We start from the raw sequence: 57,040 nt of genomic DNA, 5'->3' as shown, positions 1-57,040 counted from the left end.
CTCGGGCACGTAGACCTCGGTCAGGACCAGGGTGTCGCTGCCGGTGCCGCGCATGCCCACGGAGAACCAGCTCTCGGTGATGGTGAAGTCGGCCCTCGGTACGGCGAAGTACCGCACTTCGGGCCGTCCGTCGGCGGGCTGCTCATCCGGTACGGCCGCGCAGGCGAGCGCCCAGTCAGCGAAGTGCACCCCGCTGATGTACTTCCACTCGCCGCTGAGCCGCCAGCCGCCGGCCACGCGCTGTGCCGTGCCGGACGGCATGAGTGCGGCGGCCACCAGGGCGTCCGGGCCGTCCGCCCAGATCTCCGCCTGCCCCTCGGCGGGCAGGAACGCCGCGTACCGTCCCGCGTAGGCGGCCAGCGACGCCGCCCAGGCCGCCGACGTACATCCCTGTCCGACCACGAAGACCGCCGAGGTCAGCTCGGTGAAACCGCCGGCCGTGCCGCCGTGCGCCACCGGCACGAAGTGCCGCGCGAAACCGGCGTCCCGCACCGCGTGGACCACCTGCGGCGAGAGGCGCCGGGCGGCCTCCGCCTCCTCCGTGTGCCGGGCCGCGATGTCGGCGACCTGGGACGCCCGAGCCACGATCGTCGACATGTTGTCGTACGACATATTGTCCAACCACCTCCGCCGATATGGCGGCAGTGTTCCGAACGCGGTTCGACGTGGACGGGACCCCGGGCCGTGGCCGGTCCGGCCGTCACCCGACCGGCGTCATATGTGAAGACCGCGGTGACTCAGATCCGTACCTCGACCGTGCGCGCCAGCCGGTCGTGCAGCCCCCGGCCGTCGCGGTCCCAGATCAGGGCGGGGATCGCGACGCACAGCAGGGCCGAGCGCAGCAGAACGCGCACCGGGTTGACCGTGCCGGTGTCCAGGTGGACGACGCGCAGGCCGAAGAGGCGCTTGCCGGGGGTGAAGCCGATCGTGCCGACGGTCAGGACGCTCATGACGAAGAAGATGAGCAGGGCCCAGTTCCCGGTCGCCTGCTGGTAGCCGTCCGTGATGAGGCCGTATGCGATCAAGAGGCACAGCCCCCAGTCCACGGCGAGGGCGCCGAGGCGGCGGCCGGGGCGGGCGATCGAGCCGGGCCCCTCCTCCGGGAGACCGAGCTGCTCCCCCCGGTATCCGAAGTCGGCACCGGCGTCCTCCATGGCCGCGCGGGGGCCGGAAAGCCACGATCCGATTGCTTGCCTCTTGTCCACGCGTACACGGTACTGCGGCCTTGTCTGACCAGGGCACGGCGGGGTGTTTCCGAGCTACGGTGGAACCCGGGCTGGTTAACTTGTGCGAAACAAATGGGTCACGCCCGAGAAATCACGCGTCCCTAGGGTCGAGGTCAGCGTGTGCCACCGCACTGGCCGCACGAACGAACTACCACCCCGGCGGGACGGTCGGGAGTAGGAGGAGCTGGATGTTCCAGAACGCCGACGAGGCCAAGAAGTTCATCGCGGACGAGGACGTCAAGTTCATCGACGTCCGCTTCTGCGACCTCCCGGGCGTCATGCAGCACTTCACGGTGCCTGTCGATGCGTTCGACCCGGATGACGAGCTGGCCTTCGACGGCTCCTCGATCCGCGGCTTCCAGGCCATCCACGAGTCCGACATGGCGCTGCGCGCGGACCTGTCGACCGCCCGGGTCGACGCCTTCCGCCGTGACAAGACGCTGAACATCAACTTCTTCATCCACGACCCGATCACCGGCGAGCAGTACAGCCGTGACCCGCGCAACGTGGCGAAGAAGGCCGAGGCGTACCTCGCGTCCACGGGTATCGCCGACACCGCGTACTTCGGCCCCGAGGCCGAGTTCTACGTCTTCGACAGCGTCCGCTTCGCGACCAACGCGAACGAGTCCTTCTACCACATCGACTCCGAGGCCGGCGCCTGGAACACCGGTGCCCTCGAGGACAACCGCGGCTACAAGGTCCGCTACAAGGGCGGCTACTTCCCGGTCCCGCCGGTCGACCACTTCGCCGACCTGCGCGCCGAGATCTCCCTGGAGCTGGAGAAGGCCGGCCTGAAGGTCGAGCGCCAGCACCACGAGGTGGGCACCGCCGGCCAGGCCGAGATCAACTACAAGTTCAACACGCTGCTCGCCGCGGCCGACGACCTCCAGCTCTTCAAGTACATCGTGAAGAACGTCGCCTGGCGCAACGGCAAGACCGCGACCTTCATGCCGAAGCCGATCTTCGGTGACAACGGCTCGGGCATGCACATCCACTCGTCGCTGTGGACGGGCGGCTCGCCGCTCTTCTACGACGAGTCCGGCTACGCGGGCCTGTCGGACACCGCCCGCTACTACATCGGCGGCATCCTCAAGCACGCTCCGTCGCTGCTGGCCTTCACCAACCCGACGGTGAACTCGTACCACCGCCTGGTCCCGGGCTTCGAGGCGCCGGTCAACCTGGTGTACTCGCAGCGCAACCGCTCCGCCGCGATGCGTATCCCGATCACGGGCTCCAACCCGAAGGCCAAGCGCGTCGAGTTCCGCGCGCCCGACTCCTCCGGCAACCCGTACCTCGCCTTCTCGGCCCTGCTCCTTGCGGGCCTCGACGGCATCAAGAACAAGATCGAGCCGGCCGAGCCGATCGACAAGGACCTGTACGAGCTGGCTCCCGAGGAGCACGCGGGCGTCCCGCAGGTCCCGACCTCCCTCCCGGCCGTCCTCGACTCCCTCGAGCGCGACCACGAGTTCCTCCTCCAGGGCGACGTCTTCACCGCCGACCTGATCGAGACGTGGATCGACTTCAAGCGCACGAACGAGATCGCCCCGCTGCAGCTGCGTCCGCACCCGCACGAGTTCGAGCTGTACTTCGACGTGTGATCGACGCCTGTGCCTCCGGCGGCGCCCCCGTTCCTGGTTCCCCAGGGCGGGGGCGCCGTCGTATGTTGGGGGTACGACTGTTCGAGGAAGGCAACGGGGATGTCCGAACGGCACGACGGGGAGCGGGAGTTCGACCTGAGATGGGCGGACTCGGCCGAGCACAAGGAGCCCTCGGCGCGGGCCCGGATGCTGGCCGCGCGGTGGAAGGAGAATCCGCCCGGGCCTGTGCCGTTCCGTGCCGACCCGGGTCCGGTGCGCAGGCGTCGCCGCTCGTCCCGGGTGCGGAGCGCTCGCCGCTCGTCCTGGATATCGACGGCGATCGTGCTCGGCTCCGTGGCCGCGATCATCCTGCTTCTCGGGTACCTGAACTTCCGGCCGACCTACTGAGGAAGCTCACAGCTTCCCTTTGCAGGTCCTAGAACTGATCACAACCGCGTCATGGCATGGCCGGGTGCACACTGGCAGTGGGGCGAGTGCCTGACTGCCGAGGTGATGCAGATGCAGAGCCGATTCCGGAGTGACCGGGGCCTGACCGTGCGGATGACGGTCACGCTTTTTCTGCTCGGATTGCTGTACGTGGCCTTTGTCGCGGCGCTGATCGTGCTGCTGAAGTCCTGGGTGCTGGTCGTGGTGGTCGCGGCGGGGTTCCTCGGGGCGCAGTACTGGTTCTCCGACCGGATCGCGCTCTTCGCGATGCGCGGACGGGTCGTGGAACGCGAGGAGTATCCGGAGCTGCACGCGGTGATCGACCGGCTGTGCACGCTGGCGGATCTGCCCAAGCCGACGGTCGCCGTGTCCGATATGGACATGCCGAACGCGTTCGCCACCGGGCGCAACGCGGACAAGTCGGTGATCTGTGTGACCACCGGTCTGCTACGGCGTCTGGAGCCGGCCGAGCTGGAGGGCGTGCTGGCGCACGAGCTGTCGCATGTGGCGCACAAGGATGTCGCCGTGATCACGATCGCGTCGTTCCTCGGCGTGATCGCCGGGCTGATCGTACGGTTCGCGTTCTACTCGCAGCTCTTCGGCGGCGGGCGCCGGGACCAGAACACCGCGGTGGTCTTCATGGCGGTCATGGGTGTCTCCGCGGCCGTCTACGCGATCAGCTTCCTGCTGATCCGGGCTCTGTCCCGGTACCGGGAGCTGGCGGCCGACCGGGCGGCGGCGCTGCTGACCGGCCGTCCCTCGACCCTGGCGTCCGCGCTGACCAAGGTGTCGGGCGACATCGCCCGGATCCCGACCAAGGATCTGCGCACCGCCCAGGCCTTCAACGCCTTCTACTTCACCCCGGCCCTGGGCAAGGAGCCCGGCATCGCCCGGTACTTCTCCACCCACCCCAGCCTGGAGCAGCGGCTCGACCAACTGGCGCGGATCTCCGCCGAGTTGGGTGAGGCCGCGGCTCCCGGAAAGGCGTGAGCATGGGATTGCTGGACATCCTGCTCGGTCGTACGAAGCCGGTCGCACCCGACCTCGACCAGCTCTTCGCCCTGCCGTCGGCGGCGGTGACGCTCCAGGCGGCGGCCTCCTTCACACCGACCGGGCGGGGGGCGGTGTGCTTCGCCACGGTCGAGGGCGCGGCCTTCGAGCAGACGCACCGCGAAGTGCAGGCGCTGCTGGACGCGGACGCCGACCGCGACGGACCGCCGGTGGAGCTGCGGCGCGACAAGTACGGCTACTCCTGGCTGGTCTCGCACTGCGGCCCCGACGAGCTGCCGCTGCTGGTCAACGACCTGCATGCGGTGAACAGCTCGATGGAGGTCAACGGCTTCGGCCCCCAGCTGCTGTGCTCACTCGCCGGCTTCCAGGACGAGCAGGACAGACGGCTGGCGCTGGTCTACCTCTACAAGCGGGGCACCTTCTACCCGTTCGCGCCGCTGCCCGGTGACGGACAGCGGCGCGACAACGCGCTGGAACTGCGAGTGAAGGCGGCCCTCGGCGACGACCTGCGAATCGAGCAGGACCTCAGCCGCTGGTTCCCGGTGTGGGGCGCCCCCGGTCTGTGACCGGCGGCGCTCACCACTCCAGGTCTCACTTGCTCTTCTGGCCCTTCTCGCGCTCCTGGCGGCGCGACTCGAAGGGGCGCTCGCGGCGGTAGCGGCGCTCCCACTTGGCCTGCTTGTCCCGGCGATCGCGGTACGCACGGTAGTCGGACGGCACCGGGCCGGACCCGCCCGAGGGGGAGGTCGGCGAAGAGCCGCGCCCGTACTGCACGTACAGGAAGAGCACCGCGACGGCGGCGAGCCAGTAGAGGTGGTTTTCGAACCCCAGAACGACCAGGACCGCGGTCCCGGAAAAGATGATGGTGCCCATGACGGGCCTCCGTGGGCGTGGGTGATCAGTGAGCCGTGATGAGGTGTTCCGACGGGGCGCTGGGGGTGGGCGTCCGGCCGTCGGTGCGTAGAGAGTAGCCCCACGTCCGCAAGGTGATGCCTGTCCTGCGGCAAGCGATGGTGGGCAGCTCCGCTATGCGTGTCCAGCGTAGGGAAACGGTCACTCGGCGTGCATCTCCTTTTCCCGGCGTGAATGAATGGGCGCATGAGTGAACCGCTTCTGTCGCCCTTTGCGCACGAACACAACGGTGAACTACTGAGGGGGGTTTACGGCGGTGACGGCGACGGTCGTCCGCACGACCGCCCCACCGTCGTTCTGCTGCACGGCGCGGGCGTACTCGGCAGCAAGGAGCGACTGCTCCCGCTGCTGGGCGAGTTCGTCGCCCGCGGCTGCCGTGGCCTCGCCTTCGACTTCTCGGGACACGGCGAAAGCACCGGCGAGCTGCGGGAGTTGAGTCTGCGCCGGCGCTTCGAGCAGGCAGTGTCCGTGATCGGCACGCGCGCGTGCGGCCCGCTGGTGCTGGTCGGGTTCAGCATGAGCGGCCAGACGGTGGTCGACCTCGCCCGGCACTACGGCGAGCGGGTCGTGGCCCTCGGCCTGTGCGCACCCGCCGTCTACGCGGCCGAGGCCTGGGACGTGCCGTTCGGGGACGGCGACGGCCGATTCAGCGAGATCATCCGTACGCCGGACAGCTGGCGCGCCTCCCCTGCGCTGGACGCGCTGCGGGCGTACGAGGGCCGGGCGGTGCTCGCGGTGCCCGGCACGGACGCGGTCATCCCGCCCGCCGTGACGGAGGCGGTCCAGGAGGCGCTGGCCACGCGCGCGCAGTTCACGCGCTTCGAACTGCCGGAGGCGGAACACATGCTGGGCCAGTGGTTCCGCGAACACGCTGACGACCGGGGGAGGTTCGTGGACGCCGTGCTGACCGGCCTCGGCGACGGCGGCTGGACGGCGACCCGCGCCTGGGTCGCCAAGCAGCTCCCCCAGGACCGTACGGTCACCACCACCCGTTTCCTGACGGGCGGTTGGAGTTCCCAGATGCGCCGGCTCACCCTCGACGACGGCAGCGCCGGCGTTCTGCGGACCTTCGTCAAGCCCTTCTTCCGACACCACGCGCCCGGCCTGCTCACGCGCGAATCATCCGTACTCGCCCTGCTCGCCACGCATCGGGACATCCCCGCCCCCGAACCGATCGCCGTCGACGCGACGGCCGAACACTGCGACCACCCCTCATTGCTGATGTCGGAACTGCCGGGCGTCGTACGGGTCGACGAGGAGGATCTCGACCGGCGCCTCGACCTCCTCGCGGCCCAACTCGTCCACATCCACGAGGTCGTACCGGATGAGCGTCCGCGTCCCTACCAGGCGTGGACGTCTCCAGAACGGGTGAACGCGCCATCGGGTGCCCTCTGGGAACGGGCCGTGGACGTCATCCGCCGCGATCCTCCGCCGTACGAGGGCTGTTTCCTGCACCGGGACTTCCATCCCGGGAACGTGCTGTTCACCGGTGCCGGCACCGGCCTGCGGATCAGCGGAGTGGTCGACTGGGTGGAGACCTCGTGGGGGCCGGCGGACTTGGACGTCGCCCACTGCTCGACGGCGGTTGCACTGCTGCACGGGCCGGAGTGGGGGCTGGGCTTCCGGGAGCGGTACGAGGTGCGGGGCGGGCGTCGGCTCGCCGACGGACCGGACCATGTCTACTGGCGGCTGCTGGACGCTCTGGCCTACGTCCCCGACGCGGCGAAGCTGGCGGGCCCGTGGCGGGAGCTGGGCCGGACCGACCTGACGGCGGAGGTGCTGGGCGGGCGGCTCGAGGAGTACGTGAGCGGACTGCTGCGGCAGTACGGGTGACCTGGGGCGAAGGTGTCGGCGCCGCCCGATTGTCAGAGGCGTCCGCGAAGATGCAGTCACGGATGTGACGTGACGGGTGGAGGCCGGTATGGGTGACGGTCGGCGGTACGTCGACGTGGCGGAGCGGCGGGCGAGGGTGGGGCTGCGGCATCGTCTGGCGGGTACGGCGCGGGCGGCGACGCCTGAGGAGATCGCCCGCTCACTGGTCGCGCTGCACGGCACGGACCCGGCGACGGTGTATCTGGCGGTGGGCGCGCGGCTCGGGGATGCGGCACGGACGGTGACCGAGACCGAGCGGGCGCTGTACGAGGACGGCAGCCTGGTCCGGATGCACGGCATGCGGAACACCGTGTTCGTGTTCCCGACGGACCTGACGGCGGTCGTGCACGCCTCCACCGGCATCGCGGTCGCCGCTCGCGAGCGCGCCAACCTGCTCAAGCAGATGGCGGCGGGCGGAGCGCCGGACGCGGCCTGGCTCAAGGAGGTCGAGGAGTCCACGCTGGCCGTGCTGGAGCGCCGGGGGCAGGCGACGGCGGCCGAACTGGCCCAGGACGAGCCGCGGTTGAGAGAGCGGTTCCTGTACGGCGCCGGGAAGAGCTACGAGGGGCTGCACACGGTCTCGACAAGGCTGCTGCGCCTGCTGGGCCAGGAGGGCAAGGTCGTACGCGGCCGGCCGCTCGGCTCCTGGACCTCGTCCCAGTTCCGCTGGGCCCCGGCGCCACCGCATCCCGAACTGGACATCGCCGGCGCCCAGGCCGCCCTCCTCGACCGCTGGCTGACGGCGTGCGGCCCGGCCACCGAGGCCGACCTCAAGTGGTGGACCGGCTGGAAGGTGACCGAGGTGCGCCGGGCCCTGGGGGCGATCGGCGCCGAGGAGGTGCGGCTCGACGAGGGCACCGGCTATGTCACCGCCGGTGACACCGGCCCCGTGACCGGGCCCGCCGCCCCCTGGGCCGCCCTGCTGCCCGCCCTCGACCCGACGGCCATGGGCTGGCAGCACCGTGACTGGTACCTCTCCCCCGACCTGCGCCCCGCCCTCTTCGACCGCAGCGGCAATGTGGGGCCGACGGTGTGGTGGAACGGCCGGGTGATCGGGGGGTGGGCCCAGCGGGCCGACGGCGAGATCGTGTGGCGCGTGCTGGACGGGGAGGGCGTCGGCAGGGAGGCGGAGGCCGCGATCGGGGCCGAGGTGGAGCGGTTGCGGGGGTGGGTGGGGGCGACGCGGATCACGCCGCGGTTCCGGACGCCGTTGGAGCGGGAGTTGGCGGGGTAGGGACTCTGTCGGCGCCGGGCACCGCACCATGCGCAGCGCCCGGCCCCGGCCTCACCGGTTGTAACGCATGAACGCCCGGACCATATGGCACGTCGTGTCCGACGGCGGGTGGACGCCGATGAGTTCCGCGGTGCTCCGTATCGTCTCGTTGCGGGCCTGGTTCGGCATATACACGCCCGAGTCGAGCAGGGCGATGGCCAGGCGCATGGCCTTGAGGCGGCGGTTGTGGGTGACGTACCACTCGCGGGGACGGCCCGGCGGCAACGGGCGCTTCTCCACGGGTTCGTACGGCAGGTCGAGCAGGACGGGGCGCTTCGCAGTGGACTGGGTCGGCTTCGGCTTCAGTGCGGCAGCGGGCACAGGCATCCTCCTGTCGCGGTCAGGGCATCGACCGGGGACTTCGGTGGCCCCGGCGACACCCTCGAACACTGCTTCTATTCTAGCGTCCACCACTGACAAAAGCCCCTGGCCACAAGGGCTTTCGGGGGTGCTGTGACGCAGGTGGAAGACGGGTTTTCCGGGCACCCGGAGGGGCTACCGTGGGCCGTATGGAGATCTGGATCAACCCGGCCTGCTCGAAGTGCCGCAGCGCCGTGAAACTGCTCGACGCCGAGGGCGCCGCATACACCGTCCGCCGCTACCTGGAGGACGTACCGAGCGAGGACGAGATCAGGGCCGTACTCGCCCGTCTCGGTCTCGAACCCTGGGACATCACCCGCACCCAGGAGGCCGCCGCCAAGGAGCTGGGCCTCAAGGAGTGGGCGCGGGACGAGACTTCACGCGACCGCTGGATCACGGCACTGGCCGAGCATCCCAAGCTGATCCAGCGGCCGATCATCACCGCGGACGACGGCACCGCAGTAGTCGGCCGTACCGATGAGGCCGTACGGGACGCCATCTCCCGCTAACTGCCGTGTGACGTACGTTACTTCAGCTGACTCCTGTAACCACTGAGTAACATCGTTCGGTATCTCGTACATAGCGACGTACGCTCCCCAACCTCTTCAGGAGGCGCGCATGTCGCGTAGGAGAACTCTCAGCACTCAGAAGAAGCTCGCCCTGCTGGTGAGCGCCGCGGCCGTGGCGGGAGGCGGGGCCTTCGTCATGGCGAGCACCTCGAACGCCGCACAGACCGCGGCCGAGTCGAGTGTCTGCCAGGGTCTCGCCACCGCCCTCGGCAACAACGAACGGTTCATCGCGGGGCAACAGGCCAACCCGGACGCACAGTCCGAGGCCCGGATCGCCAACCGTGAGGCGGTCATCGCGCAGATCAAGGTGCAGCAGGAGGCGTCGGGCTGTGTCGTTGGGGAGTCGGCTCAGGGCTCCCAGGCGACGCAGCCGGCGCAGAACGGCCAGCAGAACGCGCAGCCCTCGCAGACCGCGACCGCCCCCGCGGGCAACGCCGGTGGCGGCGGCGCCGCATCCGGTGAGCAGGTGTGCAACGGCTCCACCGTCACCCTGTCCGGCGAGGGCGGCGCCCCGGCCGCGTCCAGCAACCAGTTCCCGGCGGGTACGAAGCTGAAGGTCACCAACCTGGACAACAACAAGTCCACGACGGTGGAGGTCACTTCGGTCTCCGGCAGCTGTGCGCTGCTGAACAACGCGGCATTCGAGCAGGTCCGAGAGCCCGGCAAGTTCCTCATCCGCCGGGCCCTGATCGAGAAGGTGGGGTGATGTTCAGGAGCGCGGAAATTCAGTAAGCCGTACGTGTCATGGGTCCTGCTGCTCCCGGCCAGGAGCGGCAGGACCGGCTCTTCGACCCCATCGCATACGAGCCCGGCCCGCGGCGTCCTGCCGTGCGCGGGCGCCCTCACAGCGCCTGTCGTACCACAGCACTACCAGGTAACACGGGGTTCACATTCGAGCAATGATCGGGAAATCGCCTGTTGACAGGCTCGCGGGCAACAGGAGCGGCGCCCCAGTGCCGCAGCGCCGCAGCACCCGCAAGTGCGCCTAGAGACCCACCCCGAAGGATGTGGCCCGTGAGCTTCAAGGCTGAGTACATCTGGATCGACGGCACCGAGCCGACGGCCAAGCTGCGTTCGAAGACCAAGATCATGGCCGACGACGCCAAGGGTGCCGAGCTGCCGATCTGGGGCTTCGACGGGTCCTCCACGAACCAGGCCGAGGGCCACGCCTCGGACTGTGTGCTCAAGCCGGTCTTCTCCTGCCCGGACCCGATCCGCGGCGGCGACGACATCCTGGTGATGTGCGAGGTCCTGAACATCGACTTCACCCCGCACGCCACGAACACCCGCGCCGCGCTGACCGAGGTCGCCGAGAAGTTCGCCGCCCAGGAGCCGATCTTCGGCATCGAGCAGGAGTACACGTTCTTCAAGGACGGCTACCCGCTCGGCTTCCCGAAGGGCGGCTTCCCGGCCCCGCAGGGCGGCTACTACTGCGGTGTCGGCGCCGACGAGATCTTCGGTCGTGACGTCGTCGAGGCCCACCTGGACAACTGCCTCAAGGCGGGTCTCGCGATCTCCGGCATCAACGCCGAGGTCATGCCCGGCCAGTGGGAGTTCCAGGTCGGCCCGGTCTCCCCGCTGGAGGTCTCCGACCACCTGTGGGTGGCCCGCTGGCTGCTCTACCGCACCGCCGAGGACTTCGGCGTCGCCGCCACCCTCGACCCGAAGCCGGTCAAGGGCGACTGGAACGGCGCCGGCGCACACACCAACTTCTCCACCAAGGCGATGCGCGAGGGCTACGACGCGATCATCACCGCCTGCGAGTCGCTCGGTGAGGGCTCCAAGCCGCTCGACCACGTCAAGAACTACGGCGCCGGCATCGACGACCGGCTGACCGGTCTGCACGAGACCGCCCCGTGGGACAAGTACTCCTACGGCGTCTCCAACCGCGGTGCCTCGGTGCGTATCCCGTGGCAGGTCGAGAAGGACGGCAAGGGCTACATCGAGGACCGCCGTCCGAACGCCAACGTCGACCCGTACGTGGTGACCCGCCTGATCGTCGACACCTGCTGCTCGGCGCTGGAGAAGGCCGGCCAGGTCTGATCCACCCGCTTCGACCGGAAGGGGCGCCCACCGTCGCGGTGGGCGCCCCTTCGGGTCGTACACCCGCCTCTGCTTCAATGGGGCCATGGCCAGCTTCCAGAAGCACAGCGCGACGGGTCGCCATGACCTCGAGCCCTTCTGGCCTTCCCGTCAGCACCACGACTTCGACCGGGTGTGTTGTCGCGCGATGAACGCGCCGGCCCTCTAAAGCCGAACACCCGTCCGGCCTTCGGCCAGCGCGCAGTCGACGTACGTCTCTCCGGCGACCTTCTCGCGCGAAAGAGCTGACCTCTCATGGCGAACACCCGTTCTCTGTCCTCCGCCGCCACGCTCAACTCCCCCACCGGTTCCCGGCATCATCTGCGTGCCGTGGACCGGGACGAGGTGATCGACGTCGCGGACCTCCTGCCGCCGGGCGCCACCTGGCTGCCCGCTCCCCAGCACTCCCTGCCCACCCTGCCGGGACAGCCGCCCATGATCGGCTACCTGGTGCTCGTCCCGGCCGAACGGCAGCCGCCGCTGCCGCAGGAGCCCGACGGCGACCCGCTCGTCCGCGTCGACACCGCCCAGCGCACCGCCGAGGTGGACGGACGCGAACTCGACCTCACGTACCTGGAGTTTGAGCTCCTCGCCCACCTCGTCGCCCGCCCGAACCGGGTGCACACCCGCGACCAGCTGGTCACCACCGTCTGGGGGTACGGACACGTCGGCGACGGCCGCACGGTCGACGTCCATGTCGCCCGGCTGCGCCGCAAGCTGGGCGCCGAGCACCGCGGGGCGATCCAGACGGTACGGCGGGTCGGGTACAAGTACGTGCCGCCGACCGGGCGTTGATCCTCTGCTGACGGCAGATACCCGTTCCGTCCCGCGGCCCGGCCCGGCAGAGTCGGGGTCATGAGACTTCTGGTGCTGGGTGGTACGGAGTTCGCGGGGCGGGCCGTCGTGGAGGCGGCGCTCGGGCGGGGCTGGGAGGTCACGGTCTTCCACCGGGGCCGGCACGCACCGCCTCCCGGTGTGCGGTCGCTGCACGGCGACCGCACCGCACCCGACGGGCTCGCCGCCCTCGCTCAGGGCGAGTGGGACGCCGTCGTCGACACCTGGTCGTCGGCGCCACGTGCCGTACGGGACTCGGCGCGGCTGCTGCGGGGCCGCGCCGGGCGGTACGTGTACGTGTCGAGCTGCTCGGTGTACGCCTGGCCGCCCGCCGCCGGGTACACCGAGGACGCGCCCCTGGTCGAGGGCGCCTCGGCCGACGCGGAGGCCACCGAGTACGCCCGCGACAAGCGGGGCGGCGAGCTGGCGGCCGTGGCGGGGTTCGGTGCGGACCGCTCGCTGCTCGTGCGCTCGGGGCTGATCCTGGGGCCGTACGAGAACATCGGGCGGCTGCCGTGGTGGCTGACCCGGATCGCGCGCGGCGGCCCCGTCCTGGCGCCCGGTCCTAAGGATCTGCCGCTGCAGTTCGTCGACGTCCGCGATCTCGCCGAGTGGATCCTCGGCGCGGTGGAACGGGAGCTGAGCGGGCCGTACAACCTGATCGGTCCGCCGGGTCACACGACGACGGCAGGACTGCTGGAGGCGTGCTTGAGAGCGACCGGAGCGGCGGTCGAGCTGCGCTGGACCGATCCGGACGTCGTCCTGGCTGCGGGCGTCGAGCCGTGGACCCAGCTGCCGGTGTGGGTGCCGCCGGACAGCGAGCTGCACGCGGGCCTGCACGGCGCCGACGTGTCCCGTGCGCTCGCGACGGGCCTGGTCTGCCGCCCCGTCGCCGAGACCGTCAACGACACCTGGACCTGGCTGAACAGCGTCGGAGGAACGGCCCCTCAGCGGCCGGACCGGCCTCCGGTCGGACTCGATCCGGAGGTGGAGGCGAAGATCCTCGGCGGCCCCCAGCCCCACGCAGGTGTACCCAACACCACCTCCCGGTCCGGGCCTTTGCCCCAGTGACCGGCCCTGTCCGCTCGGCCAGACTGACAGGCATGGACATCGACACGAGCACGAAGAATGGTGCCGTGCGCTCTGGGGCGCGGGGCATGGGACTGGCGGCGGTGCGGGGGCTGGGGCTCTCGCTGGTGGTGTTGCCGGGGGCGGTCCTCTGTTACGTGCTGGCCGTGGTGTCCATCGCGCTCATCCCGATCGGGGTCGGCATCGTCACCACGCCCTGGGTGCTCACCGGGGTGCGGGCCTTCGCGGACTGGCGGCGCGTTCTGGCGGCGGAGTGGTGCGGGGTGCGGATCCCGTCGGCGTACCGGCCGATCCCGAAGGACGCCAATCCGTGGACCCGTACCTTCGCGATGCTCCGGGACCCGGCGACCTGGCGGGACCTGCTGTGGCTGAACGTCGACATGTCGGCGGGCTATGTCACCGCGCTGCTGCCGGCGGCGCTGGTCCTCTACCCCCTGGAAGGGTTCGCGATCGCGGCGGGGCTGTGGCGGGTGCTCCCCGACGGTTACTGGTACGGCTTCGTGGAGCTCACCGGGCAGGCCTCCGCACTCGGCGCGGGCCTGCTGGGCCTCGTCCTCCTGTTCTTCGCCCACTTCTTCAACACGCGTCTGCTGACGGTCCACTTCCGGCTCACCCGGGCCGTCCTCGCCCCCAAGCAGGGCGAACTCGCCGAGCGGGTCCGGGTTCTCACCGAGACCCGGCGGGACGCCGTCGACACCTCCGCCGCCGAACTGCGCCGCATCGAGCGCGACCTGCACGACGGGGCACAGGCCCGGCTGGTCGCCATGGGCATGGACCTCGGGACGATCGAGATGCTGATCGACAAGGACCCGGAGCAGGCCAGGCAGCTCCTCGCGCAGGCCCGCAAGTCCTCCGTCGAGGCCCTCACCGAACTGCGCGACCTGGTCCGCGGCATCCATCCGCCGGTGCTGGCCGAGCGCGGCCTGGGCGACGCCGTACGGGCGCTGGCGCTTCGGATGCCGGTGCCGACCGAGGTGACGGTGGAGTTGCCCGGGCGGGCGGACGAACCCGTCGAGTCGGCGGCCTACTTCGCGATCAGCGAGGTGCTCACCAACGCGGTGAAGCACGCCGACGCCGACCGGATCTATGTCGACCTCCACCACACCGACGGCATGCTGCGGATCTCGGTCACCGACGACGGCAAGGGCGGCGCGGTCATCGGCGCCGGTTCGGGTCTGGCCGGAGTAGAGCGCCGACTGGGTACATTCGACGGCGTCCTGGCCGTCAGCAGCCCCGCGGGCGGTCCCACGATGGTCACCATGGAGATCCCTTGCGCGTTGTCCTAGCCGAAGATCTGTTCCTGCTGCGCGACGGACTGGTCCGGATGTTGCAGGCCTACGACTTCGAGATCGCCGCGGCCGTCGAGACGGGCCCCGAACTGACCCGCGCGCTGGCCGAGCTGGAGCCGGACGTCGCCGTCGTCGACGTACGCCTGCCGCCGACCCACACCGACGAGGGCCTGCAGTGCGCGCTCCAGGCCCGGCGGGACAGACCCGGGCTGCCGGTGCTGGTGCTCTCCCAGCACGTGGAGCAGCTGTACGCGCGTGAGCTGCTCGCCGACGGCAGCGGCGGGGTGGGGTATCTGCTCAAGGACCGGGTGTTCGACGCGGAGCAGTTCGTGGACGCCGTACGACGGGTCGCGGCGGGCGGTACGGCGATGGACCCGCAGGTGATCCAGCAGCTGCTGTCGCGGCGGGAGGCCGACGGCCGGCCGCTGGGGCGGCTCACCGCCCGTGAGCGGGAGGTGCTGGAGCTGATGGCGCAGGGCCGCTCGAACGCGGCGATCGCGGCGCAGCTCGTGGTGACCGAGCGGGCGATCGCCAAACACACCTCAAATATCTTCGCGAAGCTCGGACTCGAGGTTTCGGACGACGACAACCGCCGTGTCCTGGCGGTTCTCGCCTACCTGGACCACGGACACTGATCCTGGGCGATCACAACTCCCGCGCTTTGTGGGAGAGTTGAGGGCGAATTGTCGCTTCAGTCTCTCACCAATTTCTGAGACGGCTGAACACTCCTGGGACCTCCTGCGTATGGATGGGAGCCGCTTCACTCCTGTCGGGCGTCTCGCTGCCCCGCAAGGAAGTCAGAGGAGTTCCATGGGACGCAACACACGAAAACGCCGTACGCCGCTGGCCACCAAGGCCATAGCCGCATCGGCGGCCCTAGCGCTCGGTGGGGGCGGGCTGATCTGGGCGAACTTCTATGCCTCTGCGCATGAGGAGAACTCATACGGAAACCAGACCAGGTCAGCCGGCGCCCAGGTCGCGACGATCAACTGTCCTGACGTCGGTCAGCAGCTGACGAAGGTGCCGCGGAGCGCCCGCCAAGGTGTCGCCAAGGAGTTGGCGCTGCTCGACCGGCAGATCACGGATGCCTATACGCGTCTCGCCTCGACGCGCCAGGCCCAGGCGGGGGACGCGAGCTACGTCAACAACGCGATCCTCAGCCCGCTGAAGTCCAAGCGGGTCGCCACGCTCGACCGGATCGGCATCAACATCAACCGCGCGGGTGGTCAAGCTCCGCAGGGGATGGGCGATCTCGCCGAGTGCCAGGGGGTCCCCGCCGAACAGCCGGAGACCAACGACGGCCAGGGCGACGACCAGAACAACGACGGTCAGGACCAGGGCCAGGACGGCGGTCAGGACCAAGGCCAGGACGGTGGCCAGGACCAGGGCGACGGCCAGGACCAGGGTGACGGTCAGGACCAGGGCAACGGCGGTCAGGCCGGCAACGGCCCGGTGGCCGACGACTTCGTCAACATCGAGGACGTCCAGCCCAACTCCCGCAACCTGCCGAACGGCCTCGCCGCCAACGGCGACACCGGTTCGACCGGCAGCTTCACCACCAACTGCGGCAACAACGACAACGAGAACCGCAACTCGGACAACGTGATCGTCGCTCCCGGTGTCAGCAACGGTGCGCAGCACCAGCACGACTACGTCGGCAACCAGGCCAACAACGCTTTCGCGAGCGACGAGGACCTGGCGAACGGCGACACCACCTGCCAGAACCAGGGTGACAAGTCGTCGTACTTCTGGCCGGTGCTGCGTGTGCAGGACGGCCAGAACGACATCGACGCGGACGCGCCCGGTGGCGGTCAGGACAGCAACGTCGGCACGATCCAGCAGGTCGCCCAGTCGGAGCTGAAGTTCGTCGGCAACCGGACGAGCGATGTCGTCGCGATGCCGACGGCCCTGCGCATCATCACCGGTGACGCCAAGGCCTTCACCAACGGCCTGGCGAACGCCAACACCTCTTGGAGCTGCACCGGCTTCGAGGACCGGCAGGTGACGGACAAGTACCCGATCTGCCCCGAGGGCAGCTCCGTGGTGCGGACGTCCAACTTCCAGAGCTGCTGGGACGGCCAGAACATCGACAGCGCCAACCACCGTACGCACGTGGCCTTCGTGCAGCAGGACGGTAGTTGCGCCAACGGTTTCCAGGCCATCCCCCAGCTGCAGGTCCGTCTCGTCTACGACGTGCAGGCCCCGCAGATCGAGAACGGGCAGGTGACCAACGCGTTCGCGGTGGACTCCTTCCCGGAGCAGCTGCACAAGCCGATCACCGACCACAACGACTTCATCAACTTCTTCGACGAGAACGTGATGAACGAGATGGTCAACTGCATCAACAGCGGCGAGGACTGCCAGTAGTCCAGACCCGGCAGCAGTAGAAAGCCGGCGGTGGGAAATCCCACCGCCGGCTTTCGCTTGCCCCCGTGCCCCGCGGGTCAGCCGTCGTGACCGGAGGAGTGGGTGGCCTCGCCGCCCCCGCCGTGGTTGTTCATGTGCGCGGACCCCTCCTCCATGGTCCCGCCGAGCGTGCTCTGCAGCGCGGTGACCGTCTGCTCCTCGCCGACGGCGACCCACTTGCGGCCGACGAGGTAGTAGCCGCCGTAGTCCTTCGCCCCGTTGATCCACTCGCGCTGGCCGCGGTCGGTGGCGAAGGTGGCGAGGACGTACTTCTCCTTGCCGGTCTTGCAGATGGCCTGGCGGATCTCATCGGCGTCGGTCTGCAGGTCCGGCTTGCACTTCGCCTCGGCGGCCAGGTGCTCCAGGCTCCCGGTCGCCGTCTCCGGTACGGCCGCCTGGTCATCGCCGGAGCCGCAGCCCGTCAGCGCCAGTGCCGCCGCCGCGCCGACGAGCGCGAGCATCGGTCGGGTCAACCTCATCTGTTCCTCCGGTACGGGCATAGGTAGGGCACATGCCGAAGTCGGATACGGCTCCCGCGTGCGAAGCACTCAAAATTGTCGGTGTCACACCGGACACACCTGTGCGAAGGTATGCCGATGACCGAGGACTGGGAAGAGCGTGTGGCCGCCGCGTGGGCCCCTTTCGACGACTACTCTGAGGACCGGGCCGCGGATTTCCGGGCCGTGATCGACACGCTCGTCGCCGAGCTGCCCGCCGGCAGTGCGCTGGGCCCCTTCGAGCGGGCCTGCGCCTGGGACTCCACCGGCCACTCGGACAAGGCGGTGCCGCTGTACCGGGAGGCGCTGGCCCTCGGGCTCACCGGCTACAAGGGCCGTCGCGCGAAGATCCAGCTGTCCAGTTCGCTGCGCAACATCGGACAGGCGGAGGAGGGCGTCAAACTGCTGACGCCGGAACTGGACGCGCCGTCCGACGAGCTGGACGACGCGGTACGAGCGACGCTCGCGCTGTGCCTGTCCAGCCTGGGGCGGGATCGCGAAGGGCTGTCCCTGGTGCTTGGTGCGCTGGCGGCGCATCTGCCGCGGTACCAGCGATCCATGGCCAACTATGCGGCGGCGCTCCGCTAAGGGTGCGGTGATTCGGCTGCGGGCCGGTGGGGGCTGGTCGCGCAGTTCCCCGCGCCCCTGAGGGGCGCGATCGGCATATCGCGGCACCCCCCGCGGAGCGCCCCGTTGGTAACCAGGCGTCGATTCGCTCGTTTTGCTGAACGTGCAGTCACAGGATGTCGCCCCGCGCCCCACCCCCGCCGCCTCGTCCGACGGGCCCGTCGTCGATGTCGAGCAGGCCGAGGCCGCGCTCGTCGAGCACTATCCGCGGCTGGTCCGCCTCGCGTACCTGGTGCTGCCGCCGAGTCTCGGCCGCAACCGGCGCGTCCTGACCGCCCACGCCCTCACCCAGCGCGCTCTGCCGCGGGGCCGCGCCTCGGCGTCCGTGATCCCGGCCCAGTCGACGGGACGGGACGGCGACCCGGGCTACTCCTTCGTCCGCCTCCGGGTGCTGCGTACGGCGCTGGAGGCGGGCCTGCCGCTCACCTTCAAGGCGTGGCCCAAGCGCTCCCAGCTGCCGCCGCTGCTCCCCCAGGTGTGGGGCCTGCGCCTGTTCCCCCGCTCCGGCGGTGCCGATGAACTCGCCCTGGACCAGCGGCTGTCGGCCCTGTCCGCCCCGGCCCGCGCCGCGTACGTACTGCGCGGCCTGGAGCGGCTCGCGGACGGCGACGTACACAAGGTGCTGACCGCGGCCGGCGTCACCGACCCGGACGCAGCGCTGGCGGAGGCCGACCGCTGCGCGGAGCCGGAGGGGCGCGACGATGCCGAGGTGGTGAGCGCGCGGAGGCCCGAAGGGTCGAGCACGGTCGCCACCTCGGCATCGGCTGCGGCGCCCCGGAGGCGGAGCGCCAATGAACGGGTACCGGCGCAGAACGCGCTGCTCGACTCCCCCGAGTTCGACCCCTGCTCGCTCCAGGCCCGGCCCACCGATCTGATGCGGCGCAGGCAGCACGGCAAGGCCGCGCTCGTCGCCGCCGCGGCGCTCGCCGTGTGCGGGGCGCTGCTCGGGCTGCCCGGCGACGGCTGGGGCCCCGACGGCGCCGCCGCACCCGCGTACGCGCAGAACCCGTCCGCGCAGGCCGCGCTCGACCCGGCGAAGCTGACGAAGGTCGCCCCGACGGCCTGGCAGTCCTCGGCGCGCACCGACTTCTCCGTCTGGCCCGCGCGCGGCGACCGCACCGACGACCGCGCGCTCCTGCGCCGCGCCCTCGCCGTCTGGGCCCGCCCCGGCGAGTCCGTCCGCGTCTCGGCCACCCCCGCCACCCCGACCGGCGGCCCCGCCGGACCACCCCAGCTCCTCTACGCCGGAACCGTCGACACCGCGCACGTGGTGCTCCTCTACGACGGTCTGCGCGTCGTCCGGTACGCCGAACCGAAGGACGCCACGAGCGGCGCCGCCCTCGACTTCGGGCGGGCCGACGGCGCGACCCGCGCGGAGGCCGGTGCGGTGGTGCTCGCGCGGACTGACGGCAACGTCCGCTATCTGACGGCTCCTTGGGTGACCGAGGCGGCCGAGCGGGACCTGATGCAGCCGCGCTCGGGGGCGATGGACCTCGGCCTGACCGACGGTGTGACCGCGCCGCTGGCGAGCCCCGGCGGGCAGAACGGCGCGTGCACCTCGTGGAACGTGCTGCAGGTGACGGACGGTTCGGGCACCCGGCTGATGACCGACCTCGGCGAGCTGGTCCCGGCCCATCTGACCACCGGGAAGCCCGGGTACACGAAGGAGGCGTCCGGTGCGCAGGCGCTGCGCACCTGGGCGCCGATGGCGTGCTCGCTGCAGGCGGTGCGGTCCCAAGGGGTGCGGTCGGTGAACGCCTGGGAGTACGCCCGGCAGTCACTGCCCGCCGCGAGCGGCTCGGCCGCGTGGGTGTGCACGCGGGCCGAGACGTGGCGGGGCGGCGGGGCCCGGGTGCTGGCGCAGTTCCACACCCCGGGCGGGCGGTACGGGGCGGTGGCGGCGAAGGCCGAGAACTCTCCGGCGTGCGGCCCCCGTGACCCGCATGTGCTGGCCGGGGTGTTGTGGCGGTCGGAGGCGGGGGCCTGGTATCTGCTGGCCGCGGGCAGCAGGGACACCGCTTCCATCACTGTGTCCGGCGGGGTGAGCGGTTCCGCGAAGGGCTATCTGCTGGCGGCGGAGGCCAAGCAGGGGGCTCAGGCCCGGCTGAAGGGGACGCTGCACGACGGACGGACGATCGACGGTCTGCACTGACACTCGCGTCAACAAGTCGCTGGATCTGCTGCGCCGGCACGGCGCTGGTGTTCCTGTGGCAGCGCGGGGGCCGCGGGTGTCTTCGAGGTCGAACTCCGACGCAGCGGACGGACGTTGACCGTGACGGGCCCGAAGTGATCGGCTGGTGCTGGATATGTGATGGGTTCATGTGAACACGGCGGCCGGTCCGGCCCGTTCGGGGCCGGATCCGATCGGTAAGGTGTTCGCATGAGTACCGGGGTACGTCGCAGAATGGGCGTCGAGGAGCGGCGGCAGCAGCTGATCGGGGTCGCTCTCGAACTCTTCAGCAGCCGCTCGCCCGACGAGGTGTCCATCGACGAGATCGCGTCGGCCGCGGGCATCTCACGGCCGCTGGTCTACCACTACTTTCCCGGCAAACTCAGCCTGTACGAGGCCGCGTTGAGGCGGGCGTCGGACGAACTGGCGGGCCGGTTCGTCGAACCGCAGGAGGGTCCGCTGGGGGACCGGCTGCTGCGGGTGATGCGCCGGTTCTTCGACTTCGTGGAGGACCACGGGCCCGGTTTCTCGGCGTTGATGCGCGGCGGCCCGGCGGTCGGCTCGTCGACGACGAACGCGCTCATCGACTCCGTACGGCAGGCCGCGTATGTCCAGATCCTTTCGCATCTACGCGTAGAGGATCCGCCCGCCCGACTGGAACTGGTCATCCGGTCCTGGATCTCGCTCGCCGAGTCGACGGCCCTGATCTGGCTGGACGGCCGGCGCATTCCGCGGGCCGAGTTGGAGGCCCAACTCGTCCACGACTTCGCCGCCCTGGCCGCCGTGAGCGCCGCCTACGACGAGGAGATGGGCATGCTGCTGCGCCGCATGTTCAAGGACGAACCAACGGACGGCCCCTTCAGCGCCCTGGCCGCCCGCCTCATCGCACTGGCGTCCTAGCTGTCGAACTTCCGGTACGACGGGTCGAGGTTGCGCACCTCGGCGGAGGCGTGCAGCATCAAGCCCTCGGCAGGCTTCACGTACTGCTTCAGCAACCCCAGGATCGCTTCGGTGAGTTGGGCCTTCGTCTCGTCCGTGCGCCCGGCCAGCAGACCGAGGGTGACATGGACGACCGCGTGCCCGTCGGCGTCGGGGCCGACCGTGGTGTCCTCGGTGCGGCGGAACTGCGTCTTGCACGCCGGCGGCTTCGCGGCCGCGATCTCGACCACGGCCGTGTGCAGCGCCTGAGCGAAACCGGGGCGGTCGAAGTCGTCCGCGAGCTGCTCCGAGTAGTCGACGGTGATCTGCGGCATGGGCACTCCTGTTCTAGGTCGGCAGGGCTCACCCTAGCCGCAGCGCCAGCATCGCGATGTCGTCCTCGTGGTCGTGGCCGAAGCAGGCCAGGAGGGTGTCGCACAGAGCGTCCAGGCCGGGCGGGGCACCCGCGGCGGCTGCGCGGAGCTGTTCCATCGAGGCCTCCAGGTCGATGCCCCGGGTCTCGATCAGGCCGTCGGTGACCATGAGGAGCCGGTCGTCCGGGTCGAGAATCAACTCGGTCGGGGGTGGGTGGTGCAGCCCAACGCCGAGCAGCGGGCCCGACGCCTTCGCGTAGTCCGCGCTGTCGTTGTCGCGGATGATCAACGGCGGGATGTGGCCCGCGTTGGCGATCCGGGTGCGCCCGGTGCCCGGGTCGATCAGGACCAGGCAGACCGTGGCCGTGACCTCGGGGTGGTAGTGCTGGAGCATCCGGTCGAGGCGCTCGGCGAGCACGGCCGGGTCGCTCTCCTCGACGCAGTAGGCGCGCAGCGCGTGCCGGATCTCGACCATGACCGTGGCCGCGTCCAGCGAGTGCCCGACGACATCGCCGACGGCGGCCAGCATGCCGTCCCCGGTGCTCAGTGCGGCGTAGAAGTCGCCGCCGATCTCGGTCTGCCGGGACGCGGGCACATAGCGGACCTCGATGTCGATACCCGGCAGTTTGGGCAGCCGGTGCGGCTGGGGCAGGAAGCTGTGCTGGAGGGTGAGGGCGACATGCCGCTCGACCTGGTACATCAGCAGCGGCTCGGCGGCGAGCGCGGTGGCCTGCGCGAGCCGGGCCACCAGGGTCTCGTCGGCCGGGTTCACCCTGTTCATCCCGCGGGTGGGCATGGCCAGGCACACCGCGGCCTTGCCGTCCTGGGTGCGGATCAGTGCCAGCCGGGCGTCGTGCTGCACGCCGGGCCGGAAGAACCCGGCGGGCCACAGCGGCGCGGGCACGGTGGTGATCCGTACGCCGTCCTGTCCCCGGGTGAGCCGCCGCAGCAGTGCGGCCACGGTCCGGTGGGCGCCCTCGTCCGGCAGTGCGAGGGAGGTGCGGTCCCGGGAGGTGGCGCGGTACAGTTCGTCGTCCGGGCCGAGGACGAAGACGGCGGCGGGCGACCCGGTGAACCGTGCCGTGCCGTCGGCGGCGGCGTCGGCGAGTTCCTGCAGGGAGCGGGCCGCCTGGATGGTGACGATCGTCTCCGACAGCATCATCAGCCGCCTGGCCTGCGCCTGGTCGTCGGCCCGCAGCCGTGCCGCGCGCACCGCGGCCCGGATCACCGCGTCGATCTCCTCGGGCTCGGCGGGCACCGTCACATACGCCTCCCCGCCCACCTCCAGGCCCCGGCAGCGATCCTCCATGGAGCCGGCGGTGGCCGAGAAGTGCACCACGGGCAGGCCCGCCATGTGCGGCCGGGCCTTGATCCGGCGGCACAGCTCGAAGCCGCTCATGTCCGGCAGGTCCACGTCGATCAGGGCCACATCGGGCAGGATCCCCTTGCGTCGCCGTACGTCCAGTTCGACGAGCGCCTCGTTGCCGCCGGCGACCGAGACGACCTGGTGACCGGCGCGGCGCAGCATGGCGCCCATGGCGTACCGACTGGCCGCCACGTCGTCGACGACCAGCACGGTGGTGTCGGTTCGCTTGCCGTTGACGTCCATGTGTCAGCCCTTGGGACAGCACCGGTGGGGCAGACCAGGATGCACGGTCTGCCCCACCAAGGTAATGCCCTTATCAGGAAGTCCGGGTAAATACCGCTACGGTCCGCCCCGGAACGGCGAAGGTGCCCGATACCCGCTCGAAGGAAGCCGACTTGGCGATAGGGTCCCCTCCCGACGCCTGCACCGGATGCAGCCGGTAGCCGGTCCCGGCCGCCGACTCGACCCGCTGCTTCTGCTCCGCGGGCGTCGCGTTGAACACGACGACCAGATCACCGAGCACCATGGTGATCACGCCGGGCGTCTCGTCCTTCCCCGACAGCGGGAAGGAGAGCGCCGACTGCACCTGGCCGGCGGTGTCGAGGGAGAAGGCCTTCTCGGTCGTACGGATCTTCAGCAGATCCCGGTACGCCGCCGACGCCCCCTCGATCTGCTCGCAGCCGACCTTCACCGTGCCCAACAGGGGCTTGGCGTACGGCCACTTGGACTCGTTGTCGGCCGCCATCGGCAGCCCGCGCCCGAAGCCGTTGCCGTCCGCGCAGTTCCAGTGGACGGCGTTGAACCAGTCGCCGCTGTCGTACGAGTTGCGGTCCAGGGACTTGGAGCGCAGCAGGTCGGTGCCCGCCTGGGAGAGCGCCGGGCCCTGCGAGAGAGTGGCCGTGGCCATGGCGAGCACCTGCATCCGGGCCCGGTCGGCCGCGCTGGTGGTGGCGGGCAACTTGAAGGCCAGCGCGTCGAACAGCGACTCGTTGTCGTGCGCGTCGGCGTAGGCGAGCGCGTCGCCGGGCGCGTCCGCGTAGCCGGCGGGCGAGCCGTTGTAGTCGACGTCGGCGCCGGTGACCTCCTTGCCGCTGGTGTCGGTGAAGGCGAACCGGGCGAGATTCCCGCTGAGCCCCACCTTGATCAGGTCCTGGTAGTGCAGCAGACGCGCCTTCTGCTCCTCCGTACTCCCGTTGCTCTCCGAGGAGTTGGGGTCGGTGTACAGCCCGGACGCGAAGCCCTGGACGCCGGGGTCCTCGTCGAAGGGCCCGCCGCCGCGTACGGCGTCCCGCGCCCTGTCGGAGAAGGTCGCAATCCCTGTCCCCGCCATGTTCTTCTGCGTGGCCTGCACGAAGCGCGCGTCGTCGGCGATCTCGCCGAAGTTCCAGCCCTCGCCGTACAGGATGATCTTCTTGCCGTCGACGCCGTCCTTGGCGAGCGTCAGCGTGTCCAGGGCCTTCCTGACCGCCAGGATGTTGGCCTTCGGGTGGTGGCCCATCAGGTCGAAGCGGAAGCCGTCGACCTTGTACTCCTTGGCCCAGGTGACGATCGAGTCGACGACGAGCTTGCCCATCATGGCGTTCTCGGTGGCCGTGTTGGCACAGCAGGTGCTGTTCGCGACCGAGCCGTCCGCGAGAAGCCGCTGGTAGTAGCCGGGCACGATCCGGTCGAGGACGCTCGTCCCCGCCTGACCGCTCGCCGCCGTGTGGTTGTAGACGACGTCCATGACGACCCGCAGGCCGTCCTCGTTCAGCGCCTTGACCATCTTGCGGAACTCGACCGTACGGCCGGTGCCGTCCGGATCGGTGGCGTACGAGCCCTCGGGAACCGTGTAGTGGTAGGGGTCGTAGCCCCAGTTGTAGGCGTCCTTCGCGGCGATCTTCCCGACGCACTCCTGCTGCTTGTCGGAGTCGGCCGGGTAGGAGGCCAGGTCGCAGTCGGTGGTCGCCTGGTCGGATCGCTTCTCCGGAATGGTGGCGATGTCGAAGGCGGGCAGCAGATGCACGTACGACGTCCCGGACTCGGCCAGCCGCTTGAGGTGCCGGGAGCCGTCGCTCGCCTTGTCGGTGAAGGCCAGGTAGGTGCCGGGGTGCTCGGCCGTCCTGTCCTCCACCGAGAAGTCGCGGATGTGCAGCTCCTGGATCTGGGCGTCCTTGAGCGGCACGGCCTTCGGCTTCCTCAGTGACGTCCAGCCGCTGGGCGCGAGGGACTTGTCGGCGAGGTCGACGACGAGGCTGCGCTCGGAGTCGGCGGTGAGGGCGAGCGAGTAGGGGTCGGTGACCTTGTTGGTGACGACCTTCCGGACGCTGGGCGCCCAGACCTTCACGACGTACCGATAGGGCTTGTTCTGCCAGGACTTGGGGCCAGTGACGGACCAGACGCCGGTGGTGTCGTCGCGGTGCATCCGCTGGAGCGAGCCGTCCAGCTCGACGGCGACCGACTGTGCGGTCGGCGCCCAGACGGACAGCGTGGGACGGCCCTTGTCGAAGGTCGGGCCGAGGTCAGCCGTCGTGGCGGTGGAGTAGAGGTCGTCGAGGACGCCGGCGATCTGGACACCGGTGGCCGCCAGGACCGCTCCGTTCGCGGCCCGCTGGGAGGCGACGAGCTGGCCGCGCAGGGCCTCGCGCACCCGGTCGCGGTCGCGGGGGTCGACGGACCAGGCCGTGTAGTCCTTGAGGTGCGGGAACTTGGCCTTCTGGGCGTCGGTGAGGGTGGACTTGGCGAGTCGGAGCCAGCGCTGGTCGTCGCCGGTCAGGGCGCCGTCCTCGACGGTGATCGAGCCGGTGCGCGAGTACAGCAGCTGGGTGGAGGCTGCCGCGTCGGAGCCGTTCCAGGCGATCGTGTTCCGGTCGATCCAGACCGCCTTGGAGGTGGTCAGGTCGAGCGCGGCGGCGGAGCCGGCCGGCTGCGGGAGCAGGTACTTCTCCTGGCCGTTCAACAGCCACACCTCATGGCCGTTCGCCTTGAGGTCGAGCGACTGGTCGGCGGCGAGGTCCTTCTCGTCGCCCTTGTGGATGATGTAGCTGAGGCTGGTGGCACCCTCGGTGAGCGGCACCTCGAAGACCGCGCCATAGGAATCAGTCTTCACCGGCTTGAGGGGGTTCGACCAGTCGGTGGGGTTCGCGGCACCCGTCCAGGTGTGCAGGCCCCAGCCGTCGTAGTTCCCGTCGGCGCGGTGGTAGTGCAGGACGGCCTTGGTCTTGTCCTGCGCCGGGTACTCGGGCCGCTCGGTCCGTACGGCCTCCTTGCCCTGCTCGATCCAGACCTCGCCGGTCTTGGTGACGTCGATGGTCCGGTCGGCGGAGACGTCCTTGTTGCCGTCCTTGTCGATCACCAGGAAGCCGACACCGGAGGCGCCCGGCTTCAGCTTGACGTAGGCGAAGGCTCCGTACGCGTCCCGGCCGATGAAGGGATGGCTGTCCGGCCAGGTCGTCGACTCGCCGTCGGCGAGGTCGCCCCAGGCGTACAGGCCCCAGTTCGCGTAGTCGCCGTCGGTGCGCTTGTAGTGGACGATCGCGTAGTCGCGGGAGGAGGCGGTGGGGGTCTCGGGAGCGGGCGGGGTGCCGGTGGTGGAGGCCGCTGTGGCGCTCGCGGTGCGGCCCGCCGAGTCGATCACAACCGCCTTGTAGCGCAAGGCGGTTCCGGCCGGTACATCCTTGCCGATGGTCTGGGTGACCTTGTACGGGGCGTGGTCGGCGGAGCCGAGCGTCTGCCACTTGCCGTTGCCCACCTGGGCGGCGAAGACGACGCGGTTGAGCTGTCCGCCGTCGACGTCGGCGGTGATGTCTACTGTGCCGGTGGCGCCGGTGGCCGGGGCGTCGAGGGTGACGACCGGCTTCGAGGCGGGCTTGGCAAGGGGGCCGGCTGCCTTGAGGACGACGGCGGAACCGGCGGGGACGGTGACGGTGAGCTTCCTGTCGGCGTCGCTGGTCAGGGCGCCGTCGTTGCCGTAGATCCCCTTGAACGTCATGCCGGCCGAACCGGTCGCGAAGGTCGCCGTCTTCGCCGCGTCGGCGTTGTTGAAGGCGACGACGTACTCGGTGCCGGTCTTGGTGTCCGTACGGGAGAAGGCGTAGACGCCGGTGCCGTCGGCCGCGTACCGCTCGGTCTGGATGCCGTCCGTGAGGGCCGGGTTGGCCTTGCGGAGCTTGGCGAGAGCGCTGATCTGCTGGTAGAGCGGTGCTTTCGTGTCGTACGCGTCGTTCGCGTGGGTGCGGTCGGTGCCGAGTTGGTCGTCGTCGAGGTAGTCGGCCGTGGTGGACGCGAACATCGACTGGCGGGCGTCCTTGTCGCCGCCGGAGCCGGTGAAGCCCTGTTCGTCGCCGTAGTAGACGACGGGGTTGCCGCGGCTGAGGAACATCAGCTCGTTGGCGAGCCTGTCCTTGGCGAGCAGTTCGGCGTCGGTGGCCTTCGGGTTGTCCTGGTTCAGGAAGTACCCGATGCGGCCCATGTCGTGGTTGCCGAGGAAGGTGACCTGCTCGTACGCGTTGGCCTTGTCGGTCGTGTACTTGTAGTCGTCGCCGAAGACAGAGGCCAGCTTCTGGGCGCTGCCGCCCTGGGAGGCGTACTGGCGGGCCGCTTCCTGGAAGGGGAAGTCGAGCGTGGAGTCGAGGCGGCCCTGGGTGACGTACGGCGAAGTGATGTCGGTGTCGGCCGAGTAGACCTCGCCGAACATGAAGAAGTCGTCGCGGCCCTGCTTGGCGGCGTAGGAGTCGAGGGCCGTGGCCCACTGGGTCCAGAACTCCGTGTTGACGTGCTTCACGGTGTCGATGCGGAAGCCGTCGATGTCGAAGTCCCTGACCCAGCGCTGGTAGATCTTCTCCATCCCGCTGACCACCTCGGGACGCTCGGTCCACAGGTCGTCGAGGCCGGAGAAGTCACCGTAGGTCGAGCTCTCGCCGGCGAAGGTGGAGTCGCCGCGGTTGTGGTACATCGTCGGGTCGTTGAGCCACGACGGGACCTTGGTGTTCTTCGCGGCCTGGGGAGTGCGGGGGAAGGAGTCCTTGTCGACGGACGGGAAGTCCTTCGTGCCGTCCGCGTAGTCCGCGTCGTCGAAGGGTTCACCGTCCTTCGTCAGGTACGGGAAGGCGCCCTTGGAGAGGTAGTCGTAGGACTTCTCCTCGTAGTCGACGACGTCCGCCGTGTGGTTGGTGATGACGTCGAAGAAGACCTTCATGCCCTTGGCGTGGGCCTTGGAGATGAGGGTTTCCAGGTCCTTGTTGGTGCCGAAGTGCGGGTCGACCTGGGTGAAGTCGGTGATCCAGTAACCGTGGTAGCCGGCCGAGGCGTTGCTGCCGGTGCCCTGTACGGGCCGGTTCTTGAAGATCGGGGCCATCCAGAGGGAGGTGGTGCCCAGGCCCTTGATGTAGTCGAGCTTCTTCGTCAGGCCCTTGAGGTCGCCGCCCTGGTAGAAGCCCTTGTCGGTGGGGTCGTAGCCGGTGGAGAGCCGCGAACCGGTCAGCCCGCCCTGGTCGTTGCCGGTGTCGCCGTTGGCGAAGCGGTCCGGCAGGACGAAGTAGAACTGCTCGCGGGTGAGGTCGTGGCGGGCCGCGGCTTTCGCCAGCGCCGTGTCCGACGGCGGCGGAGGCGGGGTGTCGGCGCGGGCGGCGAGGGGCTGGACGAGCGCTGCGGCCAGCGCGGCAACGGTGACCGCGGCGACCCTTCGGGTGTGCGCGGTGCGGCGCGTCCGGGGCGCCGGCCATCTCGGTATCACAGGCGTGAACTCCTTGCGCGTGCGGCTCATTCGGGTCCGACCCCGGCGTGACCGTATCGCTGACGCAAGCTTTACAGCAAGAGTCTTGAAAAAGGCAGCAAGAAGTTTCACGAGGGTGTGCGCGACAGCGTTTTCTATTTCGCCGACCAGGTTGATGACTCAGGGAGCACGCTGCAATACTCCTGTCTCCCCACTCTCACAGTCCGTGATCAAGGTATCCCCCCACAGTGACCCTCACGGTATGTTTCCGCAGCTCAGGACAGGCACGCGCCCGGCATAAAGCAGCAAAGAAGGTGCATTATGTCCCTACACTCCCCACCAAATGACAGTTTTTACCCCCCTCCCCCACCAGACATTGAACCGGTAAGTGCGGAGTCGATACACAACTCTCCTGAATTCCATTCAATGCGCAGCGCGTACCGCTCCTTCGGCATAGCGGCGACGCTTGTCTCGGTGGGCGGATTCCTCATATATGTCCTGATGTCGAGTTTCGCCGCCGGCCTGATGAACCAGTCCCTGTTCGGCCATCTGACGATCGGGCTGGCCCTTGGCCTCGGCCAGTTCGTCCTCATGGGCGTGACGATCTGGCTCTACGTCCGGCACATGCACCGGCGGATCGACCCTGTCACCCACCGCCTGCGGGCCCAGGCGCGGCACATCGCCTCCTCGGGAAGGCGGTCCCGCACGTGGTGACGCAGGCAGCCGGTCAACTGGTGCAGCACGCGGCGGGTGTCACCGACGAGACCACTCAGAAGCTGACACTCGTCCTGTTCATGTCTGTCGCCGTGGTCACCCTGTTCACGGTGCTGCTGACGGCCCCGCAGCGGGACGAGATCAGCGAGTTCTACCTCGGCAACCGCGACATGTCGCCGCTACGCAACGGGCTCGCCATGTGCGGTGACTACCTGTCGGCCGCGACACTGCTGGGCAGTACCGGCATCGTCGCGCTGACCGGCTACGACGGACTGCTCTATCTGGGCGGCACGGTGGTCGCCTGGATGATGGCGCTGCTGATGATCGCGGAACCGCTGCGCAACTCCGGCAAGTTCACGCTCGGCGACAACCTGGCACTGCGGCTGTCGCAGGGCCAGCGATCGGTCCGGCTGGCGCTCGTCCTGTGCACACTGGTCGTGTGCCTGCTGTACCTGGTCGCCCAACTCGTGGGCAGCATAGCCCTGTTGGCGCAGTTCATCGGTACTCCGAGCGGGACGGTCCGGACCATGTGCGTGGTGGTCATCGGCTCCATGGTCGTCGTGTACGCGGCGATCGGCGGTATGCCGGGTGCCACGGTCATCCAGGTGGTCAAGGCCGTGATGCTGGTCGTCGGGGTGGGAGTCACCGCCCTCCTGGTGCTGCACCACTTCAGCTGGAACATCGACAAGCTGCTGTCGTCCGCCGCCGGCAACAGCGCCCTGGGCGACCGCTTCCTCGGCCCCGGACTGCGATACGGCGGGACCACCACCAACAAGCTGGACTTCTTCAGCCTGCAACTGGCCATCGTGCTCGGGCTGGCCGCACTGCCGCACATCATGATGCGACTGCTCGCCCCGCGCACGACGCGTGTCCTGCGCGGCTCGGTCGTATGGGCCGTGGGACTGATCGGCTTCGTCTGTCTGATGGCGGGTGTGCTGGGCCTGGGCGCCACGGCGATCGTGGGCCGGGGGGAGATCGCGAACGTCGACCCCAAGGGCGATGCGGCGGTGCTTCTGCTCGGGTACGAGCTCGGCGGCCCCATCCTCACCGCACTCCTGTCCAGCCTGGCCTTCGTCACGCTGCTCGGCGTGGCCGGCGGACTCACGCTCGCCGGGGCGTCCTCGATCGCCCACGACCTCTACGGCGCGGTGATCCGCAAGGGGAAGGCGACGCAGGCGCAAGAGGTGATCGTCGCCCGGCTCGCCGCCGCCGCCATCGGTGTCATGGGCATGATGCTGGCCCTGCTGTCCTGGGGCACCAGCACCGCGACGCTGGCGTTCCTGGCCTTCGCGATCGCGGCGTCCGCCATTCTGCCGACGATCGTCTACAGCCTGTTCTGGCGGCGCTTCACCGCACGCGGCGCGCTGCTGAGCCTGTACGGCGGTCTGATCTGCTCGGTGCTCCTGGTGGTGTTCTCTCCAGTCATCTCCTCCACCGCCAACTCGGTCTACCCCGATGCCGACTTCGCCTGGTTCCCTCTGCAGAACCCCGGCATCGTGTCGATCCCGGCGGGCTTCCTGCTGGGCTGGCTCGGCTCCGTGCTGAGCGAGCCACAGGAACCGCAGGTGTTCGAGGAGTTCGAGGTCCGTGCGCTGGTCGGCGCCGACGAGCGGTGAGTTGTCCGGAGGCCCTTGGCGGCCTCCGGACCCACACCGACCTGCGGTGTTCAGCAGCTCGACTTCCCCGCGTAGAGCGCGAGGGCCGTGTTGGCGCCGAGCGTGGCCGTGAACTGCCCACCGGAGTTCACCGTCACGGTCGTATTGCTCTGCACATTGCAGTACGTCCCCGCCGGCAGCGACGTCTGATACGTCCGGCTCAGGCTGCTCGACTCGTGGTTGATGGCGACGTACCCCTTGGCGCCCCGCCCGAAGGCGATCGCGTCGGCGCCGTTGTCCCACCAGTTGGTGACGGCCTCACCGCGCGTCGCGTTGCGGAAGGCGACCATCGACCTGATCTCGGGCCAGTTGTGCTGACACTTCCAGCCGTCCTGCCAACAGGCGCTCACCGCACCGCCGTTGGGCGGGCCCGCGTCCGTGTCGGAGAACTCGTAGCCGGAGTTGATGTCGGGGGCGCCGTAGGGCCAGGCCAGCATGAAGACGTTGGCCAGCGTGTAGTTGGCGCCGTCCTTGTAGTTGAGCGTGCTGCCGTTGCGCTCGGTGTCGTGGTTGTCGACGAAGACACCGGAGACACCGCTGCTCATGTAGCCCCAGCCCTCGCCGTAGTTCTTCAGGTAGGCGAGGTTCTCGTTGTTGAAGACACGCTTGAGGTCGTAGGCGTAGCGGAACTCCTGGACGTCCCCATTACCCGTGTACTCGGTGGGCTGGACGGCCTCCCCGCTGCCGTGGATGACCTCCTGCTTCCAGTACACCGACGGGTTGCTCAGCCGGGACTTGATGTTGGCGAGGTCGGCGGCCGGCATGTGCTTGGCCGCGTCGACGCGGAAGCCGTCGACGCCGAGCGACAGCAGGTCGTTCATGTAGCCGGCGATGGCGCCGCGGACGTAGGACTCCCCGGTGTCCAGGTCGGCGAGGCCCACCAGTTCGCAGTGCTGGACGTTCCAGCGGTCCTGGTAGTTGGTGATCTGACCGGTGCAGTCGTCGAAGTCGGGGGACGAGTACAGGCCCGGGTAGGTGTACTTCGTGTACGAAGAACCACCGGTGCCGGTGCCGCTGCCCGCCGACATGTGGTTGATCACCGTGTCGGCGACGACCTTCACTCCCGCCGCGTGGCAGGCGCTGACCATGCTCTGGAAGGCCGCGCGGTCACCGAGCCGACCGGCGATCCGGTAGCTGACGGGCTGGTACGACGTCCACCACTGTGAGCCCTGTATGTGCTCGGCGGGCGGGGAGACCTGGACGTAGCCGTAGCCGGCGGGGCCGAGGGTGTTGGTGCACTCCTTGGCGACCGAGGCGAAGTTCCACTCGAACATCACCGCGGTGACGTCCTTGGTGCCGGGCGGGGAGGCGGCGGCGGTGCCGGGGGACGCCATGACGGCTGCGGCGGCGGCGAACGCGAGCGCGCCTGCAAGGGTTCTGCTTGGTGCCATGTGGGGGTTCCTTCTCCGTTGAAGGAAGTTGCTGAAATCTTGCAGCAACTTTGCGGTGACGGAGATGTTAAAGGCCCGCTGCCTGAAAAGGCAGCGGGCCGTGTGAAGTTGATGCAAGAACTTTCAGAGCCGTCAGACGGCAGCCGTCAGGCGGTGGTCCACCAGACCGTCGTGTCGCCCGGCACCTTCGCCTCGCCGTCCGCCTCCGTCACCTCACCGCTGGCGAGCAGCACGCGACCGTGCGCGGGCACCGTCACCGACTCACTGCCCGTGTTGGCCACGCACACGAACTCCCCGCGCCGGAAGGCCAGGACGCCCTCGGGGGCGCGCAGCCACTCCACCGCGTCGCCCGCGCCCAGGTCGGGCTGTGCGCGGCGGACGGCGAGCGCGGTGCGGTACAGCTCCAGGGTCGAGTCGGCGTCGCCCGTCTGGGCCTCGATGCTCAACTCGCCCCATCCCTCGGGCTGGGGCAGCCAACTGCCGCCCGCGCCGAAGCCGTACGACGGCCCCGTGCGCGTCCACGGGATCGGCACCCGGCACCCGTCGCGGAAGCCGTCCTGGCCGGCGCCCCGGAAGTACGCCGGGTCCTGACGGACCTCGTCCGGCAGGTCGACGACGTCCGGAAGGCCCAGCTCCTCGCCCTGGTAGACGTACGCCGAACCGGGCAGCGCCAGCATCAGCAGGGTGGCGGCGCGGGCGCGGCGAAGGCCCAGTTCGCGGTCGCCCGCCGAGCGGATCTGCGTGCCGAGACCCGGGGGGTTGGCGAAGCGGGTCGCGTGGCGGGTGACGTCGTGGTTGGACAGCACCCAGGTGGCGGGGGCGCCGACCGGGCGCATGGCCTCCAGCGTGCGGTCGATGACCGTGCGCAGCTCCTCCGCGTCCCAACTCGTGCTCAGATACTGGAAGTTGAAGGCCTGGTGCAGCTCGTCCGGGCGGACGTAGTTGGCGGTGCGCTCGACGGTCGGGGTCCAGGCTTCGGCGACGAAGATCCTCTCCCCCGCGTACTCGTCCAGGATCGTCCGCCACTGGCGGTAGATCTCATGCACGCCGTCCTGGTCGAAGAACGGCATGACATCGTTGCCCAGTAGCTTGAGTTGGTCATGGGCCCCCAGGTCCGGCAGTCCCTCCGCCTTCACCAGCCCGTGCGCCACGTCGATACGGAAGCCGTCGACGCCCATGTCCAGCCAGAACCGCAGGATCGAGCGGAACTCGTCCCCGACGGCCGGGTGCTCCCAGTTGAAGTCGGGCTGCTCCGGCGCGAAGAGATGCAGATACCACTCACCGTCGGGCACCCGGGTCCACGCGGGCCCGCCGAAGATCGACTCCCAGTCGTTGGGCGGGAGTTCCCCGTTCTCCCCCTTGCCCGGCCGGAAGTGATACCGGTCCCGGAGCGGCGAACCCGCCCCCTCCGCGACCGCCCGCTTGAACCACTCGTGCTGATCGGAGGAGTGGTTGGGCACCAGGTCGACGATGATCCTCAGACCCAGCTCATGCGCGTCGCGGATCAGCGCATCGGCATCGAGAAGATTGCCGAACATCGGGTCCACGGCCCGGTAATCGGCGACGTCGTAACCGGCGTCGGCCTGCGGTGAGGCATAGAAGGGGCTCAACCACACGGCATCGACACCGAGGTCCCGCAGATACGGCAGCCGGGATCGTACGCCTTCCAGATCCCCCATACCGTCGCCGTTGCTGTCGGCGAAACTGCGCGGATAGACCTGGTAGATCACCGCATCCCGCCACCAGTCAGGGCGCTGGGCGACGGTGGCAAGAGCGGAGTTGACGGCCGGGTCGGCGGAGTGCTGGCTCATGGCGTCCTTGATACGTAAAGGATGTGGGGTCATGTGTGGTGACGAGACGGCCACGGTGGCAGCGGGGTCGGATGGCCACCGCGACCGCCTCGAGTTTTCAGGAGGGGAGAAGGGCAACGCCCCGTCTTTCAGGGGCGCGGGGAACTGCGCGACCAGCCACGACGGCGCCGCAGCCAAACGACGGGCTCACCCCTTGGTGCCACCGGCAGTAAGCCCAGTCACCAAGTTCTTCTGCACGAAATAGAAGAACGCAGCCGCAGGTATCGCAATCAGCACAGCCGTCGCAGCCATCAGGTTCCGCTGAGCGTCATGCTCACTCACAAAGCTCTGCAACCCGACCGCCAGCGTGTACTTCGTGTCGGACAGCATGAATGTAGAGGCGAACGCGACCTCACCGAACGCGGTGATGAAGCTGTAGAACGCGGCCACGGCCAGCCCAGGCCGCGCAAGCGGCAGGATCAGCCGCGCGAACGTACCGAAGGGGGTCAGCCCGTCGACGCGCCCGGCCTCGTCGATCTCGAACGGGATGGTGTCGAAATAGCCCTTGAGCAGCCAGGCACAGTACGGCACGGCCGTCGAGCAGTAGACGAGGATGAGGCCACCGTAGCTGTCGATGAGCTTCAGCTCCGACAGGATCTGGTACATCGGCACCATGAGTACGGCTACCGGGAACATCTGGGTGACCAGTAGCACCCACATGAACTTCCTGTAGCCGGGGAAGCGCATCCGGGAGACCGCGTATCCGGTGGTGGCGGCGACGAGCACACCGATCACCGTGGCACCCAGCGAGACGATCAGCGAACTCTTCAGCCAGTCGAAGAAGTTCGTGTCCGACAGGACGAACGAGTAGTTGTCGAACGTCATCTTCCCCCAGATCCCTCCGGGGTGCAGATAGTCGTCCTTGTCCGGGCCGAGGGAGAGGAAGACCAGCCAGGCGATCGGAAAGAGCGCGATCAGGCTCGCGGCGATCAGGATGCCGTGGGACGCGAGGGACGCGCCGGGGCCGTGCTCGCCGCGCCGGCGCACCTTGCGGGGTGCGTCGGAGGCGGGGGGCTGATCGGCGGGAGCGGGCGTCTTGACGGTCGTAGTGCTCATGGGGGCTCCTGCCTCAGATCGCGAGCTGCTGGTCATTGCGGTTCAGCCAGCGGCGGTAGAAGGAGGTGAAGACGATCAGGATGGCCAGCAGCAGCATGCCGTAGGCCGCCGACTGCGCGAAGTCGCGCGGCTGCTGTCCGAAGCCGAGGTAGTAGGCCCAGGTGACGAGGATCTGGGCGTCCGGGGCCGTGTCGCCGAACAGCAGGAAGATGATGGCGAACTGGTTGAAGGTCCAGATGATGCCGAGCAGTACGACGGTGGAGCTGACGGACCTCAGGCCGGGCAGCGTGACGTACCGGAACCGCTGCCAGGGGGTGGCGCCGTCCATCTCCGCGGCCTCGTACAGCGTCGAGTCGATCGACTGCAGACCACCCAGCAGCGAGACCATCATGAACGGCACCCCGCACCAGGTGTTGACCATGATCGCGGCGAACCGCTGCCAGAAGGTGTCCTCCAGCCACAGCGGTGTCGGCAGATGGAGCGTCTCCAGCGCGGAGTTGATGATGCCGCCGTCCGCGAGCATGAACCGCCAGCCGAAGACGGTGACGAAGGTCGGCACGGCCCAGGGCAGGACCAGGATCAGCCGGTAGAAGGTGCGGCCGCGCAGCTTCTGGTTGAGCAGCAGGGCCAGGCCCAGGCCGATGCAGTAGTGCAGCGCGACACAGGCCGCCGTCCAGAACACCGTCCAGATGAAGTGCGACCAGAAGCGGTCGTAGGCGGTCTCGCCCCACAGGATGTCGGCGTAGTTGTCGAAGCCGATGAACTTGTAGGTGGCCTCGATCTCGTTGACGCCGATCGTGCGACCGGTGTTGAGGCTGTTGGCGTCCGTGAGCGTCAGGTAGAACCCGTACGCGAGCGGATACAGCACGAGGACGCCGAGCACGATGACCACGGGGGCGATCATGGCGTAGGCGTACCAGTACTTCTGGTAGCTGTGCTTCAGGCGCTGGACGGCGACTGTCATGGTTCGACACCTTCTGGCAGATCAAGAAGATCGAAGATCAAGGGGTACGGCGCGCAGGCCGATGGCCGCCGGATCCTTCCCCCCAGTTCAGGAGGATCCGACGGCCATGCGGGGTCACTTGCTGAAGTCCGGCACCAGCTTGGCGATGGCGGTCTCAGCGTTACCCAGGCCGCCGTCCAGGGACTCCTTGCCACCGGCGATCTTGGGCAGCTCGGTGTCCAGCGGGCCCCACAGGGAGCTGTACTCGGGCAGGGCCGGCCGCGGCTGGGCGGCGGAGAGGACGCCCTGGTAGCCGGCGATGCCCGGGTCGGCCTTGACCTCGGTGGTGTAGGCGTCGTCGCGGGTGGGCAGCGTGGAGTTCTTCAGGGCGACGGTCTCCTGGGACTTCGCCGAGGTCATGAAGTTCACGAACTTCAGCGCGGCCTTCTGCTTCGCCTCGTCGGAGCCGGCGTACACGGAGAGGTTGTGGCCGCCGGTCGGGGCGCCCGCCTTGCCGCTGGAGCCGGCCGGGACGGTGGCGATGCCGAGGTTCTGCTTGTCCTTGAACGCGGAGCCCTTGTAGAAGTTGGTGATCTCCCACGGGCCCTGGATGATCGCGGCGACCTTGCCGCTGACGAACGCGTCCTGGATGTGGGCGTAGGCATCGGCGGTGGTGTCGGCCTTGTGCAGGCCCTTGCCGTCGAAGAGGTCCAGCCAGGTGCCGTACGCCTTCTTGGCCTCGGCCGAGTTGACGGTGATCTTCTTGGCGTCGGCGTCGACCGTGTCGGTGCCCTCGCCGTGCAGGAAGGACTGGGCGTAGTAGGCCTGGGTGGAGCCCCAGTAGCCGTCGACGCCGGTCTTGTCCTTGATCGTGGCAGCGGCCTTCTTCAGGTCGTCCCAGGTCTTCGGAGCCTCGACGCCGGCCTTCTCGAAGAGTTCCTTGTTGTAGACCAGCGCGAGGGTGTCGGTGACGATCGGCACGCCGTAGGTCTTGCCCTCGTACTTGGCCTGCTCGATCAGGCTGGGCTGGAACTTGCTCTCGTCGGCGAGGGCCTCGGTGCCGTCCAGCGGGAGGAAGAAGCCCTTCTTGGCGAAGGCGGGCGTCCAGCCGACCTCGGAGCGCAGCACGTCCGGGGCGCCGCTGGCACCGGCGGCGGTGTCGAACTTGTTCTGCGCCTGGTCGAAGGGGACGTTGACGTACTTGACCTTGATGTCCTTGTTGGCGGCCTCGAACTCCTTGACCAAGGCCTGGTACGTCGGCGCCTCATTCGTGGCGTTGGAGGTGTCCCACCAGGTGATGGTGACCGGACCGTCGGCCTTGTCGCCACTGTCGCCGTCTCCGCCGCAGGCCGTCGCCGCGAGGGCGAGGGACGCCACCAGCGCGGTGGCCGCTATGCCACGCCGCATGAGTTCTCCTTGAGGGTTAAAGCCCGAGTGGTGCAGGGGGCGGTCCCGTCTGCCGTCCCTGCGACTTGCCGACTGCGCCGTTGCGGCGGCCGGGCGTCGAGAACGTAACAGCGATGTAAGCGGCGCGAAAGTCCTTGCAGCAAAAAAGTGCAAGACGTCTCCGAAGTTATCCGTGCGTGACCTGTTGTCGACCGCCGTGAGACCGTTGTTCTGCGGGGTTGAGCGGGCATGGACGGTGTTGTGCAAGACTCTGCAAGCTCTTGCCGACCGTTCCCCGAGGGGCCGCCATGCCGCAGCAACCCGCACCGCGCCGGTCAACCGCCCGCGCCCGGCGTCCGATCGGTGTGCAAGGCGAGGGACGGCCGGTACAGTCCACTCCCGTGACCACACGGCTTGCCGACATCGCTGCTCAGGCGGGGGTGAGCGAAGCGACCGTCAGCCGCGTCCTCAACGGGAAGCCGGGCGTCGCCGCCACCACCCGCCAGTCCGTGCTGGCCGCGCTGGACGTCCTCGGCTACGAGCGTCCCGTGCGGCTGCGGCAGCGCAGCGAGGGCCTGGTGGGCCTGATCACCCCGGAGCTGGAGAACCCGATATTCCCGGCCCTGGCCCAGGTGATCGGCCAGGCGCTGACGCGGCAGGGCTACACACCGGTCCTCGCCACCCAGACCCCGGGCGGTTCGACGGAGGACGAGCTGACCGAGATGCTCGTCGACCGGGGCGTCGCCGGGATCATCTACGTCTCCGGACTGCACGCCGACACGACCGCCGACATGCAGCGCTACGAGCAGTTGCGCGCGCAGGGCGTGCCGTTCGTGCTCGTCGACGGCTTCTCCCCCAAGGTGCAGGCACCGTTCATCTCGCCGGACGACCGGGCCGCGATGACGCTGGCGGTCACGCATCTGGTGTCGCTGGGCCACACCCGGATCGGTCTCGCGCTCGGCCCGAAGCGGTTCGTGCCGGTCCAGCGGAAGATCGAGGGCTTCGTCCGCGCCGTACAGGACCAGCTCGGGCTGGCCACGGACACGATCGAGACGGAACTGGTCCAGCATTCCCTCTACACGCTGGAGGGCGGCCAGGCGGCGGCCACCGCGCTCATCGCCCGCAGCTGTACGGCGGTGGTGTGCGCCAGCGACATGATGGCGCTGGGCGCGATACGGGCGGCCCGGCAGCACGGTCTGGAAGTCCCCCGGGACATCTCGGTGGTGGGCTTCGACGACTCCCCGCTGATCGCCTTCACCGACCCGCCCCTGACGACGGTCCGCAAGCCGGTTCCGGCGATGGGGCAGGCGGCGGTGCGGACGTTGCTGGAGGAGATCGGGGGGACGCCCGCGCCGCACAGTGAGTTCGTGTTCATGCCGGAGCTGGTGGTGCGCGGTTCGACGGCTTCGGCGCCTGGTGAGAGGAACGGGGACCGGAGTCGTCCCTGAGGCGGAGAACTTCCTTCTGCGGCAGTGCGCTGGTAGGAGGATGCGCCCTACGGTCGTCGTAGGACGTGCAGCCCGAACCCGACCAGGGGATGATCGGAGGGCGAAGGCTTTTCTGGCAGACTCTGTGCCCATGGGTGAGACGACCGTGACGACCGCCGAGGAAGGCCGCGAAGAGGCCGTTCCGCACCCTGTCACGGTCGAAACCAGGCCCGCTCTGCTGAGCAGGTTGCGTACTCCGCGGCGGCCCCGGCTGTGGTTCGAGATCCTTCTGATCGCGGTGAGTTACTGGACCTACTCACTGATCCGCAACGCCGTCCCGGAGCAAAAGGGGCAGGCTCTCAGCAACGCCGACTGGCTCTGGCGGCTCGAGCAGGATCTCGGCCTCGCCGTCGAGGAATCCGTCAACCACGCCGTGAACTCGGTGACTTGGCTCATCGTCGGCATGAACTACTACTACGCGACACTGCACTTCGTGGTCACTCTGGGTGTCCTGGTGTGGCTGTTCCGCAGTCATCCCGGCCGCTATGCGGCGACCCGGATGGTGCTCTTCGCGACGACCGGTGTGGCCCTCGTCGGTTACTACCTGTATCCGCTCGCCCCGCCACGGCTCATGAACGGCCAGAGCTTCATCGACACGGTGATGGTCCACCACACCTGGGGTTCGATGGCCTCCGGCGACCTGAAGAACATGTCCAACCAGTACGCCGCGATGCCGTCGATGCACATCGGCTGGTCGGTCTGGTCCGGCCTGACGATCTTCGCGCTGGCCTCGATCCCGTGGGTCCGCGTCCTGGGCCTGCTCTACCCCGTGGCCACGCTCATCGTGATCGTCGCCACCGCCAACCACTTCTGGCTGGACGCCGTCGGCGGCCTGATGTGCCTGGCCTTCGGCTACGCGGTGGCGCGGGTCTGGTACGGGACGTTGCCCTACTCCTTGCCGAGGCTGGTGCCGGCGCGAAGTCCGGGCAGGTCGCTGCTGTCGGGGAAGGTCTAAGGCTCCCCCCTCTACTCTCCCCGGTGCGCCACGTGACCGCCGGTCACCGTCAGTCGCACCGGCGCCTGAGCCACCTCGTCCGCGGGGGCGGTCACCGGGTCCACCTCCAAAGCCGTGAGATCCGCCCGGTACCCCGGAGCGATACGGCCCGCCGTCCCCGACTCCCCCGCCGCCGTCGCCGCATGCGTCGTGCAGCCCTCCAGCGCCTCGAGCCCCGTCAGGCCCGCCCGGGCCGAGGCGGCACCCTTCGGGCTGCGTGCCGTCGCCAGGACCGTTCGTACGTCGTAGTGGGCGATCGGCCAGTCCGAGCCCAGGGCGACCGTAGCTCCCGCGTCCCGCAGATCGCGCAGGCGCCAGGCGTGGGCGGCGCGGCCGGCGCCCAGGCGGCGGGACCACTCGTCGGTGCCGTCGGCGCGGGTGTACGCGGTGTGCGGCGGCTGCATGGAGGCGGCCAGCCCCAACTGCGCGAACCGCGGCAGCAGGTCGTCCGGGGCCGTCTCGATGTGCTCGACGCGATGCCTGCCCCGCGCGTCCGGCCCCAGCGACGCGACCACGTCCAGGACGTGCCGCACGGCCGCGTCCCCGATGGCGTGCGTGGCGGTGCGCACCCCGGCCGTGTGCAGCTGCCGTACGGCGGCGGCGTACGCGTCCGGATCCGGCCAGAACGCGTCCGTCCCCTGCCCATGGCAGTCCGCGTGCTCCAGCCACGCCGTGCCGCCCTCGACGGTCCCGTCCATGAAGAACTTGACCCCGCCGACCCGCCAGTGCCGCCCGCCCTGGCCCTGCGCGGCGACCAGCTCGGCCAGGTCGTCGGCGTCCGCGCCCGGCATGCACCAGGGCGCGAAGCGCAGCCGCACCGGCAGCACGGTCTCCGCGGCCACCGCCCCGACCAGCTCGGGGTCCCCGGCGTCCATGACGTGCGCGCCGGTGAGCCCGGTCGCCGCCATCGCGGACAGCAGCTCCACCAGCCGCGCCTGCCGGACCTCGTACGACGCCCGGGGCATGACCTCGGTCACCAGATCCATCGCCGCATGCTCGACGAGGTGCCCGGTGGGGCGCCCGGCGGAGTCGCAGACCACCTCCGAGCGCTGGGTGAACGCGCGCGGTCCGGCCACCCCGGCGGCGGCCAGCGCCGCGCCGCTCACCAGGGCCGAGTGTCCGTCGTAGAGCCGGAGGAAGGCGGGCGCGCCGCCGAGCACGTCCTCGATGAGGGACCGGTCGATGGGCCGCCCCTCGAAGGCGTTGTGGTCGAGGCCGTAGCCGACGACCCAGCCGTCGATCCGCTCGGCGGACGCGAGCGCGGCCCGTAGTCCCGCGAGATCCGCGACTCCGGAGAGGTCCACCCCCGTCGCCATGTCCAGCCCCCACACCGGGTGACTGTGCGCGTCCACAAGGCCGGGCACGAGATGCGCGCCCTCCAGCCGTACGACCTCCGTTCCCGGCCCGCGCCAGTCTCGTACGTCGCCCTCGTCGCCCACCGCCGCGATCAGCCCGTCGTGTACGGCGACGGCGGTGGCGTACGGGCGGTCGGGGTCGAGGGTGCGGATCTTGGCGCCGGCGAGGATGAGGTCGGCGGTGGGCATGGCGTGAACTCCCTTGTGATTACTGGTCATTCAGACGGCTCGGCGGCGAAGTCGGCGTACACCTGCGGTCGTTGGCGGCGCAGCCACCATGCCAGTCCGAGGCCGATGACGAAGACGGTGGGCGCGAGGGCGATGAGGACGGTGTTCACCGTCGGGGAGGCGCCGGTGAACGCGTCGATGTGCGCGACGACGAGCCCTATGGCCGTCGCGAGCAGGAGGGCCGCGGTGACGGGGGCCACGACGGTCCGCATAACGCCCTCCTGGTGGCTGACCCGGCGGAAGTAGCAGGGTACGGCGATCGCGGCGAGCAGCTGGAGGACGAACAGGCCGATCATTCCGGGGGTGTTCACCCACAGCAGCAGCTGCTGGTACGGGTCGGCGCCGGCAGCCCAGAAGCCGAGGACGACGACGGCGCCGAGGACGGTCTGCGCGATTCCGGCGATGTACGGGGAGCCGTGGCGTGGGTGGACGCGGCCCAACTTGCCTGGCAGTACGCCCTCTTCGGAGAGACCCAGGACGTAGCGGTTGATGGCGTTGTGGAAGGCGAGGAGGGAGGCGAGGACGCTGGTGACGATGAAGATGTGCATCAGGTCGGCCGCCCACGCGCCGACGTAGGTGGTGATCGCGGAGAAGAAGAGGCCGCCGGGGTCCTTGGCCGCGGCTCCGATCACCTCCGCGTCGCCGAAGGCCTGGATGACGGTCCAGACGATGAACGCGTAGAACAGGCCCAGGAATCCGACGGCGACGTAGGTCGCGCGCGGCACCGTGCGCTCCGGGTTCCGCGCCTCGCGCCGGTAGATGACGGTCGACTCGAAGCCGGTGAACGCGGCGAACGCGAAGGCGAGGACGACGGCCGTACCGCCGACGAAGACGTTGCCGGGCGTGAAGGAGGCGCCGGACAGGCCGTGTGCACCGCCCTTGATCAGCACGCCACCCGCCAGCAGGACGAGGATGCCCGTCTCGGCTACGAGCAGGATGCCGAGCAGCTTGGCGCCGAAGTCGATGGAGCGGTAGCCGCCGTAGCCGACGAGGAGGAGACCGGCCAGGGCGATGGGCAGCCAGTGGACGTCGATGCCGAAGAGGGCCTGCGCGGTGTCCCGGCCGGCGGTGCCGAGGAGGCCGAAGACGCCGATCTCCATGCCGTTGTAGCCGATGAGGGCGAGCAGGGCGGCGCCGATGCCGGCGGGGCGGCCCAGCCCGCGCGTGATGTACGCGTAGAAGGCGCCGCCGCTTTTGACGTGCCGGCTCATGGTGGTGAAGCCGACGGCGAAGACGGCGAGGGTGATGCCGGCGACGAGGTAGCCGACCGGGGCGCCGATGCCGCCGAGCAGGATCGCGAGCGGGGCGACGCCGGCCATGACGGTGAGCGGGGCGGCGGCGGAGACGACGAAGAAGGCGATGTCGGCGGTGCCGAGGGAGCCGGAGCGGAGGCCGGCCGTGGCAGGCGGCGTCTTCTCCGCGGGGGTGTCGGAGGCGGTCACGGACATGGGGAAGCCCTTCGAGCGGCGGACAGAGCGATACTCGGAGCGAGCGGAGCACCGTTAACCTAAAGGCTTTCGGTTTTGGGAATGTAACCTCTCGTTTGCCATCCGGGAAGACCTGGATCCCCACGTAAGGAGACCGCCGACCATGGCACGGCCCCGCACCCCGCTCCTCGACCGCGAGCGCATCACCACGACCGCGCTCCAACTGGTCGACGAGCACGGCGATTTCAGCGTCCCGCAGATCGCCAAGCGGCTCGGCGCGCAGACCGGCTCGGTGTATCACCATGTGGACGGCCGGGACGGCATCGTGGAACTGCTGCGCGAGCGGGTCGCGTCCGTGATCGACCCCGGGACGCTGTCCCAGACGCCCTGGGACACGGCGCTGGAGGCCTGGGCGCGCTCCTACCGCGCCGCGTTCGCCGCACACCCGAAGGCGATCCCGCTGCTGATGACGTCACCGGTGCGGGCGCCGCGCGTGCTGGAGCAGTACGAGCGGGCGGTGACGCTGCTCCTGGACGCCGGGTTCGCCGTCGCCGACATCATGCCGCTCCTCGTCGCCGTGGAGAACCTGGTCCTGGGCTCGGCGCTCGACCTCGCGGCCCCGGAGACGATGTGGGAACTGACACCGGACGCGGCGACGCCCCGGCTGGCGGAAGCGCTGGCGGCGGTGGGAGAGGGGCGGGCGGACCGGGCGTTCGAGGTGGGGCTGGAGGGGTTGATGACTCATGCTCGTGCGCTGAGGGTTCACGGGAAGCGGAGCTGAGGGTCTACGCTCCGTAGAACAGCTCCTCCACCACACCCCGCGCCCGTCGCGCCGTGCGCCGGTACGCGTCGAGCATGTCGCCGACGTGTCCCGGGCCGTACCCCAAGTACCGCCCCACGGCGGCCAGTTCGCGTCCGTGCGACGGGAACGTGTCCCCCGCTCGCCCACGCACGAGCATCACCGCGTTCCGCACCCGCGTCGCCAGCACCCACGCCTCGTCCAGGGTCGCCGCGTCCTCGCCGGAGATGAGCTCGGCGGCGCAGGCGGCGGCGAGGGCCTCGCGGGTGCGGGTGGTGCGCAGGCCCGGCTCGGCCCAGCCGTGGAGCAACTGGAGGAGCTGGACGGTCCATTCGACGTCGGAGAGCCCGCCGGGCCCGAGCTTGGTGTGCAGCTTCGGGTCGGCGCCGCGCGGCATCCGCTCGGACTCCATACGGGCCTTCAGGCGCCGGATCTCCCGGACGGCGTCGTCGCCGAGTCCCTCCGCCGGATACCGCAGCGGGTCGATCAGCTCGATGAAGCGCCGCCCCAAGTCCTCGTCACCGGCGACGGCTTCGGCCCGCAGCAGTGCCTGCGACTCCCAGACCAGGGACCAGCGGCGGTAGTAGGCCTCGTACGAGTTCAACGACCGTACGAGCGGCCCGGACTTGCCCTCCGGTCGCAGGTCCGCGTCGATCAGCAGCGGCGGGTCGGCGCTCGGGATCTGGAGCAGTCGCCGCATCTCGGAGACGACCTTGTTCGCGGCGTCCGCGGCCTCCCGCTCCTCGACGCCCGCGCGGGGCTCGTGCACGAACAGGACGTCCGCGTCGGAGCCGTAGCCGAGTTCGTGCCCGCCGAAGCGGCCCATGCCGATGATCGCGAACCGGGTGGGCAGCTCCTCGCCCCAGCCCTCGCGGACGACCGCGCGCAGGGTGCCGGCGAGGGTGGCGGCCGTCAGGTCGGAGATCGCGCCGCCGACCCGGTCCACCAGCGCGCCCTGGTCGGCCTCGGCGGGCTGGGTCTCGGTGCCGTACGAGCCGACGATGTCGGCGGCGGCCGTACGGAACAGCTCGCGGCGGCGGACGCCGCGAGCCGCCGTGACGGCCTGGACGGCGCCGCCGGCGCGGCCGACCGCGGCGAGGATCTCCTGCTCCAGATGGGCGTGGGAGCGGGGGGCGAGGCCGCCGCCGTCACCGTCGCCGAGCAGCGCCACGGCTTCCGGCGCGCGCATCAGCAGGTCGGGCGCGAGGCGGCCGGCGGACAGCACACGGGCGAGATTCTCGGCCGCGGCTCCTTCGTCCCGCAGCAGCCGCAGATACCAGGGCGTCTTGCCCAACGCGTCCGACACCTTGCGGAAGTTGAGCAGTCCCGCGTCCGGGTCGGCGGAGTCGGCGAACCAGCCGAGCAGCACGGGCAGCAGCGTGCGCTGGATCGCGGCCTTGCGGGTGACGCCCGAGGCCAGCGCCTCCAGGTGGCGCAGGGCGGCGGCCGGGTCGGCGTAGCCGAGGGCGACCATGCGTTCGCGGGCCGCTTCGGCGCTCAACCGGGCTTCGCCGGGGGCGAGTTGGGCGACGGCGTCGAGCAGTGGCCGGTAGAAGAGCTTCTCGTGCAGCCGTCGTACGACACTGCCGTGCCGCTTCCACTCGCGGTTCAGCTCGGCGACCGGATCGGTGCGCAGGCCCAGCGAGCGGCCGATGCGGCGCTGGTCGGCCTCGTCATTGGGGACGAGGTGGGTGCGGCGCAGCCGGTAGAGCTGGATGCGGTGCTCCATGGAGCGCAGGAAGCGGTAGGCGCTGTCGAGCTGGACGGCGTCGGCGCGACCGACGTACCCGCCGGCGGCGAGCGCCTGGAGGGCGTCCAGGGTGGTGCCGCTGCGAAGGGACGCGTCGGCACGTCCGTGCACCAACTGCAGCAGCTGTACGGCGAATTCGACGTCCCGCAGCCCGCCCGGGCCGAGCTTCAGTTCCCGGTCGACCTCGGCGACCGGGATGTTCTCGACGACCCGGCGGCGCATCTTCTGCACGTCGGCGACGAAGTTCTCGCGCTCGGCGGCCTTCCAGACGAGCGGTTCGAGAGCGGAGACGTACTCCTCGCCGAGCTCGATGTCGCCGGCCACCGGGCGGGCCTTGAGCAGCGCCTGGAACTCCCAGGTCTTGGCCCAGCGCTGGTAGTAGGCGAGATGGCTGCTCAGCGTGCGCACCAGCGGACCGTTTCTGCCCTCGGGCCGCAGATTGGCGTCCACGGGCCAGATCGAGCCCTCGACGGTGGTCTCGGAGCAGATCCGCATCATGTGCGAGGCGAGCTTGGTGGCGGAGCGGAGCGCCTTGCCCTCGTCGGCGCCCTCGACGGCCTCCCCCACGAAGATCACGTCGACGTCGGACACGTAGTTCAGCTCATGGCCGCCGCACTTGCCCATCGCGATCACCGCGAGCCGGCACGAGGCGGCATCGTCGGGCGCGGCGGTGCGGGCGATGGCGAGGGCGGCGCGCAGGGTCGCGGTGGCCAGGTCGGCGAGTTCGGCGGCGGTCTCGGCGACATCGGTGGTGCCGCACACGTCACGGGCGGCGATGGACAGCAGACAGCGCCGGTAGGCGACGCGCAGGGCGACCGGGTCGCCGGCCTCGGCGAGACCGCGCTCGAACTCCGCCACCCCGGGGTGCAGGTCGCGCGGCTCGTACGTGACGAGCGCCTGCCAGTCCTTGGGATGCCGGGCGAGGTGGTCGGCGAGCGCGGCGGAGGCGCCGAGCACACCGAGCAGCCGGTCCCGCAGCGGCTTCGCCGCTATCACCGTGTCGAGCAGCTCGCGCTGCGCCAGGGGTCCGGGCTGCACCTCCAGCAGCCGTACCAGACCGTGCAGCGCGAGATCCGGGTCGGCGGTCGCGCCCAGCGCCTCCAGCAGCACCGGGTCGTTCCGCATCGGCGACAGCTCCACGCTGTCCAGGAGCCGCTCGGCGGCCGAGGGATCGGTGAAACCGTGCCGCAGCAGCCGAGTGAAGGTACTGCTCCTGCGCCCCGGCGCCGTCATGCCCCGCCTCCTGTCGGATCAAGGTCGTACCCGCTTGAGCCTAACCGGAGAAGCCCGGACAAGCGCCGGGGTGTCTCAGCGGATGACCACCACCGTGGCCGGTCGGGACGGCTCGGCGAGCACCGTGTCACCGGCCCTGCGTCCCGGCACGACGGCCACCGGCGCCGCCTGCCCGGCGACCGGCACGACCACGCTGTGCACGGTGCCCGGCCGGCCACCGCCGGGCCGGGAGGCGTACTGCACGTCCAGGCACTGCCCGCGCAGCCGGGTCAGGGCGTCCACGACCGATGTGCCCGGCTCCACCGCGGGCAGCACCACGCTCCGGTTCACCAACGGGTCGAGCCCGCCGCACGAGCTGTCGTCCGGCGGCTCCACCGGCTGTCCGGACCGACCCCCGTGCGGACCGGACAGAGTGAGGCGGGTGAGGTCCCCGGCGGTGCTCTTCGTGGTGTCGACGCGGATCGTGGCCCGGCGCAGCCACTGCAGCGGATGCCCGTCGAGCTCGGCCTGCGCCCAGTTCGCGGTGTCGACGAGGAATCCGGTCTCGATGGCGGGCTCCTCCAGAGGCGGCTCCCGGTGCGCGCCGCGTGCGGCACGCTCCTGCGGCCAGTGGCGCAGCACGACGAGCAGCTTGTCGTCGGGGCGGGCGAACCCGTGGGCGCGGCCCGCGGTCACCGGGTAGGACCCGGCCGGCGCGACCGCCTCGCGGGAAGCGCCGGAGATGTCGATGCCGCCCCGGGGTCCGAGCGTGAACCCGACCCCCAAGAAGGCCTCGTCCCGCACCGAGGCGGTCGTGGTGGGCGACGCTTGGCACCCGGTGACCAGCAGGGCAGCGGCCAGCGGGACGGCGCCCGCGACAAGGGCCGCGGGTCGAAGGTGGGTAGGCATGGGGGGCTCCGTCTCTTTCTGTGCAGTCCCGGCAGCCGGGCGGCTGCCTGTGTCGACAGTGCGCCCCTCAACGGCCTTAGCCCATTCGTCATTTGACGAATCCCCGGCGCCCCGGGCCCGCGCGGGGCGTACCTTCGCAGGAGGTGAGAACCGGCCCGGGAGGCCGCCATGACGACATCAGCCCGTACGACGGCCGAGGTTCATCTGCGGCGCATGGCGGACGTCCTGGACGAGGCCCGGCACGACACGTCGGACGCGGTGCCGCCGAAGTCCCTGCTGCTCGGCCTGCAGCGCCTCGTCCCCTGCGACTGCGCCTGCTTCTCCGAACTGGACGTCCCGACCCGGATCCACGTCAACGAGCAGGAGACGCCCTACGACAACTGGGGAAACATGGGCGGGGACGACGGCTCGTTGGACGGCTACTGGCGATGGCGCCACCAGCATCTGCAATGCACATGGGTCGCGGGGCCGCACAGTTTGCCCGAGGCGGCACAGCTGACCGACTTCATGTCACTGCGCGAGCTGATGAACCTGCCGATCTACACCGAGTGCCTGCGCCCCTTCAAACGCATCGCGGCCGTCGCCCTGCCCACCGCGCCGAACCGCACCCGCGTCTTCCAGTTCCTGCGCGAGGAGGGCAGACCGTTCACCGATCACGAGATGACCACGCTCCGCATGATGGCCCCGCATCTGTACGCGATCTACCAGGACGCCGCCCGCCGCCGGCGCCCCTCCGCGCGGCTGACCCACCGGGAACTGGACGTCCTGCGCTGCGTGGCCCTCGGTCTGACCACCCCGGAGATCGCGGAACAGCTCGTCGTCTCGCGCAGCACTGTCCGCAAGCACCTGGAGAACGCCTTCGGCCGCCTGGGTGTCTCCAGCCGTACGGCGGCCGTCGCCCGGGTTTTCCCGGAGGCGGAAGCCCTGTGAGCCGATGAGTTCCGGGGCCGTGTCGAGTCTGCCCTGTCGAGGGACATACGAAGACATCCGGCGGCTGGAGGCAGCTCATGACCGACACCACCCCGCAGACCCGACTGGACACCCGCTACAGCGAGGAAACGGCGACCGCGGTCCCCTGGCCGGAAGCCGAGAAGCAGCTCACCGAGGCCGAGCTGTTCTGGATCTCGACCGTACGACCGGACGGGCGCCCGCACGTCACCCCGCTCCCCGCGGTCTGGGCGCACGGCGCCCTGCACTTCTGCACCGGCCCCGAGGAGCGCAAGGCCCGCAACCTGGCCGAGAACCCCCACGTCGTCCTCACCACGGGCACGAACACCTGGAACAAGGGGTACGACCTCGTGGTCGAGGGCGAGGCGCGGCGGGTCACGGACGAGGCGGCGCTGCGCGAACTGGCATCCCTCTGGGAGACGAAATACGGGCCTTTCTGGCACTTCGAGGTACGGAACGGCTGCTTCCACCACGGACCGGGGCACGCTTACGTCTTTTCGGTGGCGCCGGTCACCGTTTTCGGCTTCGGTAAGGGGGAGCCGTTCAGCCAGACCCGCTGGCGGTTCGGCTGACGTGTCAACGGCGACCTGGAGGACCAGCGATGCAGTACACGCTCGAAGTGATCCCGCTGCCCGTGAGCGACATCGACCGAGCCCGCGACTTCTACCGCGACAAGGTCGGCTTCCACGTCGACATCGACCAGGAGGTCATGCCGGGCATGCGCATCGTCCAGCTGACCCCGCCGGGCTCCGGCTGTTCCGTCGCCCTCGGCGACAGCATCTGGGACATGACCAAGGGCGAGACCAAGCCCGAACCCGGCTCCTACCAGGGCCTCCAGCTCTGCGTCGCCGACATCAAGGCCGCACACGCCGAGTTGCTGGAACGCGGCCTGGAGATCACCGAGCCGACCCAGTACTCCCCCGACGACGGCGCGACGTTCATGTACTTCACGGACCCGGACGGGAATGGCTGGTCGATCCAGGAGTACCGCCGCAGGGCGACGGAGCCGTTGCACCAAGTACTCACGGAACAGGCAAAGCAGGGCCAGCAGTAACGCCCCTTTAGGGGCGCGGGGAACTGCGCGACCAGCCCCCACCGGCCGCAACATGACCACGCGCCCCTACGGTCATGCGCACAACCGATCCAACGCCGACCGGCTCTCCTCGTCCGCGGCGCGAAAAATCACCAACCGCTGATCCGGATCCTGAAGCGGCACCAGCACTTCGAAATGCACCGCGAACACACCGACGTCAGGATGCCGCATCATCTTCCACCCGCGACCGTTCACCTTGATGTCCCGTTCGGCCCACAATCGCGCGAATTCCTTGTCGCGAGCGATGAATTCGGCAATGCGGTCGGTCAACGCCCGATCCTCCGGATGCGCGGCCCACGCAGCGCGCAGATGCGCGATCCCCTCCCGCACAACACGTTCCCGGTCGACGTAGAACTCGCGTATCTCCGGATGCATCAGGCACAGCCATATCGCATTGCGCCGCGCCGGAGGCAGGGTGTCGAAATCGAGGAGCAGCCGCGTCATTTCGCGGTTCCAGGCCAGGATGTCGTAGCGGTGGTTCATCAGCATGGCCGGCAGCGGCGACAGGTCGGCGACCATCCGGGCCAGCGGCGGTGCCGCGGTGGTGGCGGGCTGGTCGGCGTTGCGGGGGCGCTGCTGGGCCAGGTTGAAGAGGTAGGCGCGTTCGACGGGGGCCAGGCGCAGCGCCCGGGCCAGCGCCTCCACCACGTCCGCCGATGGCCGCAGCCCGCGCCCCTGTTCCAGCCGCACGATGTAGTCGACGCTGACCCCGGCCAGTTCAGCGACCTCTTCGCGGCGCAGTCCCGGGGTCCGCCGGGCCTGCTTACGCGACGGCAGACCGAGATCACCCGGGTCCAGCCGTTCGCGCCGGGCCCGCAGAAACGCGGCCATCTCCTGTGTTGAGTCCACGGTGTGGGTCGTCATGTCCGGTCCAACAGCCAGGGTAGGACCGGCGTTCCCAGGAACCTCTTTCCCTTACTTCCGGCTCGCGGCGGTCCGAGCCTTGTGCTCGGCAACGGATCACGAGCACAGGAGGACACGATGTCGCTCACCCTCGACACCTACCGGCTGCTTGGCCGCTCCGGACTGCGGGTCTCACCGCTGGCGCTGGGCGCGGCGACCTTCGGCACCGAGTGGGGCTGGGGCGCCGAGCAGGACGAGGCACGCAAGCTGTTCGACCTCTACGTCGAGCGCGGCGGCAACTTCATCGACACCGCCAACACCTACACCGACGGCAGCTCCGAGCGCCTGCTCGGCGAATTCACCCGCGACAACCGCGAAAGCCTGGTGCTGGCAACGAAATACACGACGCTGCGCCGGCCCGGCGACCCGAATTCCGGGGGCAGTCACCGCAAGAGCCTGTTCGCTTCGGTGGAAGCGAGTCTGCGACAGCTCAATACGGACTACATCGATCTGCTCTACCTGCACGTGTGGGATTTCACGACACCGGTCGAGGAGATCCTGCGCGGCATGGACGATCTGGTCCGGCAGGGCAAGATCTTGTACGTGGCGATCTGCAACGCCCCGGCCTGGCAGGTGTCGCGCATGCAGGCGATCGCCGACCTGCGCGGCTGGTCGCCGCTGGTCGCGCTGCAGATCGAATACAACCTGATCGAGCGCACCGGGGAACGTGACCTGATCCCCATGGCACGCGAGATGGGGCTCGGTGTGATCCCGTATTCACCCCTGGCCGGCGGGGTGCTCACCGGCAAGTACAGCCGCGACGACCTGACCGCGACGGACGGCGCATCCGACGACGGCACCCGCAAGAGCTTCAACCTCGCCTTGGGCACGGTCACCGAACGCAACCTCGCCCTTGCCGATGTCGTGAAGGAGGTCGCCACGGAGCTGGGCCGCACACCCGCCCAGGTCGGGCTGGCCTGGACCCTGCGGAACCCGGACGTGACAGCCTCGATCATCGGCGCCCGCACCCCCGCGCAGCTGGAGGACAATCTGGGCGCCCTGGAGGTCGACTTCACCACCGCCCAACTGGCCCGCCTCGACGCGGCCGGCGCGATCGGACTCGGCTACCCGCACGACCTGCTCGCCAGCGACCACATCCGCAAGGTGACGGCAGGCAACCTGAAGATCGAAACTCGCCGCTGACAGCCGGTCGAGCGCCGAGGGCAGCACGGTGCGAGTGCACGCACAGGACGGGCGGACTGCCCCACAGTCACGGGCCCGCAGTCGATGACCGCGGGCCCGATCCACACCTCGACGGAGTGTGGCGCAAACCTGCGCCTACAGAACCGGCAGAGACTTCCGCAGCTCGAACGCCGTCACCTCGGAGCGGTACTCCTCCCACTCCTGCCGCTTGTTGCGCAAGAAGAAGTCGAAGACGTGCTCGCCCAGCGTCTCCGCGACCAGGTCGCTCCGCTCCATCAGGGACAGCGACTCGCCCAGATTCTGCGGCAGGGGCTCGATGCCCATCGCGCGGCGCTCGGCGTCGGAGAGGGCCCAGACGTCGTCCTCGGCGCCCGGCGGGAGCTCGTAGCCCTCCTCGATGCCCTTGAGGCCGGCGGCGAGGAGGACGGCGTAGGCGAGGTAGGGGTTCGCGCCGGAGTCCAGGGAGCGGACCTCGACGCGTGCGGAGCCGGTCTTGCCGGGCTTGTACATCGGGACGCGGACGAGGGCCGAGCGGTTGTTGTGGCCCCAGCAGATGTACGAGGGGGCCTCGCCGCCGGCGCCGGCCGTGCGCTCGGAGCCGCCCCAGATGCGCTTGTAGGAGTTGACCCACTGGTTGGTGACCGCGGAGATCTCCGCGGCGTGCCGCAGCAGGCCCGCGATGAAGGAGCGGCCGACCTTGGAGAGCTGGTACTCGGAGCCCGACTCGTAGAACGCGTTGCGGTCGCCCTCGAAGAGGGACAGGTGCGTGTGCATACCGCTGCCGGGGTGCTCGGAGAACGGCTTCGGCATGAAGGACGCGTGCACCCCCTGCTCCAGCGCGACCTGCTTCATGACCAGGCGGAACGTCATGATGTTGTCCGCCGTCGACAGCGCGTCGGCGTACCGGAGGTCGATCTCCTGCTGGCCGGGGGCGCCCTCGTGGTGGGAGAACTCGACCGAGATGCCCATCGACTCCAGCATCGTGATCGCCTGGCGGCGGAAGTCCTGGCCGACGTGGGTGGGGGTGTGGTCGAAGTAGCCCGAGTTGTCGGCGGGGGTGGGGCGGGAGCCGTCCAGCGGGCGGTCCTTCAGCAGGAAGAACTCGATCTCCGGGTGGGTGTAGAAGGTGAAGCCCAGGTCGGAGGTCTTGGACAGCGCGCGCTTGAGGACATAGCGCGGGTCGGCAAAGGACGGCGAGCCGTCCGGCATGAGGATGTCGCAGAACATGCGGGCGGTGCCGGGGGCCTCGGCGCGCCACGGCAGGACCTGGAAGGTCGACGGGTCCGGCTTGGCGATCATGTCGGACTCGTACACCCGGGCGAAGCCCTCGATCGCGGAGCCGTCGAAACCGATGCCCTCGTCGAACGCCTGCTCGAGCTCGGCCGGGGCGACGGCCACGGACTTGAGGAAGCCGAGCACGTCGGTGAACCACAAGCGTACGAACCGGATGTCGCGCTCCTCCAACGTCCGGAGCACGAACTCCTGCTGCTTGTCCATCTTCCGCTTCCCCATCCTTGCTGGTCAGGCCGCCTGCCCCGGGAACCGTGCGAGGCGGTCGGGCACCTGAGCATCACACCACAACACCATTTCGTGCGCGTTGCGGACCCTGATCGCCCGGCCGACCTCGGCGTGAACGCCTCCGATACGGCAGGTGTACTGCTCAGTGCCCATAGTGCCCCCTGCCGCCGACATCCGTAATTCCTGCGACCTCCCTTCGGGAGGTCACCCCTTCCCCATTACGATCAGCAGACCCGACCGTTCCCTTGCCTAGAAGGACACACTCCATGGGCTCCGCCAAGAAGAGCAGCTCCGCAGAGCGCAAGGCGCGAATAGAGGAGATGCGGCGCGCCGAGCGTGCCCGCGAGCGCCGCAGCCGCATCCTCACCATCACGGCCAGCGTGGTCGTCGTCGTCGGCCTCGCCGTCGGCGGCGTCGTGCTCGTGCAGTCGCAGTCCGACGACGACGCCGCGGCGAGCGACTCCAGCACCGGCAAGTTCGTCACGGGCAAGGACGGCGTGAAGACCTGGGACGGGAAGCTGAGCCGCACCCACGTCACCAAGGACGTGAGCTACCCGATGGAGCCCCCGGTCGGCGGCGACCACCACCAGGCGTGGATGAACTGCAACGGGGACGTCTACACCGAGGCGCTCAACAACGTGAACGCCGTGCACTCCCTGGAGCACGGCGCCGTCTGGGTGACGTACACCAGCAAGGCGGCCAAGAAGGACGTGGACGCGCTGGCGGCGAAGGTGAAGCAGACGCCGTACACGCTGATGAGCCCGGACGAGAAGCAGAAGGACCCGATCATGCTCTCGGCATGGGGTGCCCAGCGCACGGTGACGAGCGCGGACGACCCGAATGTCGCCAAGTTCTTCGAGAAGTACGTCCAGGGCGACCAGACGCCCGAGCCGGGTGCCGCCTGCACGGGTGGGCTGTCGAAGTGAAACGGGCGCAGGCCGGCTGGATCGCGGGGGCCGCGGCAGCCGCGCTCGTCGCGGCCGGCGCGATCACCTTCGCGGTCGCCGGAGACGGCAACTCCGGTGTCGAGCCGCCGGCCGCCGACTCCGCGGACGCCGGTTTCGCGCGCGACATGGCCGTACATCATCAGCAGGCCGTGGAGATGTCGTACATCGTGCGCGACCGCACCGCCGACACGGAGGTGCGGCGGCTGGCGTATGACATAGCACAGACGCAGGCCAATCAGCGCGGCATGCTGCTGGGCTGGCTGACCCTGTGGGGGCTGCCGAAGGTGTCGTCGGACCCGCCGATGACCTGGATGGACATGGGCGGCATGGCCTCCGGCAAGGACGGCGCGCTGATGCCCGGCATGGCGACCAACACCGAGATGGAGAAGCTGGGGAAGCTCGACGGCAAGCAGGCCGAGATCTTCTTTCTGCAGCTGATGACGGACCATCACAAGGGCGGTGTCCACATGGCCGAGGGGTGCGTGCAGCGCTGCTCGGTCGGCGTGGAGAAGGATCTCGCGCAGGGCATGGCCGAAGCGCAGGAGTCGGAGATCCAGCTCATGGCGGATCTGCTCAAGAAGCGGGGCGCGCAGGCGCGTTGAGCTCCGCCGAGGGGGATGTATGCCTCAAATCCCTTGTGCATACGGTTCCTTGGGTGCTTCTTGGCTGAGCCATTCCCCCCTGATTCCCCTGACGTGAACGGTTCGTCGCGAGAGTGGCCACCGTCGAGTGATCACTCGCGACGAACCGCATCCAGGGGGTTCCATGAGATCCAACCGCGCCAGGGCACGCGCCGTGGCGGGCATCGCGGCAACGCTGCCGATGCTCGCCGGGGCGCTGGCCTTCGGCATACCCGCCGCGCACGCCGCGGACAACCCGGGCCGGGACCTGCTCGCGGGCACCAAACCCGCGTGGGCCACGACCAAGGCCGACAAGGGGGCCGCGCCGGACAGCTCCGCGGTCGCCGCCCGGGTCTACCTCGCCGGCCGGGACGCCACCGGTCTGGCCGCGTACGCCAAGGCCGTGTCCGACCCGCATTCGGCCTCGTACGGCAAGTACCTGAGCGCCGATCAGGCGCAGACCCGCTTCGGTGCGACGGGGGCCCAGATCGCCGCCGTCAAGGCGTGGCTGACGTCCGCCGGCCTGAAGGTCGCCGGTGTCGCACAGCACTACGTCTCCGTGACCGGTGACGTGGCCGCCGCCGAGAAGGCGTTCGGCACCCAGCTGCGCACCTACGCCAAGGGCGCGAAGACCTACCGCGCGCCCGCCAGGACCGCGTCCGCGCCCGACAGCCTGAACGGCGCCGTCCTGACCGTCACCGGCCTCGACAACGCCCCGCACCGGGCGAGCCACGACGACCAACTGCCCGGGCCGTCCACGGTGTTCAAGAACGCCGGGCCGTTCTCCTCGTACTACGGCTCGAACGTCGCGACCACGCTGCCGGACGCGTACGGCAGCAAGATCCCGTACGCCGTCCGGGGCTACACCGGCAAGCAGCTGCGGGCCGCGTACAGTGCGGGCTCGCACACGGGCAAGGGGGTGCGGGTCGCCATCACCGACGCGTTCGCCTCGCCGACCATCGCCTACGACGCGGCGAGCTACGCGAAGAAGCACGGCGACGCCGCCTGGAAGACCGGCCAGTTGAGCCAGGTGCTGCCCAAGAAGTACACGCACACCGGCGCCGACGAGTGCGACGCCGCCGGCTGGTACGGCGAGGAGACCCTCGACGTCGAGGCCGTGCACGCGGTCGCGCCCTCCGCGAACGTCACGTACGTGGGTGCCGCGTCCTGCTACGACGACGACCTGCTCGACTCGCTCAGCAAGATCGTCGACCACCACCTCGCCGACATCGTCTCCAACTCCTGGGGCGACATCGAGGCCCACCAGACGCCGGACCTCGCGGCCGCCTACGACCAGGTCTTCCAGTTCGGCGCGGCCGAGGGCATCGGCTTCTACTTCTCCTCCGGCGACAACGGCGACGAGGTCGCCCACACCGGCACGAAGCAGGTCGACACCCCGGCCAACTCGGCCTGGGTGACGGCGGTCGGCGGTACGTCGCTGGCGGTCGGCAAGGGCGACTCGTACCTGTGGGAGACCGGCTGGGGCACCCAGAAGGCGCTGCTGTCCGACGACGGCAAGAGCTGGGTGGACTTCCCGGGCGCGTACACCTCGGGTGCGGGCGGAGGCACCAGCAGGACGGTCGCCGAGCCCTCCTACCAGAAGGGCGTCGTGCCGTCCTCGCTGGCGCAGGCCAACAGCGCCTCCGGCAACCGTGTCGTCCCGGACATCGCGGCCATCGCCGACCCCAACACCGGGTTCCTCGTCGGCCAGACGCAGACCTTCCCGGACGGCTCGCAGCAGTACAGCGAGTACCGCATCGGCGGCACCTCGCTCGCCGCGCCGGTCATCGCGGCGGTGCAGGCACTGGCGCAGGAGGCGCGCGGCGGGAAGGCGATCGGCTTCGCCAACCCGGCGATCTACGCCAAGTACGGCTCGACGGCGTACCACGACGTCACGGACGCCCCCACCGGCTCCGGGCTCGCCGTGGCCCGCGTCGACTTCGTCAACGGCTACGACGCGAGCGGCGGCCTGACCACCTCCGTCCGCACCCTCGGCACCGACAGCTCGCTGAAGGCGGTCAAGGGGTACGACGACGTGACGGGCGTGGGGACACCCGCGCGGGGCTACGTGGAGTCGTATCGCCGACGGTGACCGACGCATGGGGGTGGCGTGGGGTGCCC

47 protein-coding genes and 1 pseudogene (1 of these 48 cut by a window edge) are annotated in these 57,040 nt (G+C 69.7%); 29 read left to right on the top strand and 19 right to left on the bottom strand.

Going from position 1 to position 57,040, the window contains the following annotated elements; all coding sequences use genetic code 11:
- Positions 1-612, bottom strand: partial view of an acyl-CoA dehydrogenase family protein gene (locus ACTWQO_RS31550; protein ID WP_443240786.1) — the 5' portion only. The gene continues 549 nt to the left of window position 1, outside the view; the window shows 612 of its 1,161 coding nt (coding positions 1-612); the start codon lies at positions 610-612; its stop codon lies beyond the left edge, outside the window.
- 125 nt (positions 613-737) lie between these two features.
- The gene (locus ACTWQO_RS31545) at positions 738-1,205 is read right to left on the bottom strand and encodes an RDD family protein (RefSeq protein ID WP_443240785.1); all 468 of its coding nucleotides are present in this window, start codon (positions 1,203-1,205) and stop codon (positions 738-740) included.
- A gap of 209 nt (positions 1,206-1,414) precedes the next feature.
- Here ACTWQO_RS31545 and glnA (ACTWQO_RS31540) point away from each other — a divergent pair, with 209 nt between their 5' ends.
- The 4 genes from glnA (ACTWQO_RS31540) to pspAB all read left to right on the top strand — a co-directional run bounded on the left by glnA (ACTWQO_RS31540) (position 1,415) and on the right by pspAB (position 4,827).
- Entirely contained in the window at positions 1,415-2,824 is a 1,410-nt protein-coding gene (glnA, locus tag ACTWQO_RS31540) for a type I glutamate--ammonia ligase (RefSeq protein WP_443240784.1), read from the top strand.
- 99 nt (positions 2,825-2,923) lie between these two features.
- The gene (locus tag ACTWQO_RS31535) at positions 2,924-3,211 is read left to right on the top strand and encodes an SCO2583/SCO2584 N-terminal domain-containing protein (protein WP_443240783.1); all 288 of its coding nucleotides are present in this window, start codon (positions 2,924-2,926) and stop codon (positions 3,209-3,211) included.
- Positions 3,212-3,322: 111 nt separating this feature from the next.
- Positions 3,323-4,240, top strand: a complete 918-nt coding sequence (htpX, locus tag ACTWQO_RS31530) for a zinc metalloprotease HtpX (protein WP_443240818.1) — start codon at positions 3,323-3,325, stop codon at positions 4,238-4,240.
- Between the two features lie 2 nt (positions 4,241-4,242).
- Positions 4,243-4,827 (top strand): PspA-associated protein PspAB, encoded by a 585-nt coding sequence (gene pspAB, locus ACTWQO_RS31525; RefSeq protein WP_443240782.1) that lies wholly within the window; start codon positions 4,243-4,245, stop codon positions 4,825-4,827.
- A gap of 25 nt (positions 4,828-4,852) precedes the next feature.
- Here pspAB and ACTWQO_RS31520 read toward each other — a convergent pair whose 3' ends face one another.
- Positions 4,853-5,134 (bottom strand): hypothetical protein, encoded by a 282-nt coding sequence (locus ACTWQO_RS31520; protein WP_443240781.1) that lies wholly within the window; start codon positions 5,132-5,134, stop codon positions 4,853-4,855.
- A 225-nt stretch (positions 5,135-5,359) separates the two neighbouring features.
- Here ACTWQO_RS31520 and ACTWQO_RS31515 point away from each other — a divergent pair, with 225 nt between their 5' ends.
- Both ACTWQO_RS31515 and ACTWQO_RS31510 read left to right on the top strand, forming a co-directional pair.
- Positions 5,360-7,006 (top strand): alpha/beta fold hydrolase, encoded by a 1,647-nt coding sequence (locus ACTWQO_RS31515; protein ID WP_443240780.1) that lies wholly within the window; start codon positions 5,360-5,362, stop codon positions 7,004-7,006.
- Positions 7,007-7,094: 88 nt separating this feature from the next.
- The gene (locus ACTWQO_RS31510) at positions 7,095-8,279 is read left to right on the top strand and encodes a winged helix DNA-binding domain-containing protein (RefSeq protein WP_443240779.1); all 1,185 of its coding nucleotides are present in this window, start codon (positions 7,095-7,097) and stop codon (positions 8,277-8,279) included.
- A gap of 51 nt (positions 8,280-8,330) precedes the next feature.
- On the opposite strand, the gene ACTWQO_RS31505 is transcribed toward ACTWQO_RS31510, so the two are convergent.
- On the bottom strand, positions 8,331-8,639 hold the full coding sequence (locus ACTWQO_RS31505; RefSeq protein WP_443240778.1) for a hypothetical protein: 309 nt from the start codon (positions 8,637-8,639) through the stop codon (positions 8,331-8,333).
- Positions 8,640-8,827: 188 nt separating this feature from the next.
- Between ACTWQO_RS31505 and ACTWQO_RS31500 the strand changes: the two genes are divergently transcribed.
- From ACTWQO_RS31500 to ACTWQO_RS31465, 8 genes are all read left to right on the top strand, one after another.
- On the top strand, positions 8,828-9,187 hold the full coding sequence (locus tag ACTWQO_RS31500; protein ID WP_443240777.1) for an arsenate reductase family protein: 360 nt from the start codon (positions 8,828-8,830) through the stop codon (positions 9,185-9,187).
- A gap of 109 nt (positions 9,188-9,296) precedes the next feature.
- Positions 9,297-9,953: a hypothetical protein gene (locus tag ACTWQO_RS31495; protein WP_443240776.1), complete on the top strand. Its 657-nt coding sequence runs from the start codon at positions 9,297-9,299 to the stop codon at positions 9,951-9,953.
- A 308-nt stretch (positions 9,954-10,261) separates the two neighbouring features.
- Positions 10,262-11,290: a glutamine synthetase gene (gene glnII, locus ACTWQO_RS31490; RefSeq protein WP_443240775.1), complete on the top strand. Its 1,029-nt coding sequence runs from the start codon at positions 10,262-10,264 to the stop codon at positions 11,288-11,290.
- 294 nt (positions 11,291-11,584) lie between these two features.
- Positions 11,585-12,124 (top strand): winged helix-turn-helix domain-containing protein, encoded by a 540-nt coding sequence (locus tag ACTWQO_RS31485; protein ID WP_443240774.1) that lies wholly within the window; start codon positions 11,585-11,587, stop codon positions 12,122-12,124.
- A 60-nt stretch (positions 12,125-12,184) separates the two neighbouring features.
- A complete protein-coding gene (locus ACTWQO_RS31480; protein WP_443240773.1) occupies positions 12,185-13,234 on the top strand; it encodes an SDR family oxidoreductase in 1,050 nt (349 codons plus the stop codon).
- A gap of 32 nt (positions 13,235-13,266) precedes the next feature.
- Positions 13,267-14,538, top strand: a complete 1,272-nt coding sequence (locus ACTWQO_RS31475; RefSeq protein WP_443240772.1) for a sensor histidine kinase — start codon at positions 13,267-13,269, stop codon at positions 14,536-14,538.
- Positions 14,523-15,176 carry a LuxR C-terminal-related transcriptional regulator gene (locus ACTWQO_RS31470; RefSeq protein WP_443240771.1) on the top strand — a complete coding sequence of 218 codons (654 nt, stop codon included), beginning with the start codon at positions 14,523-14,525 and terminating at the stop codon, positions 15,174-15,176. The genes ACTWQO_RS31475 and ACTWQO_RS31470 overlap by 16 nt, the downstream gene beginning before the upstream one ends.
- A 175-nt stretch (positions 15,177-15,351) precedes the next feature.
- Positions 15,352-16,908: a DUF1996 domain-containing protein gene (locus ACTWQO_RS31465; protein ID WP_443240770.1), complete on the top strand. Its 1,557-nt coding sequence runs from the start codon at positions 15,352-15,354 to the stop codon at positions 16,906-16,908.
- Positions 16,909-16,985: 77 nt separating this feature from the next.
- Here ACTWQO_RS31465 and ACTWQO_RS31460 read toward each other — a convergent pair whose 3' ends face one another.
- Positions 16,986-17,426, bottom strand: a complete 441-nt coding sequence (locus tag ACTWQO_RS31460; protein ID WP_443240769.1) for a hypothetical protein — start codon at positions 17,424-17,426, stop codon at positions 16,986-16,988.
- Between the two features lie 117 nt (positions 17,427-17,543).
- Between ACTWQO_RS31460 and ACTWQO_RS31455 the strand changes: the two genes are divergently transcribed.
- The 3 genes from ACTWQO_RS31455 (at position 17,544) to ACTWQO_RS31445 (ending at position 21,141) form a co-directional block, all read left to right on the top strand.
- The gene (locus ACTWQO_RS31455) at positions 17,544-18,032 is read left to right on the top strand and encodes a tetratricopeptide repeat protein (protein ID WP_443240768.1); all 489 of its coding nucleotides are present in this window, start codon (positions 17,544-17,546) and stop codon (positions 18,030-18,032) included.
- A 142-nt stretch (positions 18,033-18,174) separates the two neighbouring features.
- The gene (locus ACTWQO_RS31450; RefSeq protein ID WP_443240767.1) at positions 18,175-20,223 is read left to right on the top strand and encodes a hypothetical protein; all 2,049 of its coding nucleotides are present in this window, start codon (positions 18,175-18,177) and stop codon (positions 20,221-20,223) included.
- 228 nt (positions 20,224-20,451) lie between these two features.
- Positions 20,452-21,141 (top strand): TetR/AcrR family transcriptional regulator, encoded by a 690-nt coding sequence (locus tag ACTWQO_RS31445; protein ID WP_443240766.1) that lies wholly within the window; start codon positions 20,452-20,454, stop codon positions 21,139-21,141.
- Here the strand turns inward: ACTWQO_RS31445 and ACTWQO_RS31440 are convergent.
- From ACTWQO_RS31440 to pulA, 3 genes are all read right to left on the bottom strand, one after another.
- On the bottom strand, positions 21,138-21,494 hold the full coding sequence (locus ACTWQO_RS31440) for a 5-carboxymethyl-2-hydroxymuconate Delta-isomerase (RefSeq protein ID WP_443240765.1): 357 nt from the start codon (positions 21,492-21,494) through the stop codon (positions 21,138-21,140). The genes ACTWQO_RS31445 and ACTWQO_RS31440 overlap by 4 nt on opposite strands.
- A gap of 28 nt (positions 21,495-21,522) precedes the next feature.
- A complete protein-coding gene (locus ACTWQO_RS31435) occupies positions 21,523-23,142 on the bottom strand; it encodes a SpoIIE family protein phosphatase (RefSeq protein WP_443240764.1) in 1,620 nt (539 codons plus the stop codon).
- Between the two features lie 73 nt (positions 23,143-23,215).
- Positions 23,216-28,612, bottom strand: coding sequence for a pullulanase-type alpha-1,6-glucosidase (gene pulA / locus ACTWQO_RS31430; protein WP_443240763.1), 5,397 nt, complete (start codon positions 28,610-28,612; stop codon positions 23,216-23,218).
- A gap of 405 nt (positions 28,613-29,017) precedes the next feature.
- Between pulA and ACTWQO_RS31425 the strand changes: the two genes are divergently transcribed.
- Positions 29,018-29,305, top strand: a complete 288-nt coding sequence (locus tag ACTWQO_RS31425) for a DUF485 domain-containing protein (protein WP_443240762.1) — start codon at positions 29,018-29,020, stop codon at positions 29,303-29,305.
- An 80-nt stretch (positions 29,306-29,385) separates the two neighbouring features.
- Complete coding sequence (locus ACTWQO_RS31420) at positions 29,386-30,921, top strand: solute symporter family protein (RefSeq protein WP_443240817.1); 1,536 nt, start codon at positions 29,386-29,388, stop codon at positions 30,919-30,921.
- 50 nt (positions 30,922-30,971) lie between these two features.
- Here the strand turns inward: ACTWQO_RS31420 and ACTWQO_RS31415 are convergent, their stop codons facing one another.
- The 5 genes and pseudogenes from ACTWQO_RS31415 to ACTWQO_RS31395 form a co-directional block, all read right to left on the bottom strand.
- On the bottom strand, positions 30,972-32,351 hold the full coding sequence (locus ACTWQO_RS31415; RefSeq protein ID WP_443240761.1) for an alpha-amylase: 1,380 nt from the start codon (positions 32,349-32,351) through the stop codon (positions 30,972-30,974).
- Positions 32,352-32,497: 146 nt separating this feature from the next.
- Complete coding sequence (locus ACTWQO_RS31410) at positions 32,498-34,162, bottom strand: glycoside hydrolase family 13 protein (RefSeq protein ID WP_443240760.1); 1,665 nt, start codon at positions 34,160-34,162, stop codon at positions 32,498-32,500.
- A 186-nt stretch (positions 34,163-34,348) separates the two neighbouring features.
- Positions 34,349-35,257: a sugar ABC transporter permease gene (locus ACTWQO_RS31405; protein WP_443240759.1), complete on the bottom strand. Its 909-nt coding sequence runs from the start codon at positions 35,255-35,257 to the stop codon at positions 34,349-34,351.
- A gap of 13 nt (positions 35,258-35,270) precedes the next feature.
- Positions 35,271-36,203: pseudogene (locus ACTWQO_RS31400) on the bottom strand (carbohydrate ABC transporter permease); the annotation flags it as partial.
- Positions 36,204-36,335: 132 nt separating this feature from the next.
- Positions 36,336-37,607, bottom strand: a complete 1,272-nt coding sequence (locus ACTWQO_RS31395) for an extracellular solute-binding protein (protein ID WP_443240758.1) — start codon at positions 37,605-37,607, stop codon at positions 36,336-36,338.
- A gap of 380 nt (positions 37,608-37,987) precedes the next feature.
- Between ACTWQO_RS31395 and ACTWQO_RS31390 the strand changes: the two genes are divergently transcribed.
- Positions 37,988-39,034: a LacI family DNA-binding transcriptional regulator gene (locus ACTWQO_RS31390; protein ID WP_443240757.1), complete on the top strand. Its 1,047-nt coding sequence runs from the start codon at positions 37,988-37,990 to the stop codon at positions 39,032-39,034.
- Positions 39,035-39,164: 130 nt separating this feature from the next.
- Positions 39,165-40,028, top strand: a complete 864-nt coding sequence (locus tag ACTWQO_RS31385; RefSeq protein WP_443240756.1) for a phosphatase PAP2 family protein — start codon at positions 39,165-39,167, stop codon at positions 40,026-40,028.
- An 11-nt stretch (positions 40,029-40,039) separates the two neighbouring features.
- Here the strand turns inward: ACTWQO_RS31385 and ACTWQO_RS31380 are convergent, their stop codons facing one another.
- Positions 40,040-41,611: an amidohydrolase gene (locus ACTWQO_RS31380; protein ID WP_443240755.1), complete on the bottom strand. Its 1,572-nt coding sequence runs from the start codon at positions 41,609-41,611 to the stop codon at positions 40,040-40,042.
- A gap of 26 nt (positions 41,612-41,637) precedes the next feature.
- Positions 41,638-43,098, bottom strand: a complete 1,461-nt coding sequence (locus tag ACTWQO_RS31375) for an APC family permease (RefSeq protein WP_443240754.1) — start codon at positions 43,096-43,098, stop codon at positions 41,638-41,640.
- A gap of 142 nt (positions 43,099-43,240) precedes the next feature.
- Here ACTWQO_RS31375 and ACTWQO_RS31370 point away from each other — a divergent pair, with 142 nt between their 5' ends.
- Positions 43,241-43,858 (top strand): TetR/AcrR family transcriptional regulator, encoded by a 618-nt coding sequence (locus ACTWQO_RS31370; protein WP_443240753.1) that lies wholly within the window; start codon positions 43,241-43,243, stop codon positions 43,856-43,858.
- 4 nt (positions 43,859-43,862) lie between these two features.
- Here the strand turns inward: ACTWQO_RS31370 and ACTWQO_RS31365 are convergent, their stop codons facing one another.
- Together ACTWQO_RS31365 and ACTWQO_RS31360 are read right to left on the bottom strand one after the other, a co-directional pair.
- On the bottom strand, positions 43,863-46,859 hold the full coding sequence (locus tag ACTWQO_RS31365) for a bifunctional [glutamine synthetase] adenylyltransferase/[glutamine synthetase]-adenylyl-L-tyrosine phosphorylase (protein ID WP_443240752.1): 2,997 nt from the start codon (positions 46,857-46,859) through the stop codon (positions 43,863-43,865).
- 75 nt (positions 46,860-46,934) lie between these two features.
- Positions 46,935-47,747 carry a hypothetical protein gene (locus ACTWQO_RS31360; RefSeq protein ID WP_443240751.1) on the bottom strand — a complete coding sequence of 271 codons (813 nt, stop codon included), beginning with the start codon at positions 47,745-47,747 and terminating at the stop codon, positions 46,935-46,937.
- A gap of 168 nt (positions 47,748-47,915) precedes the next feature.
- Between ACTWQO_RS31360 and ACTWQO_RS31355 the strand changes: the two genes are divergently transcribed.
- The 3 genes from ACTWQO_RS31355 (at position 47,916) to ACTWQO_RS31345 (ending at position 49,749) form a co-directional block, all read left to right on the top strand.
- Positions 47,916-48,677, top strand: coding sequence for a response regulator transcription factor (locus ACTWQO_RS31355; RefSeq protein ID WP_443240750.1), 762 nt, complete (start codon positions 47,916-47,918; stop codon positions 48,675-48,677).
- Between the two features lie 77 nt (positions 48,678-48,754).
- Positions 48,755-49,267 carry a pyridoxamine 5'-phosphate oxidase family protein gene (locus ACTWQO_RS31350; protein WP_443240749.1) on the top strand — a complete coding sequence of 171 codons (513 nt, stop codon included), beginning with the start codon at positions 48,755-48,757 and terminating at the stop codon, positions 49,265-49,267.
- A 29-nt stretch (positions 49,268-49,296) separates the two neighbouring features.
- Positions 49,297-49,749 carry a VOC family protein gene (locus tag ACTWQO_RS31345; protein WP_443240748.1) on the top strand — a complete coding sequence of 151 codons (453 nt, stop codon included), beginning with the start codon at positions 49,297-49,299 and terminating at the stop codon, positions 49,747-49,749.
- Positions 49,750-49,821: 72 nt separating this feature from the next.
- Here ACTWQO_RS31345 and ACTWQO_RS31340 read toward each other — a convergent pair whose 3' ends face one another.
- Positions 49,822-50,652, bottom strand: coding sequence for a helix-turn-helix transcriptional regulator (locus ACTWQO_RS31340; protein ID WP_443240747.1), 831 nt, complete (start codon positions 50,650-50,652; stop codon positions 49,822-49,824).
- Positions 50,653-50,769: 117 nt separating this feature from the next.
- Here ACTWQO_RS31340 and ACTWQO_RS31335 point away from each other — a divergent pair, with 117 nt between their 5' ends.
- The gene (locus tag ACTWQO_RS31335; RefSeq protein WP_443240746.1) at positions 50,770-51,834 is read left to right on the top strand and encodes an aldo/keto reductase; all 1,065 of its coding nucleotides are present in this window, start codon (positions 50,770-50,772) and stop codon (positions 51,832-51,834) included.
- 135 nt (positions 51,835-51,969) lie between these two features.
- Here the strand turns inward: ACTWQO_RS31335 and glnA (ACTWQO_RS31330) are convergent, their stop codons facing one another.
- Positions 51,970-53,331: a type I glutamate--ammonia ligase gene (gene glnA / locus ACTWQO_RS31330; RefSeq protein ID WP_210576288.1), complete on the bottom strand. Its 1,362-nt coding sequence runs from the start codon at positions 53,329-53,331 to the stop codon at positions 51,970-51,972.
- A gap of 287 nt (positions 53,332-53,618) precedes the next feature.
- Here glnA (ACTWQO_RS31330) and ACTWQO_RS31325 point away from each other — a divergent pair, with 287 nt between their 5' ends.
- The 3 genes from ACTWQO_RS31325 (at position 53,619) to ACTWQO_RS31315 (ending at position 57,011) form a co-directional block, all read left to right on the top strand.
- Entirely contained in the window at positions 53,619-54,278 is a 660-nt protein-coding gene (locus ACTWQO_RS31325; protein WP_443240745.1) for a DUF3105 domain-containing protein, read from the top strand.
- Complete coding sequence (locus tag ACTWQO_RS31320) at positions 54,275-54,901, top strand: DUF305 domain-containing protein (RefSeq protein WP_443240744.1); 627 nt, start codon at positions 54,275-54,277, stop codon at positions 54,899-54,901. Before ACTWQO_RS31325 ends, ACTWQO_RS31320 begins: the two co-directional genes overlap by 4 nt.
- A gap of 163 nt (positions 54,902-55,064) precedes the next feature.
- Positions 55,065-57,011 (top strand): S53 family peptidase, encoded by a 1,947-nt coding sequence (locus tag ACTWQO_RS31315; RefSeq protein WP_443240743.1) that lies wholly within the window; start codon positions 55,065-55,067, stop codon positions 57,009-57,011.
- Positions 57,012-57,040 lie beyond the last annotated feature (29 nt).

Origin of the sequence: Streptomyces sp. 4N124, assembly GCF_052245395.1 — a bacterium.
Classification (GTDB): Bacteria; Actinomycetota; Actinomycetes; order Streptomycetales; family Streptomycetaceae; genus Streptomyces.
This window is presented reverse-complemented; position numbering and strand designations above follow the sequence as displayed.

Coding starts and splice junctions, on each gene's coding strand:
- glnA (WP_443240784.1), top strand. CDS start 1,415: ATGTTCCAGAACGCCGACGAGGCCAAGAAGTTCATCGCGGACGAGGAC.
- ACTWQO_RS31535 (WP_443240783.1), top strand. CDS start 2,924: ATGTCCGAACGGCACGACGGGGAGCGGGAGTTCGACCTGAGATGGGCG.
- htpX (WP_443240818.1), top strand. CDS start 3,323: ATGCAGAGCCGATTCCGGAGTGACCGGGGCCTGACCGTGCGGATGACG.
- pspAB (WP_443240782.1), top strand. CDS start 4,243: ATGGGATTGCTGGACATCCTGCTCGGTCGTACGAAGCCGGTCGCACCC.
- ACTWQO_RS31520 (WP_443240781.1), bottom strand. CDS start 5,134: ATGGGCACCATCATCTTTTCCGGGACCGCGGTCCTGGTCGTTCTGGGG.
- ACTWQO_RS31515 (WP_443240780.1), top strand. CDS start 5,360: ATGAGTGAACCGCTTCTGTCGCCCTTTGCGCACGAACACAACGGTGAA.
- ACTWQO_RS31510 (WP_443240779.1), top strand. CDS start 7,095: ATGGGTGACGGTCGGCGGTACGTCGACGTGGCGGAGCGGCGGGCGAGG.
- ACTWQO_RS31500 (WP_443240777.1), top strand. CDS start 8,828: ATGGAGATCTGGATCAACCCGGCCTGCTCGAAGTGCCGCAGCGCCGTG.
- ACTWQO_RS31495 (WP_443240776.1), top strand. CDS start 9,297: ATGTCGCGTAGGAGAACTCTCAGCACTCAGAAGAAGCTCGCCCTGCTG.
- ACTWQO_RS31485 (WP_443240774.1), top strand. CDS start 11,585: ATGGCGAACACCCGTTCTCTGTCCTCCGCCGCCACGCTCAACTCCCCC.
- ACTWQO_RS31480 (WP_443240773.1), top strand. CDS start 12,185: ATGAGACTTCTGGTGCTGGGTGGTACGGAGTTCGCGGGGCGGGCCGTC.
- ACTWQO_RS31475 (WP_443240772.1), top strand. CDS start 13,267: ATGGACATCGACACGAGCACGAAGAATGGTGCCGTGCGCTCTGGGGCG.
- ACTWQO_RS31465 (WP_443240770.1), top strand. CDS start 15,352: ATGGGACGCAACACACGAAAACGCCGTACGCCGCTGGCCACCAAGGCC.
- ACTWQO_RS31460 (WP_443240769.1), bottom strand. CDS start 17,426: ATGAGGTTGACCCGACCGATGCTCGCGCTCGTCGGCGCGGCGGCGGCA.
- ACTWQO_RS31455 (WP_443240768.1), top strand. CDS start 17,544: ATGACCGAGGACTGGGAAGAGCGTGTGGCCGCCGCGTGGGCCCCTTTC.
- ACTWQO_RS31445 (WP_443240766.1), top strand. CDS start 20,452: ATGAGTACCGGGGTACGTCGCAGAATGGGCGTCGAGGAGCGGCGGCAG.
- ACTWQO_RS31440 (WP_443240765.1), bottom strand. CDS start 21,494: ATGCCGCAGATCACCGTCGACTACTCGGAGCAGCTCGCGGACGACTTC.
- ACTWQO_RS31435 (WP_443240764.1), bottom strand. CDS start 23,142: ATGGACGTCAACGGCAAGCGAACCGACACCACCGTGCTGGTCGTCGAC.
- ACTWQO_RS31425 (WP_443240762.1), top strand. CDS start 29,018: ATGCGCAGCGCGTACCGCTCCTTCGGCATAGCGGCGACGCTTGTCTCG.
- ACTWQO_RS31420 (WP_443240817.1), top strand. CDS start 29,386: ATGTCTGTCGCCGTGGTCACCCTGTTCACGGTGCTGCTGACGGCCCCG.
- ACTWQO_RS31415 (WP_443240761.1), bottom strand. CDS start 32,351: ATGGCACCAAGCAGAACCCTTGCAGGCGCGCTCGCGTTCGCCGCCGCC.
- ACTWQO_RS31410 (WP_443240760.1), bottom strand. CDS start 34,162: ATGAGCCAGCACTCCGCCGACCCGGCCGTCAACTCCGCTCTTGCCACC.
- ACTWQO_RS31405 (WP_443240759.1), bottom strand. CDS start 35,257: ATGAGCACTACGACCGTCAAGACGCCCGCTCCCGCCGATCAGCCCCCC.
- ACTWQO_RS31395 (WP_443240758.1), bottom strand. CDS start 37,607: ATGCGGCGTGGCATAGCGGCCACCGCGCTGGTGGCGTCCCTCGCCCTC.
- ACTWQO_RS31385 (WP_443240756.1), top strand. CDS start 39,165: ATGGGTGAGACGACCGTGACGACCGCCGAGGAAGGCCGCGAAGAGGCC.
- ACTWQO_RS31380 (WP_443240755.1), bottom strand. CDS start 41,611: ATGCCCACCGCCGACCTCATCCTCGCCGGCGCCAAGATCCGCACCCTC.
- ACTWQO_RS31375 (WP_443240754.1), bottom strand. CDS start 43,098: ATGTCCGTGACCGCCTCCGACACCCCCGCGGAGAAGACGCCGCCTGCC.
- ACTWQO_RS31370 (WP_443240753.1), top strand. CDS start 43,241: ATGGCACGGCCCCGCACCCCGCTCCTCGACCGCGAGCGCATCACCACG.
- ACTWQO_RS31365 (WP_443240752.1), bottom strand. CDS start 46,859: ATGACGGCGCCGGGGCGCAGGAGCAGTACCTTCACTCGGCTGCTGCGG.
- ACTWQO_RS31360 (WP_443240751.1), bottom strand. CDS start 47,747: ATGCCTACCCACCTTCGACCCGCGGCCCTTGTCGCGGGCGCCGTCCCG.
- ACTWQO_RS31355 (WP_443240750.1), top strand. CDS start 47,916: ATGACGACATCAGCCCGTACGACGGCCGAGGTTCATCTGCGGCGCATG.
- ACTWQO_RS31350 (WP_443240749.1), top strand. CDS start 48,755: ATGACCGACACCACCCCGCAGACCCGACTGGACACCCGCTACAGCGAG.
- ACTWQO_RS31345 (WP_443240748.1), top strand. CDS start 49,297: ATGCAGTACACGCTCGAAGTGATCCCGCTGCCCGTGAGCGACATCGAC.
- ACTWQO_RS31340 (WP_443240747.1), bottom strand. CDS start 50,652: ATGACGACCCACACCGTGGACTCAACACAGGAGATGGCCGCGTTTCTG.
- ACTWQO_RS31335 (WP_443240746.1), top strand. CDS start 50,770: ATGTCGCTCACCCTCGACACCTACCGGCTGCTTGGCCGCTCCGGACTG.
- glnA (WP_210576288.1), bottom strand. CDS start 53,331: ATGGACAAGCAGCAGGAGTTCGTGCTCCGGACGTTGGAGGAGCGCGAC.
- ACTWQO_RS31325 (WP_443240745.1), top strand. CDS start 53,619: ATGGGCTCCGCCAAGAAGAGCAGCTCCGCAGAGCGCAAGGCGCGAATA.
- ACTWQO_RS31315 (WP_443240743.1), top strand. CDS start 55,065: ATGAGATCCAACCGCGCCAGGGCACGCGCCGTGGCGGGCATCGCGGCA.